We start from the raw sequence: 56,242 nt of genomic DNA on the forward strand, positions 1-56,242 counted from the left end.
CCTTGATGCCCGCCCGCGCGCCCGCAGTCACGAAGTGGCGAGGACGCGCAAACAAGAAAACCGGCCGGCTAGTTCATCGTCGGGATGACGAACTCGGCGCCGTCCTTGATGCCCGCCCGCGCGCCCGCAGTCACGAAGTGGCGAGGACGCGCAAACAAGAAAACCGGCCGGCTAGTTCATCGTCGGGATGACGAACTCGGCGCCGTCCTTGATGCCGGACGGCCAGCGCGAGGTGACCGTCTTGGTCTTGGTGTAGAAGCGGAACGCGTCCGGGCCGTGCTGGTTGAGGTCGCCGAAGGACGACGCCTTCCAGCCGCCGAACGTGTAATAGGCGATCGGAACCGGGATCGGCACGTTGATGCCGACCATGCCGACCTGAACGCGCGAGGCGAAATCACGGGCGGCGTCGCCGTCGCGGGTAAAGATGGCGACGCCATTGCCCATCTCGTGATCGTTGGCGAGCTTGATGGCATCCTCGTAGCGCGGCGCGCGCACCACCGAGAGCACCGGCCCGAAGATTTCTTCCTTGTAGATGCGCATGTCGGCGGTGACGTTGTCGAACAGGCAGCCGCCCATATAGTAGCCGTTCTCATAGCCCTGCATCTTGAAGCCGCGGCCGTCGACGACGAGCTTGGCGCCTTCCTTGACGCCGATATCGACATAGCCCTTCACGCGCTCCAGCGCCTGCGCCGTCACCAGCGGGCCGAAATCGGCGGAAGAATCCGTCGACGGACCGACCTTCAGGCTTTCCACGCGTGGCACCAGCTTTTCCATCAGCCGGTTGGCGGTGTCGTTGCCGACCGGGACGGCCACCGAGATCGCCATGCAGCGCTCGCCGGCCGAGCCGTAGCCGGCGCCGATCAGTGCGTCGACCGTCTGGTCCATGTCGGCGTCGGGCATGATGATCATGTGGTTCTTGGCGCCGCCGAAGCACTGCACGCGCTTGCCCGATGCCGTGCCGCGCGAATAGATGTAGTGGGCGATCGGCGTCGAGCCGACGAAGCCGATGGCCTTGATGTCCGGATCGTCGAGGATGGCGTCGACCACTTCCTTGTCGCCGTTGACGACGTTGAGGATACCGGCCGGAAGGCCGGCCTCGATGAAGAGCTCGGCGATGCGGATCGGCACGCCCGGATCGCGCTCCGACGGCTTCAGGATGAAGGCGTTGCCGCAGGCAATCGCCGGGGCGATCTTCCACAGCGGGATCATGGCGGGGAAGTTGAACGGGGTGATGCCGGCGACGACGCCGAGCGGCTGGCGCATCGAATAGACGTCGATGCCGGGGCCTGCGCCGTCGGTGAACTCGCCCTTCATCATATGCGGCGCGCCGATGCAGACCTCGACCACTTCGAGGCCGCGCTGGATGTCGCCGCGCGCATCGGCGATGGTCTTGCCGTGCTCGCGCGCCAGGATGTCGGCCAACTCGTCATAGTCGCGCTGGACCAGCTCGAGGAACTTCATCAAAACGCGCACGCGGCGCTGCGGGTTGGTGGCGGCCCATTTCGGCTGCGCCGCCTTGGCGTTCTCGACCGCGGCGCGCAGTTCCGCCTGCGAGGCGAGCCCCACCGTGCCGCGCACGGAGCCGTCCATCGGCTGCATCACGTCCTGCTTGCGGCCGCTGGTGCCGGCGACACGCTTGCCGCCGATGAAATGACCGTATTCGATCATGGTTTCTCTCCCTTGTTTGGTGATGGCGCATTGTCCGCCTTTGCAGCGGCGATAGCAACGCGAGCCAAAACGCAACCGTTGTGCAAAAAATAGACAGCGGCGGCGGAGTGTGCATTAATTGTCGCAAATGACAGGGCGCGCCTGTCGTCGGGGATCTTTATGAACTGGGATGACGTTCGCATCTTCCTCGCCGTGGCGCGCGCCGGCCAGATCCTCGGCGCGGCCAAGCGCCTGGAGCTCAACCACGCCACCGTCTCGCGCCGCATCGCTGCACTGGAAGAGGCGCTGCGCACAAAGCTCTTCCGGCGGCTCACCACCGGCAGCGAGCTGACGCCGGCCGGCGAGCGGTTCCTCGACATAGCCGAGCGCATGGAAGGCGACATGATCGCCGCGCGTTCGACCATTGCCGGCGAAGGCGACGACGTGTCCGGCACTGTGCGCATCGGCGCGCCCGACGGCTTCGGCGTCGCTTTCCTGGCAAAACGGCTGGGCGAACTGACCGCCTTGCACCGCGAGCTCACTATTCAGCTGGTGCCGGTGCCGCGCTCCTTCTCGCTGTCGCGCCGCGAGGCCGATATCGCCATTACCGTCGAGCGGCCGACCGAAGGGCGGCTGGTGGCGGGCAAGCTGGTCGACTACACGCTCGGCCTCTTCGCCTCACGCGCCTATGCCGAGGCCAACGGCCTGCCGAAAGCACCAAGCGAGCTCGGCCGGCACACGCTGATCGGCTATGTGCCAGACCTCATCGTCAGCCCGTCGCTCGACTATGCGGCCGAGTTCAGCCCCGAATGGCGCACCAGCTTCGCCATCTCCTCGGCGCTCGGCCAAGCCGAAGCGGTGCGCTCCGGCGCCGGCATCGGCATCTTGCACACTTTCGTCGCTCGCTCGATGCCGGAGCTGGTGCCCGTCGACATCGTCGCGCCGATCCGCCGCGCCTACTGGCTGGTCTATCATGAATCGGTACGGCCGCTGCGCCGCGTCCAGCTCGTCGCCAATTTCATCACCAAGGCGGTGGAACGCGAGCGCGGTCTTTTTGTCTAATCCGCGTCGAGCACGAACGAGCTCACGATCTTGTCGGCCTGATCCGCAAACGGCGCCCATTTGCGCGCCGCCTCGTCGGCGCTGTCGCCGGTGACACCGCAATCGATGAAGCCGTAATGCGAGCTGCGCAGCGTCAGCGCGATGCGGGAATGGCCGTAGAAGCTGACATTCTCATCGGTATAGTGGAAATCCATGTCGGCGATCCGCACCGGATAGCCGTCCGGGAAATGCGCCAACCTGTCCTGGCTGAAGCTGGCCGATCGATAAGCGACGCCGACCGTGGTCTGCCAGTTGCTCATCTGCCAGTCTTTCTCCATGAACGCCCTGACATCAGGCGGATTGTCGGGAGCAGTCGGGTCGTAGGCATTTTGCGACACCCTGCAGGTCAGGCCTTTTTCGCCGGATTTGATCTTGAGCCGGATGGTATTGTCAAAGGCGGTTTCGCTCGCCCATTCCTCGGGATAGGTCAGCGAAAAGCCATGCTCCCTATCGTGAACAGTCTTGTCCGCGGCAAGTGCAGCCGAGGCGCAGGTCAGATGCGCGGCCGCCGCCAAAAGAAAAAGACGCATTCCAAAGTCCCCTCGCTGCCGCCGATCTTATCACAGGCAGTTGGTTGTTGCCGCCTTGCCTCCGCCACAAATTCCGCCACTGTGGCACCTGCGCGCCTGGCCATGTCATGACCGGACGCCAGAGCAATTTTAGGAATTGCGTCAGAACAAAGAGATAGAGCGGTCCGCCGTGAAACGGTGAAACGCTCTGGGGGACAATCTTCGGAACGCCGGCGGGGAAATGCGAGCCGTTCTTGCCATTCTGCCGCTGCTTTTTCTGTCGGACTGCGCCAATCCCTGGGCGAAGGTTCCGGAGGCGGAGCTGCCGAAGCCGGTCCGCAATGCCATGTCGCGGCCCTCGCCTTTCGTTATCGGCAACTATTGCGGCCCGGGCACGCGCACCGGCGATCTGTCGGCAAAGCCGGTCGACCGCCTCGATGCCGCCTGCCGGGTCCATGATGCCTGCTACATTGCAAGGCACGATCATTGCGACTGCGACGGCGCGCTCGTCGCTTCAGCGCGGAAAATTCGAGACGACAGGACGGCGCCGCGCAAGATGCGCAACGAGGCCGAACTTCTGATCGCCACCTTCGCATTTCCCGTCTGCCGGATCTTTCCGCAAGGCTTCCTGCCGCCGCGCGACCCCGCCCAGCTCAAAGCCATGAACGGGGCAGCCGGATGAGCGTCAAGCCTGCCGTCGCCAAGGCATTGCTTGGACTGGCGCTGACGGTGCTGGCCGGCTGCGCCGGCATGCCCGGACATTCGGCCTGCGCCTTCTTTCCGGGCGACGACGCCTGCGGGCGCCTGCCCGTCTCGGCGGACAGCAGCGGCGCCGGGATCGCCACGGCGCACTACTTCGCCAGCGACGGCAACAGCGCCTACGAGAGAGAATTCCAGGCGCTGCTCGCCCAAAGCCGCCTCGATGCGCTCGACCGCGCCAACGGCACCGGCCGGTTCGGCCGCGACTGGCGCGATGTCCAGAACAGCGCCTTCCATGCGACCTATCCGGCGCTGCAACGGCTGGCCGCACCGCTCGACGACACGGAACTTGCGCCGACACCAGGCAAGCCGGGCGAAGGCCATTTCGCGGGGCGCTGGCGCATGTCGCGGCAGACCCTCTATCTCGATGCCGCCGCGCGGCCCTCGGCACCCAAGACCTTCAGCTTCTCCGGCCTGCAGGCGCGCTCGGTCGAGATCGTGCTGCGCCAGGCAGGCCAGCAGACTGTCGACATTGGCGGCATCTGCAACGGCCCGCTCGCGATCCGCGCATCGGGCCGATCCGCCACCGTCGCCGCGGCCTCGCCATTCCATTTGAGCCTGCCGGTCGCCGAGACCTCGGTCAGCCTGTTTCCGGACCAGGCGCTGACCCGCTGCGATCTGCGCGTCGGCTCTGCCCTGGCGCCGGCCGGCGCGCCGTTGACCTTGCTGCGCGAGGAGACCGCCGATCCCTGGATTACGGCGCTGGACAGCCGCTACGATCGCTGCCCGGTGCCCGACCCAGCGGGGATGGAGGAGCTCGACCGCGTTTTTTATGCCAGCCGCTGGCTGTCGCAGACCTGCGCGCTGCCGCTGGGGTCGCCGACCCTGCTGCGCAAGTCGCGCGACGGCTTCAACGCCAAGGTCGAGGCCCTGCTCGGCAAGAGGCTGCCCGACAGCGCCTTCGACAAAGCCGATCCCGAGCTGCCGCTCGATTTCTCAAGCGCGCCGAAGCTTAGGCTGATCTATCTGTCGTCGCTGGAATTCAAGGCGGACTTCTCCGGCCGTGTCATGGAGCGGCTGATCCGCCATCACGCAGCACTTGGCACCAAGGTGCGCATCCTGGTGACCGACGTGCTGGAGCGCGAGAAGGACGACGCCATGCTGCACCGGCTGGCCTCCGAATTCCCCAATGTCGAACTGCAGGAATATCGCTGGCAGGCCGATCACGGCGCGCCGTTCGACGAGCAGATATCGCAGCTGCACAAGACTCACCACATCAAGATGCTGGCGACACTGGCCGAAGAGCCTGGACGCGCGCGCGTCATCATCGGCGGCCGCAACATCCATGACGGCTTTCTGTTCCATCGGCCAGTCGACCTGACCAGCTATCCGGACCTTCAGCAATACGGCAGGACCGAGGGCTTCTCGCTGAACTACTATTCGAACTGGAGCGACTTCGACATCGAGATCGCCGACCAGGCGACCGTCGAGACGCTGGCCGCGCATCTGTCGACCATCTGGCTGCGCGACGCCGACACCAATTTGTCGCGGCCGTTTTCCATTCCGGTTCGTTCCATAGCTGCCCCGCGCGGCGTGACGCGGCATTTCATTTCCGTGCCCTACGAGGACGGGCACGCGCTGGAAGCCTATTTCGTCGAGCTGATCGACACAGCCGAGCAGCGCATCGAGATCGTCAATCCCTATCTCAACCTGACGCCCGCCATCGCCCGCGCCTTCGACCGGGCGCTGGCCAGGGGCGTGAAGATCGACGTGGTCGGCCGCATTGACCTCAAGGGCGATATCGGCGGCCGCTTCCTCACCGCGCTCAACAAGCTGTTCGTCGAGAGATATGGCGACCGCATCAACATCCGCGAGTTCAAGGCGCCGGACGTCGTGCTGCATTCCAAGATCATGATGATCGACGAGAGGCTGGTCGCCATCTCATCGGTCAACCTCAACAACCGCAGCTTCTTCCATGACTCGGAAAACGGCATGGTCGTGCTGGATCCGGCGTTCTACCGCCGCATGAAGCCGGTCTATGACGATTACCTTGCCCATTCGCGCCCGGTCGCCACCAATGTCACGATCGGCTGGGCCTACCGCCTGCTGTTCAGTGACAGCTGGGTCCGGCAGGCGTTTTGAACGCCACCGCTCGACATGAATTAAGGTGTCTCGAGATACGGGTCAGGCCGGCATTGCTTGAATTTCGGCGCACCTTAGATGGGTTTCAGATACCGCTCCGGACTGAGGTCGCGCGCGTTGATCTCCGGGACCCGGTTGGACATGATGTCGGCCAGCACCTTGGCCGAGCCGCAGGCCATGGTCCAGCCGAGCGTGCCATGGCCGGTGTTGAGGTAGAGATTGGCAACCTCGCTTTGCCCGATCAGGGGCGGTCCGTCCGGCGTCATGGGCCGCAGGCCGCACCAGAAGCTCGCCGCCTTGAGGTCGCCGCCGCCGGGGAAAAGATCGCCGACCGAATGTTCGAGAGTGCGGCGGCGCGATTCATGCAGGCGAAGATCATAGCCCGAAATCTCCGCCGTGCCGCCGACGCGGATGCGGTTGCCGAGCCTGGTGATCGCCACCTTGTAGGTCTCGTCCATGACGGTCGACATCGGCGCGGCCCCGGCGTTGCTGATCGGCACGGTGATCGAATAGCCTTTCACCGGATAGACCGGGATCGGCCGTCCCAGCTCGCGCATGAATTGCGCCGAATAGCTGCCCATCGCCATGACGAAGGCGTCCGCGGATTTCCATCCGCTATCGGTTAGGATATTGGTGAGGCGGTTGCGGTTCCTCACGATGCGCCGGACGGTCGAGCCGTATTCGAAGGTGACGCCGCGCGCCACGCAGAGTTCAGCGAGCTTGTCGGTGAACATCTTGCAGTCGCCGGTCTCGTCGCCGGGCAGCCTGAGGCCGCCGACGAATTTCTCGCGCACCGCCGCGAGCGCCGGCTCGGCCGCGATACAGCCGTCCCGATCGAGGATCTCATAGGGCACGCCGTATTTCTTCAACACCTCGACGTCGCCGCCGGTGCCGTCGAGCTGCTTCTGCTTGCGGAAGAGCTGCAGCGTGCCGTTGGTCCGTTCGTCGTAAGTGATGCCGGTTGATTCGCGCAGCGCCTTCAGCGTGTCGCGGCTGTATTCGGCAAGCGGCACCATGCGCGATTTGTTGAGCGCGTAGCGCTCGGCCGTGCAGTTGCGCAGCATCTTGAGGAGCCAGGTCCACATATTCGGGTCGAAAGCCGGCCGCACCACCAGCGGGCCGTATTTCATCAACAGCCATTTGACGGCTTTGATCGGAACGCCTGGCCCGGCCCAGGGCGAGGCATAACCCGGCGACACTTCGCCGGCATTGGCGAAGCTGGTTTCGAGCGCAGGCCCCGGCTGGCGATCGTAAACGGTCACTTCATGACCGGCTTCGGTGAGGAAATAAGCGGTGGTGACCCCAATCACGCCGCCGCCCAGCACGATGACTTTCATTCTATGCTCCCTCAAAGGCCGATCATGCCGCGGAAGGGCCCGGATCGTCCCCTTCTGTCTGCCGGATTTTGGCGCGCCCGCCAAGGGGCCAGTCAGCGGCGGGCGCGCTGTGGACCAGCTTGAGGACGTGGCGAGGCCGTTCGGCGGCCGGGTCCCGCGCCGCTCGCCGCGCGGCTTCCGGCTGATAGGCCACATCCTCGAGAAGAACCTCCTCGGCAGGGCCGTCGAGCCGCCCGGCCAGAGCCAATTGCCCCACGGTCATGCCAAGCAGACAGAGGCCGTGCCACGTGGCGACCGTCAGGCCGGAGCCGACCGGAGCGGATGCTTCGGCCTGCACCAGTGTCCGCGTCTGCGACGAACGGCCGCCGACGCGGAAAATCACCCGGCTGTTGAGCGTGGCAAGGTCGGGCTCGACCGCGCCCGCCGCAATGACGCGGCTTTCGGCGAGCTTGCGTTCGAGCATCGGCGCGATCGGATCGGCAAACGCGCGACGGCGCATCAGCATCGCCTCGATCACCGCGAAGTCCTTTGCCGTCAGGCGGTAGACGGTCCTGGTCATGGCGCTCTCCGAAATGGCTCGACGGCGTCGATCGTCGACGAGAGGACCCGGCTGTCGCGGCTGCGCCAGGAAACCGTGCGGCCGGCGCGCGCGCCGATCAGCGCCGTTCCAAGCGGCGTCAGCACCGATATGCGTTTTTCGGCGATGTCGGCCTCCGCCGGATAGACCAGCGTCACCCTCTGAATGCTTCCCTCCGGGTCCTGAAGCGTCACCGTCGAGCCCATCCTCACCACGTCGGCGGGCATTGCCGCCTCGGTGGCGATCCTGGCGCGATCCATCTCGGCAAGCAGGTCCTCGGCCATATCGGGCGCACGATCGAGAAAGGCCCTGGCGAGACTGCTCAGCCGGTCGTGATCCGCCGCGCTGACAAGGATGGTGTTTCGCGAACGCGATTGCGTTGCTGCAGGCATGGCATACCTCATATGCTGGCGCATCGGTTTCCGAATGCGCGCAAGCCGCCACGTCGAAGGCGGCGAACAAAGCCTGGCGGCAAAGGCCCCGGCTCGATGAAAATGTCTGGAATTCAAACGCCCCGGTTCACGCGGCCGCCGGCATTGGCGGCCACGCCGGGGCTACGCTCCCGCGATGGGGCAAACCCTGAAGCAGATTCTGGTACAAGCGAGGTTGCTCATGCCTCGAACCTCGCCGAGAAGCACCGGCTTGTCAAGCAAGGCGCCTGCCTCAACCACCAATGTAGCGGCGGTGAAAGCGCGCGCCCAGGCTGGTCAATATCTCGTAGCCGATGGTGCCGGCGTGGCCGGCCGCGTCGTCGACGCTTTGCGAGGGACCGATGAGCTCGACGAGGTCGCCTTCGCCGAGCCGGTCTGCCGGAAGCGCCGAAATGTCGAGGATGATCGAGTCCATCGACACGCGCCCGACGAAGGGCAAACGCACGCCCTCGAACCAGGCGGCCGAAGCGGCGCGCCGGTGCCAGCCGTCGGCGTAGCCCAGCGAGATGGTCGCGAGATCGAGCGGCCCGTCCGCCTGGTGGGTGTGGCCATAGCCGATGCCTGCGCCGGCGCCGATCCGCCGCGTCTGCGCCACCTTGGCTTGCAGCCTTATGACCGGCAGCATTGGGTTGGGTGCGTTGGGCGTCGGGTTGACGCCATAAAGCGCGGCTCCGGGACGGGCGAGATCGTGGTGGTAGGCCGACCCGAGAAAGATGCCGGACGAGTTGGCCAACGAGGCGGGTGCCCCGGGCAGCATCTTGCGCAGCCGGTCGAATTCGCGCCGCTGCTTGTCGTTCGCCGCCTGTCGGGGCTCGTCGGCGCGGGCGAGATGGCTCATCACGAAACGGATGTCGATGCGGTCGAAGGCGCCGGCCTCGCGCGCGACCGCCTCAACCTCCGTCGGCGCCATGCCGAGCCGGGCCATGCCGCTGTCGACCTGAATGGCGGCGGGCAGGCTCCGGCCCGCGCCCCGCGCGGCCTGGCGCCAGGCCTTCAACTGCACAACGCTGTTGATGACCGGGCAAAGTCCGGCAGCCAGGGCTTCCGGCTCCGAACCCGGCGGCAGGCCGTTCAGCACGAAGATGTCAGGTCCGGGCCCGATCGCCTTGCGCAGCGCGATGCCCTCGCCGAGCAGCGCGACGAAGAAGATGTCGCAGCCCTCTTTCGCCAGCGCCGCCGCCACTTGGGCGGCGCCAAGTCCATAGCCGTCGGCCTTGAGCACGCCGGCGCAGCGAACGCCGCCCAGCCGCGCCTTCAGCCGGCGATAGTTTTCCCGGATGGCGCCAAGATCGATGGTCAGGATCGCGCCGGCCGCAGCCTCGCTGACGGTCGAATTGCCGTCCTCATCATTTGCCGGAAACTCGCGTCCGGTGTCGTCGTTCATGGCGACCCCCGCTCATTGTATCGGCAATCAATACGGCCATGCGGCCGCCGCGACAACCGCGACGGATGGCGACTGTCAGGAAGCCAGGTGTTGGAAGGCCGCGACCACCTGCTCATAGACCTTGCGCTTGAACGGCACGATCAGCTCGGGCAGTTCCCGCATCGGCCGCCAGGCCCATTCGTCGAATTCGGCCGTGTGGCCGCCCGGCGGCGGATTGATCGCGATCTCGCTTTCATCCCCATCGAAGCGATAGGCGAACCATTTCTGCGTCTGGCCGCGATAACGGCCCTTGAAGGCGACGCCGACCAGATGCGGCGGCAGGTCGTAATTGATCCAGCGCGGCGCCTCGGCAAGCAGCGACACGCTGCGCATACCGGTTTCCTCGTAGAGCTCGCGGCCTGCGGCCTCGATCGGCTCTTCGCCCTTGTCGATGCCGCCTTGCGGCATCTGCCAGAGCTGCGTCGTGCCAGCGAACTCGCTGTCCGGCTCGGCGATACGGTGCCCAACCCAGACCAGGCCTGCCTTGTTGAGGATCATCAGCCCGACGCAGGGACGGTAAGGCAGCGTTTCGGGATCGATCTTTTTCTTGGACATTGGGTTTTCCAGCCGTTTTGAGAATTCGCTCCGGCGAGGCAGGTGGCGAGTGGTTTCGAGAACCGGAGCGGAGCGTACTTTAAAGTACGTGAGCACCGGAAGCGCAGAAAACGCCGCCAGATGCCCGCCGGAGTAGAATTATCAAGACGGCTGCTAGCCTTTTTGCGGATCAATGGCCACCGCCGAGATCGGCACGATCTCGATGCCGCGCTTCTTCGCTTCGGCAATCCAGGACGTCACCGTGTCGACGGTGATGTCGAAAGCCGAACCGATGCCGACCGCTGAGCCCTTGGCCCGCGCCGTGGCTTCCAGGCTGTCCAGCTTCTTGAGGATTTCACCGCGGTCCTGCACGGCATCGATCGCCATGTCGCCGGCGACGAACGGCACGCCGTCCTTCAACGCCAGATCAGGCGCGACGCTGCGCGAGGACGAGCCGTCATCGATATAGGCAAGGCCGCGCTTGCCGAGCTCGGCCATGAAAGGCTCCATCGCCGAGGCGTCGGCCGAGAAGCGCGCGCCCATATAGTTCATGACCCCGGTATAGTTCGTGGTCCTGGACAGCGCCCAGTGCAGGCTCTTCAGGTTCTCGTCCGGGCTGGCCGAGACCGTCAGCGTGTTGCGGCCGGGATTAATGTTGGGATAGTCGAAAGGCTCGAGCGGCACCTGCATGACGATCTCATGCCCGCTCTGCCTGGCCGCCTGCATCCAGCGGCCGATGCTGTTGCCTTGCGGCGCGAAGGCCAGCGTCACTTCAGCCGGCAGCTTGGCGATCGCGGCCTGCGTGCCGGTCTGCGAGACGGCGAGCCCGCCGATGACGATCGCCACGCGCGCGCCGCGCGTGCCCGACCACGGCCGCGCATAGGCGTCGAAGGGCCGCCTGCCGTCGGCCGAGCGCATCGGCAGCGGGCCGGTCGCGCTGGCCTCGATCAGCGACCTGTCCGGGATATGCGCGACCTTGAGGTTCTGGCCGAGCGTCGATGGATCGCGGATGACAATCGCCGCTTTCGGCGGGCCATCGCCTTCCTCGGTCTGGACATGGATGATCTGCGGCCCGCCGCTCTTCATCGGCGTGCTGGCCTGTGGCGTCGCGGCCGCAACCGGGGCAGGAGCCGGCGCCGGTGCGGGTGTGGCGGGAGCAGCGACCACCTTCGGCGTCGAAACCGCCACCTCTTGCGGTTTACGGAACGGCTTCTCCCGCAGCGCGATCGCGCCGGAAACGCCGATCACACCGAGTACGGCGGCCACCGCAGCAAGCGTGCCGCCGCTGAAGCCGCGCGAGGTTTTGCGCTGAGGCCGAAGCGTCTGTCCGAGCGGGCGTTCGATGTCCTTGCCGATGTCAGCCAAGTTATGTTCCCCGGAAGCACGCCACCTGGGTGAATGTCACATTCTCGTGACATCTCGCGTGAACTTCACAATCGCTGGCGCGATACCCCAGACGCGTGGCGCCTACCGCGGGTCCCCGAATCAAACTGCCGGGATCTCGCGGTCCCGGCAGCATTGCATTGCTTCGCTCAGCCGGCCAGAGCCTTGCCCTGGCCGCGACGGCCTTACTGGTTCAGCACGGCCTTGTCCGGGTTCGGCGGGAAAGCCGGGTCGGTCTTCTCGCCGCGCAGCAGCTGCTCGGCATAGATCAGCTGCAGGTCGTCCTTCGGATCCGGCGGCACATAGGCGGCCGAGCCCGAACCGGTTGCGCTCTCGTCGGCGCCCTTGATGTGGCCCTTGAGGTCGGATTCGCCACGGGTCAGGTCGCGGCCCTGCAGATCCGGCGGCAGAGGCTGGTCGACCTTGATGTCGGGCGTGATGCCCTTGCCCTGGATCGACTTGCCCGACGGCGTGTAATAGAGCGCGGTCGTCAGCCTGAGCGCGCCATTCTCGCCGAGCGGTATGATGGTCTGCACCGAGCCCTTGCCGAAGGACTGCGTGCCGACCACCGTGACGCGGCGCAGATCCTGCAGCGCGCCGGCGACGATTTCCGAGGCGCTCGCCGAACCGCCGTTGACCAGCACAATCATCGGCTTGCCGTTGATGTCGTCGACCTGCTTCGGCTTGGCGTCGAAGCGGGTGACGTCCTTCGGATCGCGACCGCGCGTCGAAACGATCTCGCCGCGCTTGAGGAAGGCGTCCGAGACGCTCACCGCCTGGTCGAGCAGGCCGCCCGGATTGAGGCGCAGATCGAGCACATAGCCCTTCAGCTTGTCGTTCGGCACCTGCTTCTTGATGTTCTCGATGGCGTTCTCGAGATCGTCATAGGTCTTCTCGGTGAAGGAGGTGATCTTCATGTAGCCGATGTCGTTCTCGACCCGGTACTTCACCGCCTTGACCTTGATGATGTCGCGCACCACCGTCAGCTCGATCGGCTTGTCGGCGCCCTGGCGCAGGATGGTGAGCTTGATCGGCGTGTTGACCGGCCCGCGCATCTTCTCGACCGCGTCGTTCAGGGTCAGGCCTCGAACCTCCTCGCCGTCGATCTTGGCGATGTAGTCGCCGGCAAGCACGCCCGCCTTGGCGGCCGGCGTGTCGTCGATCGGCGTGATCACCTTGACCAGGTCGTTTTCCATGGTGACCTCGATGCCGAGGCCGCCGAACTCGCCCTTGGTCTGCACGCGCATGTCCTGCGCCTGCTCGGCATTCATGTAGGAGGAGTGTGGGTCAAGCGAGGCCAGCATGCCGTTGATGGCGTTCTCGACCAGCGACTTGTCGTCCGGCGGCGTCACATAGTTGGCGCGCACGCGCTCGAAGATGTCGCCGAAAATCGCCAGCTGCTTGTAGGTTTCCGAACCCGCAGCGTTCGCCGCCGAGCCCGGTGCGCCGTAGACCAGGCTCATTGCCGATGCGCCCATCAGCGCGCCGGCAAACAGAAGCGACAGTTTCCGCATCATTTCACGTCCTTCCAGAGAATCGATCCGCCCACCATGGGGCCGGATCGACGGGTTTTCCATCCTTGCGGAACTCGACATAGAGTTCCGACGTCGAATTTTCATTCCGAGAGGCCGAGGTGCTTGCCACCCGGGCCTCTCCCATCGCGCCGATCGGCTCTCCCGCGAGCACCGACTGTCCCGTCGCGACGCTGATTCTGCTCATCCCCGCCAGGACGACATGATACCCATCGCCCGCATTGAGGATCAAGAGTTGACCATAGGAGCGAAACGGCCCCGCATAAAGCACGTTTCCATCCACCGGTGCGGTGACGATGGCCCCCGATTGTGTCGCAACCATGTCGCCCTGCATCGCCTGGCCATTGCCGTCGTCGGTGCCGAAACGCCGCTTGATCTTGCCGATGACCGGCAACGCGATCTGGCCTTGCAGTGCCGAAAACGGCGCCGACCCCGTGAGGCGGTTGGCCTCCGGCACCGGCAGCGCGGCGAGCTCGGTCGTCGAGGCTGTCGTGTCGCTGTCGGTCGATTTCCGCTCGCCTGCCTTGACCTGATCCTGCGCCTTGCGCGCCTTGTCGGCTTCGAGCGAGGCGATCAGGTCCTTGAGGCTGCTCGCCTTCGCCGCCAGTTCCTGCGAGTGCCGCTGCTCGGCCGCGATCGCCGTCTGGGTATCGGCCTGCAGCTTCTTCTTGGCCTCGAGCAGCATGGTGAGCCGCTTCTTTTCCGCCGTCTGGTCGGTGACGGCGGCGGTGAGCCTCGCCCGTTCGGCCTCGATCGAGGCCGTCACCCTGGTCTGCTCCTTGAGATCGGCCATCAGCCGGTCGGTCTGCTGGCGCAGCTCCGGCACCACGGCGCCAAGCAGGATGGCGCTGCGCACCGACGACAGCGCGTCTTCCGGCTTGACCAGGATCGCCGGCGGCGGATTGAGCCCCATGCGCTGCAGCGCCCCCAGCACTTCGGCCAGCACGTCGCGTCGCGCCGCAAGGGAGGCGCGCAGCTTCTGTTCCTCGGTCTTCAGCCCTTCGAGCTTGGCGCCGATGTCCTCGATGTCCTGGCCGAGCTTCTGCTCCGTCATCGCCGACTGGATGAGCGCGGCCGTGATCGAAGCATAGTCCTTGCGCACCGAGGCGATGTCGGCCGCAAGCTTGGCCAGCCGCTCCGACGACAGCGTGATTTCCTTGGAAACCTGCTCGTATTCGGCCCGGCTCTGGTCGGGATCCGGCGCCGTGTCGAGGGTATTTTCGGCCGCCCGGACCGGCCCGAACGCGACCACGGCGGCGACAAGGGTCAAGCCGCAGCGGCTGCGCCAGGTGCGCGTGATCGGGTACCAGCCTTCAGACATCAGGCCTCTAACCTATCCGCCGCTTCGTTAACGAACCATCAACCATGTTGGAAGCGCCCTACTCCAGCAGTGATGTTCAGCCTTTGAGGCGAAAATCCGAGCCGGGACAAGCAATCCCCAGCTTTTCGAGATGGCAAGCGCCATTCACGAGCGATGATAAGGATGTCCCGCCAGGATCGTCGCGATCCGGTAGAGCTGCTCGCCCAGCATCACGCGCACCAGCTGGTGCGGCCAGGTCAGTGCTCCGAAGGACAGCACCAGGTCGGCCTGCTCGCGCAAGACCTTGTCATGGCCGTCGGCGCCGCCGATGGCGACGACCAGCGCCTTGCGGCCGCTGTCGCGCAGCTGGCCGATACGGGCGGCCAGATCTTCCGAGGAAAGCGACTTGCCGCGCTCGTCGAGCAGGATGAGGACGGTGCCCGGCTGCAACTGGGCCTGCAGCCTCTGGGCTTCCTCGCGGCGGCGCTCGTCGGCGCTCTGTCCGCGGCTCTCGGGGACCTCGACGATGCCGGCGAATTCCAGCCCGACCGAAGGCCCGCTCTTGGCGAAGCGCTCGAAATAGCGGTCGGCCAGTTCTCTCTCGGGGCCGGTCTTCATCCGGCCCACGGCATGAACGGTGATCTTCATCCTCGCCCCGGCGAGCTTGTTTCAGCGCATACCGTGATGGTTCACGGCACGCGGATCAAGGCTCAGTGCAAGGTCTCTTCCTCGAGGTCCGGCGCCTGCCACATCTTTTCGAGATTGTAGAATTCGCGGACTTCGGGGCGGAAGACATGGACGATGATGTCGCCCGAATCGATCAGGACCCAGTCGGCGCTGGCCAACCCCTCGACGCGCGCATTGCCGAGACCGGCATCTTTCAGCGCCTTGAGGAGATGATCGGCGACAGCCGAGACATGGCGGTGCGATCGGCCCGAGGCGATGACCATATAGTCGCCGAGGCTCGATTTTCCCTGGATGTCGATTGAGACGATGTTTTCGGCCTTGGAGTCTTCCAGACTGGCAAGGACTGTGTCGAGGGCGAGGGTCGCGGCGGCGTTGCCGCTGATCCCGGCCGGCGAAGGCATGATATCAGCCTTCTTCCGCAGTGCTGTTCTCAGTGTGTTTCCTTTCCCAACAAGAACAACCAAATCACCATGCAAATCAGGTGACACCACTTAGATAGGCAGAGTTCCATTGCAGTTTCAAGACGAGGGCTCTTCGGCGGTGCCGCGCATTGGTCCGGATCGCTGCTTTAGGAGGGCCTAAAAAGCAGGAACTGATCCCGGACGCGTGGGTTATCGGCTGACCGACCAATGGGATCCCCACCATGCCAACCGATCCGCAAAGCGCCCTCGTCACCATCCAGGCCGGGCTCGCGCAGCTTTCTACGCTCATCGTTTCCTATTCCTTCTCCGCCATCGGCGCCGTCATCCTTCTGGTTGTCGGCTACTTCGTCGCCGGCGTTGCCGAGCGCTCGATCCGTGCCGGCCTCGGCCATATCCACGGCTTCGACGCCACCTTGCGGCATTTCTTTTCCAAGATCGTGCGCTACGCCATCCTGATCCTGGTCACCATCATGGTGCTCGGCCAGTTCGGGGTGCAGACCGCCTCCATCATCGCGGCAATAGGCGCAATCGGGCTCGCCATCGGGCTGGCGCTGCAGGGCACACTGCAGAACATCGCGGCCGGCATCATGCTGCTGGCGCTGAGGCCCTTTCGCATCGGCGAATATGTCGAGGTCGGCTCTATTTCCGGCACTATCGAGGAGATCGGCCTATTCGCCACCAAACTGCGCTCCGCCGACGGCGTCTATGTGCTGGCGCCCAATTCCACACTGTGGAACCAGCCGGTGCGCAACTTCACCCGCAACGGCGTGCGCCGCACCGACGTCACCTTGAGCATCGGCTCCTGGAACGACATCGACCGCGCGCAAAAGACGCTGCTTGCCATCGCCGGCGCCGAAAAACGCATCCGGCGCGAACCCTCGCCGATCGCCTTCGTGGCCAGCCTCGGCGACACGACGGTTTCGCTCACCTTGCGCTACTGGACTTCTGCATCCGACTATTTCTCCACCAAGATCGACACGACCAAGCGCGCCAAGCAGGCTTTCGACAGCGAAGGCATCTCGATCCCGCTGCCGCCGCCGGAGGTGGCGGCGCCGGAGGCGCGCAAGCAGTAGATCAGTGCTTGGTTGCCGTCTCGTCCGACGAGAAGGCAAGCTCCACCGGCAGAGGAGTCTGCGCGCTCATCGGCGCGAAGCTGCCGCTTGTTGCGGCTGGCGTCGGCCGGCCCGCCGTCACGCGCCACAGCACGAACAGGCAGAAGGCCGACGCGATCACGATGCCGACATAGATGAAGGTGGCGGTACCGAAAACAGCGGAAAGCGCCGTGACGATGCCGGGCACGATGAAGCCGGCCAGCGACCAGGCAAACAGCATGGAGCTCGACAGCGCCAGAAGCTCGTCCTTGGCAGCGCGGTCGGCGGCATGCGCGCTAGAGAGCGCGTAGATCGATTCCGACGCCCCGTCCCAGATCAGATAGATCACCACCAGCGCCATCAGCGCGCCGCCGTCGAAGACGATGGCAAGCACGCTGGCCACGGTCGCGAGCGCCGCGGCGCCAGCAAGCACGTAGCGCCGGTCGGTGCGGTCGGAAATCCACCCGAGCGGGATCTGCAGGATCAGCGTGCCGACCGGCATCGCCGACAACAGCAGCGCCACATCGGCCTGGCTGTAGCCCTTGGCGGTGGCGTGGATCGGCGCGAAGCCGGAAACGATCATCGACAGGCCGCCGACGGCGAGCATGCCGGCGACGCCGACCGGCGAGATGCGCCAGGCACGCCGCAGCGCCACCGAGGCCGCCTGCGGCGCCGGCGGCTGCGCAAGCCTGGTCATGCCGACCGGCAGGATGGAGAGCGCGGTGAAGGTGATGCCAATCAGCGACGCGGCGGCCGTATGGATGTCGACCAGGGCGAGCGTGGCATATCCCACGCCGAGCCCAGCAATATAGGCGACATAGAACACGGCCATCACCCGGCCGCGGATCGAATTCGGCAAGGCATCGTTCAGCCAGCTCTGCGCGACGATGAACAACCCGCAGATGGCGAAGCCGTAAAGCGCCCGTGCGGCGATCCACAGAAGCGGGATCGGGCCGGCGCCGATCGCCGCGTTGGAAAGCGCGATCAGCGCTGAGAGCACCATGAAGGCGCGGGCGTGGCCGACGCGCCGCACCAGCGGCCCGGTCAGGATGCAGCCGGCCAGCCCGCCGGCCGAAAGCCCGGTGACGATGAGCCCGGCCCAGGTTGGGTCGAACCCGTCGGCACCGAGGCGCACCGGGATATAGGCGAACATCAACCCATTGCCGATCGCGATCAGCGCCATCGACACGATGACGCTGGCAATGGCGATCAGCGGCGCCGATTGCGCGGCGCGGACGACATCGGTCGTGGTGGGGTTCTGCTTTAGCATGCTCCAGCATCGCCTATTGGCGGGCAAAAAGCCGCCGCAAAAACGACATGGCGCGCCTTCCCTTCCCCCCTTGTGGGGGAAGGTAAAATCAGCGCTTACCCCCTCGCTGCCTTGCGGATTGCGGTGGACGACAGCGACGACCGCGGCCCGTGGATGAAGGTCCAGGCCGGCGCCTGCATGCGGGCAAGCAGCAGCGCGTCGCCCTCGTCGATGCGGGCATAGTCGAAGGTCTTGGCGACCACCGACGACAGGAAGGACAGCGTCGCGCCCGGACGGTCGATGACCGCGATCGGGAAGGTCAGCACGATTTCGCGCCAGCGCTGCCAGCGGTGGAAGTCGCGCAAGGAGTCCGCGCCCATGATCCAGACAAAATCGACGCCCGGATTGCGCGCCTTGACCAGGGCCAGCGTGTCGGCGGTATAGCGCACATGCTGCGCCGCCTCGAAGGCGGTGACCTTGATCCTGGGATTCCTGGCGATCTTTTCAGACAGCTCGATGCGCTCGGCGAGCGGCGCCAGCTCCCGCGCGCTTTTCAGCGGATTGCCCGGTGTCACCATCCACCACAGCTGGTCGAGTGCCAGCCTGCGCAATGCGATCTCGGCAACCAGCGCATGGCCGGCATGCGGCGGATTGAACGACCCGCCGAACAGCCCGACGGTGAGGCCCTTGGCGGCGTGGGGCATGCGGAGATAGCGGGCGGGAACGACGGGCTGAGGGGACGAAAGCATGGTGCTAAGCCCCCCTCTCTGCCCTGCCGGGCATCTCCCCCGCAGGGGGGGAGATTGGCAGCTTGTCGGCAGGCGAAAATCCTGCGGTGTCGGCGATTGGCGAAAGCCGGAGAGACATCTGATCTCCCCCCCTGCGGGGGAGATGTCCGGCAGGACGGAGGGGGGTGTCCAAGCGCAACGCTTCAGGCTCTAACGGCAAACAGCGTCAAGGCCTCACCTGTCCCGACCCGCGCACGCGGTATTTGAACGAGGTGAGTTGCTCGACGCCGACCGGCCCGCGCGCATGCATCTTGCCGGTGGCGATGCCGATCTCGGCGCCCATGCCGAACTCGCCGCCATCGGCGAACTGCGTCGAGGCATTGTGTAGCAGGATCGCCGAGTCGATCTCGCTGAAGAAGCGTTCCACAGCCTTCGCGTCCTCGGCGATGATCGCCTCGGTATGGTGCGAGGAGAAGGTCTCGATATGCTCGATCGCGCCGGCGACGCCGTCGACCAGCTTCACCGCGATGATGGCGTCGAGATATTCCGTCACCCAGTCGGCGTCGGTCGCCGGGCTGGCGTCGGAAAAAGCCCGCAGGACCTCTTGGTCGGCATGGATCTCGCAGCCGGCGGCGCGCAGCGCTTCGAGGATCGGCACCAGATGTGTGGCGGCCACGGCGCGGTCGACCAGCAAGGTCTCGGCGGCGCCGCACACACCCGTGCGCCGCATCTTGGCGTTGACCGCGATCTTGACCGCCATGCCAAGATCAGCCGAGCGGTCGATATAAAGATGGCAGATGCCTTCCAGATGCGCGAAGACCGGTACCCGCGCCTCGGTCTGCACGCGCCCGACCAGGCTTTTGCCGCCACGCGGGATGATGACATCGAGATTGCCGCTCAAGCCCTTGAGCATCTCGCCGACGGCGGCGCGGTCGGTGGTCGGCACCAGCTGGATGGCATCCTGCGGCAGGCCGGCGACTTTCAGGCCTTCGACCATGCAGGCATGGATCGCCGCCGACGAATTGAGCGAATCCGAGCCGCCGCGCAGGATCACCGGATTGCCGGCCTTGAGGCAGAGCGCGCCGGCATCCGCCGTCACATTCGGGCGGCTCTCATAAATGACGCCGATAACGCCGAGCGGCGTGCGCACGCGCTCGATATGAAGACCATTCGGCCGGTCCCATTCGGCCATGACGTCGCCGACCGGATCCTCGAGCGCGGCGATCTCGCGAATGCCGTCGGCCATCGCCTTGATGCGCGAGGTGTCAAGCTTCAGCCGGTCCATGAAGGAACCGGACAGCCCGGCCTCCTCGCCATTCGACATGTCGATGGCATTGGCGTCGAGGATGGCCTGCTCGTTGCGCTGGATGGCGTCGGCCATGGCGACGAGCGCGGCATTCTTGGCCTTGGTGGAAGCGACGGCCAGCGGTCGGGCGGCCGCACGTGCGCGGCGGCCGATATCGGCCATCAGCACCATCGTGTCTTCGCCGGATTTTTCATGCAGCTTCAGCATGGTCATCCTCCGCCTGTCGTCGTTCAATGCCTATTCGTCGGCCAATACGTGGTCGCCGGCGACGCTTACCACAAGGTCGTCGCGATGGATCATCGCGGAACGCGCCTCGTAGCCGAGCACATTTTCGATCTCGGCCGTCTTCAGACCCGCGATCCTTACGGCATCGGCGGCATCATAGGCAACAAGGCCGCGCGCGATCTCGCGGCCTTCGGGCGACAGGATCGCCACCGTGTCGCCGCGCGAGAAATTTCCGCTCACCAGCTTCACGCCGGCCGGCAGCAGCGACTTGCCCGACTTCAGCGCGCCGATGGCGCCGGCATCGACGGTGAGCCGGCCGGCCGGCTCGAGCTGCCCGGCGATCCAGGTCTTGTAGCCCTTCACCGGATTGGCGCTCGGCTTGAAGAAGGTCGCGCGCTCGCCGCGCTCGATCGCCATCAGCGGCGAGAGCCTGGTGCCCGAGGTGATGATCATCGCCGTGCCGGCGGCATTGGCGATCTTGCCGGCGTCGAGTTTTGTCCGCATGCCGCCGCGCGACAGCTCGGACGCGGCGGCGCCCGCCATCGCCTCGATGTCGGGCGTGATGCGATCGACCACCGGAATGAACTTTGCCTCCGGGTCCTTGGCCGGCGGCGCCGTATAGAGCCCGTCAATGTCGGAGAGCAGCACCAGAAGATCAGCGCCCATCATCGTCGCCACCCGTGCCGCCAGCCGGTCATTGTCGCCGTAACGGATTTCCGAGGTCGCCACCGTGTCGTTCTCGTTGATGACCGGCACCGCCTTCATCTTGAGCAGCGTCGAGATCGTCGCGCGCGCGTTGAGGTAGCGGCGGCGTTCCTCGGTGTCGCCGAGGGTCAAAAGGATCTGGCCGGATTTCAGCCCGTTCTTGCCAAGCGCGTCCGACCAGGCGCCCGCGAGCGCGATCTGGCCAACGGCCGCCGCCGCCTGGCTCTCCTCAAGCTTCAGCGCGCGCTTGCCGAGGCCGAGAACGGTGCGGCCGAGCGCGATCGCGCCCGAAGAAACGACGAGCACTTCCGCGCCGGCATTGGCGAGCACCGCGATGTCGTCGGCAAGCGAGGTCAGCCAGTCGCGCTTCAAGCCGGTCGTCCGGTCGACGAGCAGCGCCGAGCCGATCTTCACGGTGACGCGTTTATAGGATTTGAGCGACTTCATGGTCATGGCTGCCAGCGCGTCTCGACCGGAGCGGGCACGGCGTCGCGGGCCTCGGCCACCACCGCCATCAGGGCCCGCAGCACCGCCTCGATGCCTTCGCCGGTGACGGCCGACAGAAGCAGCGGCGCGCGGCCGGCGGCGCGCTTCAGCGAGGCCGCCTTCTTCTTGCGGGCATCAGCGTCGAGGATGTCGACCTGGCTCAGCGCGACGATCTCTGCTTTCTCCGCCAGACCATGGCCATAGGCTTCGAGCTCGGCGCGCACCGTCTTGTAGGCCTTGCCGGGGTTCTCCTCCTGCGCCGAGACGAGATGCAGCAACACCCGCGTGCGCTCGACATGGCCAAGGAACCGGTCGCCGATGCCGACGCCCTCATGCGCGCCCTCGATCAGGCCGGGAATATCCGCCAGCACAAATTCGCGACCGTCGATGCGGGCGACGCCAAGGCCCGGATAGAGCGTCGTGAACGGATAATCGGCGATCTTCGGCTTGGCGGCGGTGACGGCGGCAAGGAAGGTCGACTTGCCGGCATTGGGCTGGCCGACGAGGCCGGCATCCGCGATCAGCTTCAATCTCAGCCAGATGCTCAGCTCCTCGCCAGGCTGTCCGGGATTGGCGCGCCGCGGCGCCTGGTTGGTCGAGGTCTTGAAATGCTGGTTGCCGAAGCCGCCATTGCCGCCCTTGGCCAGCAGGAAGCGCTGGCCGACCACGGTCAGGTCACAGATCAGCGTCTCATTGTCCTCGGCGAAGATCTGCGTGCCGGCCGGCACTTTCAGCGTAATGTCGGCACCCTTGGCGCCGGTCATGTTGCGGCCCATGCCGTGCATGCCGGTCTTGGCCTTGAAATGCTGCTGGTAGCGATAATCGATCAGGGTGTTCAGCCCATCGACCGCTTCCGCCCAGACATCGCCACCGCGGCCGCCGTCGCCGCCATCCGGGCCGCCGAACTCGATGAATTTCTCACGCCGGAACGACACCGATCCGGCGCCGCCGTCGCCGGAGCGGATATAAACCTTGGCCTGGTCGAGGAATTTCATCGTTTCGAGTTTCTGCTGGTGGCCTAGAACGATTGCTCTAAGGCATGTTGAGATTCAGGTCAGGCCGAGCCGAAAATGGCGGGTTCCGAGAACCGGAGCGGAGCGTACTTCAGTACGTGAGCACCGGAAGCGCGGGAAACCGGCATTTGCAGGCCGGCATCACCTGAATCCCGACATGCCTTAAACCAAGGCGGGCCTCAGGGCAATTCCAGGAAAAGAGCGGTTTTCCGTCCGGAATTGCGTAAAAACAAAGGGATAGAGCGGTTCGCCGTTTCCTTGAAACGGTGAAACGCTCCAGGGCGAGGCCGATTTGCGACTAAAGCGCCGGATGCCCTTTGGCCGGGGACGCGGTAGCACTGTTGCGGGGACGTGACTGGAGGGGCGCGGAAATGAAGATCGTCACCTACAACATCCAGTACGGCATCGGCCTCGACGGCAAATACGATGTCGGCCGCATCGCCGATGCGGTGCGCGGCGCCGATGTCATCGCGCTGCAGGAAGTGACCCGCAACAACCCACGCAATGGCGGCCGCGACATGGTGGCCGAGATCGGCGAGGCGCTGCCCGATTATTTCGCCGCCTATGGCAGCAATTTTGAGGTCAATATCGGCTCGCGGCTGGAGAACGGCCGCGCCGTCTCGACCTCTTTCCAGCTCGGCAACATGGTGCTGTCGAAGACGCCCATTCATTTGTCGCGCAATCTCCTTTTGCCGCGCAGCCGCAGCCTCGAGACCATGAACTTCCAGCGCGGCGCGCTGGAAGCGCTGATCGAGACGCCGCTCGGCTTCATCCGCTTCTATTCCACCCATCTCGACCATCGCAGCCCGGTCGAGCGCCAGGGCCAGATCCGGTTCCTGCGCCAGCGCCTGCTCAACTACGCGCTGGAAGGCGGCGGCCTGTCGGGCATTCCCGAGATCGGCCTGCCGGACCTGCCCTACCCGGAAGCCTTCATCGTCATGGGCGACTTCAACATGCTGCCGGGTTCGCCTGAATATGTCGAGCTTGCCGGCCGCCCGGATCATGAGTTCGGCATGCCGCTGACTGCCGATCTCGCCGTCGACGTCGCCCAGCGTCTGGCCGTCGCCGACCTCATCACCTGGGTCGATCCCGACCGCCCCGCCGACAAAAGCCGCTACAAATGCATCGACTACATCTTCACCAGCGCCTCGCTCGCCAGATCGCTGCAGCGCCTGTGGTCCGACCGGCAGGCGGTCGGATCGGATCATCTGCCGCTGTGGGCGGAGTTGGGCTGAGCACCGGACACCGCCTCATCCGGCCGCTTCGCGGCCACCTTCTCCCCGAGGGGCGAAGGGCTTGGCGCCGGCGCTTACCCTGCACCTCTCCCCTCGGGGAGAGGTCGGATTGCCCCGAATGCCCTTCGCAATTCGGCTGGCAATCCGGGTGAGAGCGCGCCGCTCAACCTTCCGAAGCACCGATCAATAGTGGATCCAGTTGCGAAGACTGTTCCACGTCTTGCGATCCAAGCGATAGCGCTCGACCGGCACCTGGCCGGCGACGATCGAGTTCAGCATGCCCTGGCCGGCATACTGGAAGCCGCATTTGTGGATGACCCGCCGCGACGCCGGATTGATCACCCGGGTCGAGGCATGCAGCACCTGGATCGAGGTCCGCTGGAAAGCGAGGTCGACCAGCGCATGCGCGGCCTCGGTGGCATAGCCGCGCTTCCAATGGGGCTCGCCGATCCAGTAACCGAGCTCCAGCCCACGATCGGTCGTGTTCAGGCCCGCGCAGCCGACGAAGGTGCCGGTGTCCTTGAGCGTCAGGGCATAGACGATGCCGGCGCGGCGCGACGCCGCCATGGCAAGGAAGGTGCGGCCCTCGGTCTCGCCATAGGGATGCGGCATGCGGGCCAGCATTTCGGCGACATGTCGGTTGTCGGCAAGCGTGACGAGTTGCTCGAGATCGCTTTCGCGCGGGGCGCGCATGACCAGCCGCTCGGTGGCCAGCGACGGGCAATCGATCGCGTAACTTTCGTCTTCGGTATCTTCCGCTTCGGCAACCATTTTAGTCCTCCAGGCAAGAAAAAATGAAAAAGGAGAGAGGGCAAGCCCATCTCTCCTGATCCTTTTCCTGGCCTGGCCAGACACCGGTTCCCGAGATGGGCGCCGGTGTTATGGTGCGGAACCGGCTACTCCGCTGCTTTGGTAATCGGGTTCACCGATACGTAGGTTCGGCCGTTGGCTTTTTTGTTGAAGGTGACTGCGCCGGCTTCGAGCGCAAAAAGGGTGTGGTCCGTGCCCATGCCAACATTGGTGCCCGGATGCCATTGCGTGCCGCGCTGACGAATGATGATGTTGCCGGCGACGACGGCTTCGCCGCCGAACTTCTTCACGCCCAGACGCTTGGAGTGCGAATCGCGCCCGTTGCGCGACGAACCGCCAGCTTTCTTGTGTGCCATTTGACTAACTCCGATGCGCCCTGAGGCGCTTGAATGGTCTTATGAACGCGTTCGCGTTCCGTTTCAAGTCCGTACCGGCGACGATCGTCGCCGGAAAATTACTTCTTCGCCAGTTCCTTGGCCTGCTCGCGCCAGTCCTTGATCTGGTCGGCGCTGAACGGCATGTGCTCGTCGATCTTGGCAACGTCCTTGTCGGTAAGCTTGGCGAGCTGCGCGAAGGTGACGATGCCCTGCTCGGCGAGGTCCTTCGCCGCGACCGGGCCGATGCCCTTGATCACGGTCAGGTCGTCCGGCTCGCCCTTCGGCGCCTTGAACAGCGGCGCTGCCTTTGCCTCTTCGCCGGAAGCGACCTCTGCCTTGGTTTCCTTCTTGGCCTTCGGCTCCTTCGCAGCGACCTCGGCCTTCGCCTCGGCGGCGACTTCAGCCTTGGCTTCCGGCTTGGCGGCGGCCTTCTTCGACGGCTTGGCGCCGCCCAGCAGGATCTCGGCGATCCGGACGGTGGTCAGCAACTGGCGATGGCCGATCTTGCGGCGCGAATTCTGGCGGCGGCGCTTCTTGAAGGCGATGACGGTGCGGTTCTTGCCCTGCTCGACGACTTCCGCCGTGACCAGCGCGCCATCGACGAACGGCGCGCCGAAGGTGACATTCTCGCCCTCGCCATGCGCGAGCACATTGCCGATCTCGACGATATCGCCGACCTTGGCTTCGAGCTTCTCGATCTTCAGGAGATCGTTGGCGGCGACGCGATACTGCTTGCCGCCCGTTTTGATGACTGCGAACATTTTTTGCCTTTCGCTGTTCGGTCGGCCTCGATGAACCGCCTCGGGCGGTTCGGCCGTCTTTTTGTCAGTCTGCGGGTTCAAAAAACAAGCGGCGCGGAAGAGCCTCCACGCCGAATGCGGGCTGTCCCTAACCGAAGGTTGCGTTGGAGTCAAGGCAAGCGGCCCTGTCTCTGAAGAGACCCCGAGCGGCGTTGCCGGCAAACATCGCTCCGTTCCCTCGCCGCTCCTTTCCAAGAAGCCGGAAATCGCGCGAATAGGGCCTTGTAACTCTGGCAGCCAGCCGTTATCTAGTGCGCCGCGCCGGCAACGGCCGACCATGACCTCGCGGAGAGGTGGCAGAGTGGTCGAATGCACCGCACTCGAAATGCGGCATACTCGCAAGGGTATCGGGGGTTCGAATCCCTCCCTCTCCGCCATCCTGCTTCGCTCTCCGAGCTTCGCAGGATCGACGCGATCCTTCGCGCCAAGCAGGATGGCCTCAGCAGCAGCGTGAAGCAGTACACACTCGCGTGGCAAGAATTCGCTATGGTCAGTAGACTATGATCTCAAGGGATCATCCCGCGGAGGGTCGTTCGACATGCGCTCTGGACAGAATCCAACGGTGTCTGGTCGCCATTCGGATCGGCAGATGATCGGGCGAACCATCGCCGTTGCCCTTGCAATCGCGTTTTCCGTTTCGCCTTCGCACGCAGCACAGCATCGTCTGCCGAGCGGTTACAAATGGGGCCGCTGCCTGCTTGTCGTTCACGGCGAGACGCGGATCTCCGGAAAATGTTCCTATCAGATCGAGCAGGGCGGCGATTTCAACATCCAGGGGCCCAACCAGGTTTTCGCAGGCATCGACTATCCCGACACGCATAGCGGGGCTGGCGAGATGTCGAAGGACTACTGGGCCGTCGTCTACAAGGACGGAAATTCCTGGGCAGGCTATGCCAACGGGGATATTCGCGACACCCACGGCGAGGCAGGCGATTGGGGAGAGCTTCGCCGTGAAGGCGCCTGCTATGTCGGGAAGGATGTCAAGGTCTGCCTTTGGCGTTAATCGGCTCGAGGCGATTGCGGGGTTGAATTCAGGCAGATCGAATTGGTGGCGAATAAACCGGTCGCCGCCATGCTCCAGATCATGGAATGTCTTTGCGCGGCGCGGTGTATCGCCGAAGTCCCGACGGCGAGGCTCTGACCGCGAGAAACCACAGGCTTACTGCCCGCGGATGTGCTATATTTCATAGACGCAAGCATCTTTGAATGAAATTGCCAAGGGGACTAGCAGCAGAGCCGCGACTTGAGTTGGGGATGCGCGCCATGAGGTTCTGGGTCGCCATCGTTGGTTTCTTCCTCCTGACCGCGGCAGATCTGCTGCTGCAGCCCGGGGCCCTTGCCGCCCAGGGCAACCGGGTTGCGCTGGTCATCGGCAACAGCAAGTATGTCTATGCGCCCGCTCTCCCCAATCCCGCGAGCGACGCCCGCCTGATGGCCGACGTGCTGCGCAAGGTGGGGTTCAACGTTATCGAAGGCGTCGATCTCGACTATGCCGGAATGCGGGATCGGCTGAACAAGTTTACCGAGGCATCCTACGACGCGGATACGGCGCTGATCTATTATGCCGGCCACGGCATGCAGGTGAACGGCAAGAATTATCTCATCCCGGTCGATGCCGAGCTTACCGCGCCGGCGCATCTCAAGACCCGCACCATCCAGATGGACGAGTTGCTGGCTGCTCTGCCGCCGGACCCGGCCGTCGGCATCGTCATTCTCGACGCCTGCCGCGACAATCCGCTGGCGAGGACCTTGGCGGCCTCCTTGCCGAAAAGCCGCTCGACCACGGCTCCGGGCCTGGCGCCCATTGATGTCAGCGGGTCGGACGTCGGCACCGGCGGCGTGCTGATCGCCTTTGCCACCGACCCCGGCGCCGTATCCTATGACGGCGGCGGCGCCAACAGTCCCTATACGACCTCCCTTGCCAAGCATATCGCCGAGCCCGGCGTGGAGCTCCAGAGCGCGCTGACCCGGGTGCGGGGCGAGGTGACGGCCGAGACGAACGGCAAGCAACGACCCTGGCACAACGCATCGCTCGGCCGCGAGGTCTTCATCGGTCCGCAGACCCCGCAGCCGCCGGCACCGGTTCAGCCGGCTCAGCCATCGGCGACCGCGACGCAGGCGGAGCCCGCCAGCACCGACGGGCGCGGATGGGAAATCGAGCAGCGGGTGTGGGATGAGGCTTCGAAGCGCAACACGCTGGCGCACTATGAAGCCTATTTGCAGCAATTCCCCAACGGGGCGTTCGCCGATCTGGCGCGTCTCAACATCGACCAGCTCAAGAAGCAGCCGCCCACCGTGGTCGCCAATGTACAGAGCGAGACCTCGCGGTCGGCAACCGCCGTGGAACCTCCGGCCGCCGCGCCCAAGCCGGAAGCCGACACCGGGACCGAACTGACGGAAAGCGCGATCGGGCTTGATCGCCACGGCAAGATCGACTTGCAGGAACGGCTTCTGGCGATCGGCTACGACCTGGACGCGGCCGACGGTGACCTCGGCACCAAGACCCGCCGCGCCATCGGCCAGTGGCAGGAGGCGAACAGCTTGCCCCCGACCACCTTCCTCACCCCGAAGCAATATGCCCGCCTGAAGCTCGACACGGACGACGCGCTGAAGACGTACCGCGCCAAGCAGGCATCCGAAGCGCGAGCAAAGAAACAGGAAAGCGTGGTGCCGCAAAAGCCGCAGAAACCGCAACCGGTCGTCCGCGCCAGGCCGAGGCGCCAGGAGCAGCGCGAGGCTGCCAATCCAGGACCGGCGCCGAGGCCAAAAGCAACACCAGCGCGGAAATCCGCATACCACATGTGCAGCGGGATTGACGGCACCTTCCAAATTCCGGCATCGCAGAGATGTCCTTTGAGCGGCTACGCCAACCACTGAAGAGGCGCCGGGCTTTCGCCGATCCCGCCGGCGGGCGTTCCCCGGGACTTGTACCAGGGACGCGCTCAGACTTCGCCGAGTTTCACATCTACCCCGCGAATGAAATCGCGCAGAGTCTCCATGTCCCAGGACAGCGGGCGATCGTCGCTGTAATGCGCGATGCGTTGGCGCACGGCGCGGTAGATGGCGTCCGTGCCGGGCGCCCGCGCGGCCTTGCAGGACAGGAAGTCATGCGCCTGTGCGGCGGCCATGAGTTCGATCGCCAGGATGTATTCGGCGTTGTCGATGACGGCCAGAAGCTTGTTGGCCGCCACTGTCGGATGGGCGAGGAAATCCTCCTGCAGGCCGGAAGTGACGCCGCCATCCGTCGCCGCCGGCGCGGCGAGGCGCCGGTTGACGTTGCTGAGCGACGCGGCGGTGTACTGGGCGATCATGAAGCCCGAGTTGCAGCCGCCTTCGGCGGCGAGGAATGCCGGCAGATTGTTGACCAGCGGATTGACGAGGCGATCGATGCGGCGCTCGCTCATGGCCGCGACCTGCGCCAGCGCGATCGTCAGACCGTCTGCTGTCTGCCCGAGCGCCGGCGCCACCGGATGCGCCTGCGAAAACACTTTCGGTTCATCGGGCGTGCCGGCGACGGCGGGATTGTCGGTCACTGAAGCGAGCTCGCGGTCCACCAGCAGTGCCGAGCGTTCCAGCACCTCGCGCGCCGCGCCATGCACATGCGGCACGGCGCGCAGGCTGAGCGCGTCCTGCGTGCGGCTGCCATGCGCCGCCTGGATCAGCCCGCTGCCGTCGAGCAGACGCCGCATCGAGGCGCCGACCGCCTCGATCCCGGGCGACGGCCGCATGGCCAGCACGGTTTCGTCGAAGGCCGCCATCTGTCCGCCTGCCGCTTCCAGCGTAAGTGCCGCCGCCGCATCGGCCCAGGCAAGCAGACGCTCGGCGCGAACCAGGGCGATGCTTGTGAGGCCGGTAGCGCATGCCGTGCCGTTGACGAGGCTCAAGCCTTCCTTGGCGCCCAGCACCAGCGGCTCCAGGCCGATCTCGGCCAGCGCCTCGCGGCCGCTCATCCTGCACCCGGCGACAGTTGCCCTGCCCTCGCCGATCAGCACCAGCGCGATATGGGCGTTGTGCGTGAGATACCCGGCCGATCCTCGCGACGGAACGTCCGGAACGCAGCCCCGCTCGAGCAAGGTGAGCAGGTTGCGCACGATCTGCGGCCGCACGCCCGAATGGCCATGCGCGAAATTCGCCACCTGCGCGGCAATGACAGCGCGGATGCTGCGTTCCGACACCAGTTCGCCGACGCCGCAGGCATGGCTCAGGATGATGTTGCGCGACAGCTTCTCCTGCAGGGCCGGCGCCACCACCTTGCTTGCCAGCGCGCCAACCCCTGTGTTCACGCCATAGGCGCGAATGCCCTTCTCGACGAGGCTTGCGACGATGCGGTTCGCATGGGCGATGCGATCCCAGGCGGCCGGCGCCAGGGCGAGCATTTCGCCGTCGCCGACACGCGCGATGTCGCGCCAGCTTGCGGCATTGTCGATGATTACTGTCATTGCGAACCCACCCAGGCTGATAGCCGTCAAAAAGTTTGCGCCCTGTGACAAGTCCCCAGCGGCAGGGTGGTACCTAAAGCTTCTCGAACACGGCCCTTGTCGGAATTTCGCCGTGGCGGCGGGCAAATTTGAAAATATTGGCGCAACTCGGCTGGTCCCGATCAGCTTCCGGCGTTTGCGGCCCCGTAGTTGTCTCTCGATACTGGCGGCAGCGGGAGACCTAGGTCGCCTGATGCGCGGCGATGGCGCCCAGGAAAACCTCGCCGAACTCCTTCAGCTTCGCCGCGCCCACGCCGTTAACCTCGGCGAACTCGTCGAGGTCTTGCGGGCGGCGCTCGGCCATGTCGATCAGCGTGCGGTCGGAGAACACCACGTAGGCCGGCACCTGGCGCTCCTTGGCGAGCCTCAGCCGCAGCGTCTTGAGCGTCGCCAGAAGCGATGCATCGACGCCCTCGCCGTCAATGGCGGCGCCTTGCGCGGCGCGCTTCCTGCCGCGCGCGAAACGGTCCCGGCCCTCGACGCGATACTCGAAGGCAACCTCGCCGCGGCCAAGGGCGCGGCCGCTTTCCGAGATGACAAGACCGCCATGGCCGTCCGGATCCGGCACTAGGAAGCCGCCGGCCACCAGTTGCCGGATCAGCGACAGCCACACCGGCTTCCTGTGCATGATGCCGGTCCTGAAGCTGGCGAGCTTCTGATGGCCTCTCGCCAGCACCTTCTCGGTCTCGTGGCCGAGCAGGACATCGATGACATGGGCGGCGCCGAAGCGCTCGCCGCTCTGCGCCACGGCCGCAAGGATGACGCGCGCCTCGGCGCTGCCGTCGGCGCGCGGCGCCTGGTTAAGACAATTATCGCAATTGCCGCAGGCCTTCGCCTCCTCGCCGAAATAGCCGAGCAGCACCTGGCGCCGGCACTGCGCCGTCTCGCAATAGCCGATCAGCGTGTCGAGCCGGCGATGCGCCCGTCTTTTGTGTTCGGGCGAGGTATCCTCCTCGTCGATGAACATCCGGCGCGTGCGGATGTCACCGGCGCCGTAGAGCATATGCGCTTCCGCCGGTCGGCCGTCGCGCCCGGCGCGGCCGATCTCCTGGTAATAGGCCTCCAGGCTGCCCGGCAGGTCGGTGTGGAAGACATAGGCGACATCGGGCTTGTCGATGCCCATGCCGAAGGCGATCGTCGCCACCATGACGACGCCCGACAGACTCATGAAGGCGTTCTGGTTCGCCTCCCGCGCCTCCTTGCTCATGCCGGCATGGTAGGCAAGCGCGCGCACGCCGTTCTTCTCAAGGAAGGCCGCCATCTCCTCCGTCTTGCGCCGCGACAGGCAGTAGATGATGCCGCTCTTGCCCTGGTGCCGCTCGACGAAGCGCAGCAGCTGGCGCTTGCTGTCCTGCTTGGTCTCCATCGCCAATTTGATGTTGGGGCGGTCGAAACCCAGCACCAGGGTTTCGGCCCGCCCGGCAAACAGCCGCGCCTCGATATCGCCGCGCGTGGCCTCGTCGGCGGTCGCCGTCAGCGCGATGATCGGCACGTGCGGAAACACGCCGCGCAGTTGCGACAGGTCCTCATATTCGCGCCGGAAGGCCGGGCCCCATTGCGAGATGCAGTGCGCCTCGTCGATGGCGATCAGGCTAACATCGAGCCGCGACAGCGCGTCCAGCATCCGCTCCGTCATCAGCCGCTCCGGCGCCAGATAGAGCAGCCGCGTCTGCCCCGACGCCACGCGGCGCCACGCCGCGACATTGGCGTCGCGGTCGAGCGAGGAGTTGATCGTGTCGGCGGCCACACCGGCAAGCCGCAAGGCGGCGACCTGATCCTGCATCAGCGCCACCAGCGGCGACACCACGATGGTGAGCCCGCCCTTGACCAGCGCCGGAACCTGATAGCAGAGCGACTTGCCGGCGCCCGTCGGCATGACCGCCAGCACATGGCGCCCGGCCAGCAGCGCCTCGATCACGGTCGCCTGTCCGGGACGGAAATCGTCGTAGCCGAAGACATCCTTCAGGACGCGACGCTTTGGATCTTCAAACAGGGTTTTCAAAACCGGCGTCACGGCAATCTCTTGCGTTATGAGGCTTGGGGAAGGTCGTAGCCGAATTCTCGGCAGAAAGCCTCGATGCGGCCGAGAAACGACCTCGGCAAGGTGTGGAGATAGGTGCGGAATTCCTCATTGCGTTCCCATTTCCGCAGCGAGCTCCGTCGAATCGGATTGTTTGGATCGGAGCTGAAGCGAAGCCTTGCCGCAAGGCCGAATGCATCGGCAATTGCCTGCTGTGCCGCATCGGGTCCGGCAATCAGGTCCTCATAACGCAGATAGTGGATGGCGCGCCGTGGCTGGGCCCGCCTCAGTCGCAGCAGCCCGTCATACTCAGCCTCCCAGCGTTCGGTCGTGACGTGGAAGCGGCGCACATGCATCGTCTCGGGATGCTGGCTCGTCAGCACATCGAAAGGATGGCGCACGCAGTAGATCAGGCCGATTTCAGCCGGCAAATGGCTGAGCAGTTCATGACTTTCGGCGGTGCGCTTGACCACGACATTGGCTTCCCGGCGCTTCAGGTCGATCAGCACCGGAAACGGGGCTTCGCCGCCGAGGACATAGGTGTCGTCGAAGCACGCCATCAGGTCGCGGGTCAGCGTGGTGCCGCTGCGCGCGCAGCCGGCGATGAAGATCCTGTTTGGCTGCTTCGGCCTCTTTCGGTCGAGAACCCGGCCGATCGCCTGCGCCAGGTGAGCGGTATGGTCTTCGAGAGCGGCGACGGCGCGCGATGCCGACATCGGTCGCGCTGTCTGCGGGCAAATTTCGGCCAGCGCTATGCCGCTCTCGCCGGCGGCTGCGTAGAGAAGCCAAACCCGCCCGTCTTCCTCGAAGATCGCGGGATCGCGCAGCGCGTTCTCCCTACCTTCGGCGGGACCCGTCCGGCTTCTGCGCAGCGGCAGATCCGCCCCTTCGAAGTCAGTCCCTGGTCTCAGCAGCTCGATCCTTTCGCGCACGGTCCAGCGCCGCCAGCCGCGCGAGAGATCGACCGTGCCATAAAAGATCCGCTCCGGCTGGTCGCCCTTGCGCGTATAAAAAACCCGCAGCCAGCGGCCTTGTTGCTGAACGGCGACATGCCTTGGCGGCAATCGCCCCCGCGAAGCTTGCAGCAGGACAGGCCCTGTCTCGAAACCGGAGAGACCATCGCTCGACCGGCAAAGCGTGACGACGTCCGTACCAAAGAGGCCGTACCACCAATGGCCATGCCGGAAAATCCGCGCATAGGACGGTCCAAGCGCGTTTGCACGGGGACTGAAATGCAGCCCGTCGGCGGATGTGGCGACGAAGGTCGTCTGCGCACGGCCGCCATTCCCGGTCGGACCATGGAAATAGAGGACGATGCGTCGGTTCTGTTCGTCGACATGCAGGTCGGGGGAAGCGATGTGCTCTTTAAGAAAAGGACATTCGGCAAGCGACAGGACGCCGCGCGGGTGGATATGCCAAGGACCTTCCAAAGCGTCGGCATAGGCAAGCCGGATATAGGTGCCGTTGTGATGCGCGAAATAGAGGTAGTAGGCGCCAAGCCTGCCGGGCACCCAGTCCGGCATCTTGATCAGCGACGGACCGTTTATGTTGGCGCCGTCGTCGCCGGGCAGCATGTCCGGCGTGATCAGCGCACCGAGCCGCCTTGCCGTGATGCCGCCGGGACGTTTGTGCCGCTGGATATCGCTCAAGCTTTGTTTCCCGAAAAACGAACAGCCGCCAGATAAGTCCATTTCCGGATTCGCGCCAATGGCTGGACGCGTTCAGCCGGCGATAGCAGCCGGCCTCGACCGGCGTCTCTGTCTAGATCAACCATCACATCGGATGCGGAATTCCATCGACTCGGCTTGCGATGCTATGGTCCCGACCAGCCCGCTGCCGAGCGGCGGCAGACTTACAGGAGCCTTCGCATGATCGATCCCGCCACGCTCATCACCTATATCGCGGTCGTGTTCGGCTTCGTCTTCATTCCGGGACCGGCGACGCTGCTCACCGTTGCGCGCGCGACGAGCTCGGGCACGAAGGTCGGCATCGCCACCGGCGCCGGTGTCGCGGCGGGCGATGTCATCCACACCATCATGGCCATTGTCGGCATCTCGGCCATCATCGCCGCCTCGGCGGTGCTGTTCAGCATCATCAAATATATCGGCGCGGCCTATCTCGTTTATCTCGGCATCCGCGCCATTATCGAAAAGGCGCCGGCCGATCTGGCGGGCAGGTCGCTGCCAATCTCGGCGGGCCGAGCCTTCCGGCAGGCGATCCTGACCGAAGTGCTCAACCCGAAGACGGCTCTGTTCTTCCTCGCCTTCCTGCCGCAATTCGTCCACCCGCAAAGCGGTTTCGTGGTGCTGCAGCTGATGGTGCTGGGCATCATCTTTGTCCTGCTCGGCCTCTTCAGCACGGTCGTCTTCGCCGTCAGCGCCGGCGGCCTGGGTTCCTTCCTGCGCCGCAATCCGGCGGTGCTGAAATGGCAGGGCAAGGTGGTCGGCGGCATCTATTGCGCGCTCGGCGTGCGGCTCGCGCTGCAGCAGCGCTGAACGAGCGGCTTACGCCAGCAAGGTCGCATCGCCTCCGATACGGCCCAACAGCGCCGCGATTAGTTTCCGCAGGCCCGTCGTCCTCGGTTCAACCGGGCAGAGTTCGGCCAGCGCTATGCCGCTTTCGCCGGCTACGGCATAAAGCAGCCAGGTCCGCCCATCTTCCTCGAAAATGGCTGGATCGCGCAGCGCATTCTCCCTGCCCTTTGCAGCGCCCATTCGGCCACGCCTGAGGGGCAGATCGGCGCCCTCGAAATCGGTGCCGGGCCTAAGCAGCTCGCTCCTGCCGCGTACCGTCCAGCGCAGCCAGTCGTCGGAGAGATCGATACTGCCGTAAAGCACACGTTCGGGCGCGTCGCCCTTGCGTGTGTAATAGACGATCAATGAGCTGCCGTTTTTCTGCACCGCGACATGCCTGGGCCGAACCCGCCATGAGCCGGGCAGCACGACCGGTCCCTCCTCGAACCCGGAGAGGCCGTCATTTGACCGGCGAAGCCGCACGTTGGCCGTGCCGAAGAGCCCATACCACAAGCCATCATGCCGAAAAATCCGCGCGTAGAATGGTCCAAGCGGTTCGGGATTGGCTGTGAAACGCAGACCGTCGGCGGACGTGGCCGCGAAGGTCGTCTGCCCCTGGCCGTTCGAGGCCGGACCGTGGAAATACATGACGATCCGCTGGTTTTGCGCATCGACATGCACGTCGGGAGACGCAATATGCCCCGTGAGGAACGGACACGCGGCGAGCGAAAGCGCGCCACCTGGATGGATCCGCCAGGGACCCTCTATCGCGTCGGAATAGGCAAGCCGGATGTAGGTGCCGTTGTGATGCGCGAAATAGAGATGGTAGGCCCCGAGCCGACCCTTCGCCCAATCGGGCATCCTGACCAGCGACGGCCCGTTTATGTTGGCGCCGTCATCGCCAGGCAGCATGTCGGGCGTGATCAAAGGTCCATGCCGTCTGGCCAAAAGGCCAAATGCCGGCCTCATCCGCGGGCCCAGTCCGGCATATCATAGCCAAACTCGTCGCAGAACCCTTTGAGGCGTGCGAGAAATATTGGCGGCAGCGTGCGCAGATAGGTTCGGAACTCTTCGTTCCGTTCCCATTTCTTCAGGGAGGTCGCACGTATGGGATTGCTTGGATCCTCGCTGAAGCGGATACGCGGTTTGAGGTCGAATGCCTGCGCGATCCGCTCCTGCACCGCATCCGGCCGGGCGATCATGTCTTCATAGCGGGCATAGACGATCGCACGGCTGGGCTGTGCTTTCCTCAGCCGCAGCAAAGCGTCATATTCCGCCAGCCAGCGTTCGGGCGTGACGTGGAACCGGCGCTGTGCCCTGCTCTCGGGGTGCGAACTTGTAAGCACGTCGAAAGGATGGCGGACGCAATAGATCAGGCCTATCGCGCTTGGCAATCTGGCCAGATGCGCATGAGTCCGCTCGGAGCGCTTGACCACTAGGCTGACTTCCGGGCGGTCCAGCAGGTCCAGTTGGGCATATCTCGCCTCGGCCTGATGGACGAAAGTGTCTTCGAAGCATCCCATCAGGCGCTGTGTAAGCGTCGTTCCGCTGCGCGCGCAGCCGGCGATGAATATCTTGTTGTAGCGCGCCGTGTCCGATTTCACCCAAAGTCGCCACAGCCGCTTCAAGTCCAGCGCCAATCGCCGGATCTCCCTGATCGGTCGCCTGGCGGCCTCGCGCAAAAGCGCTTCTGACTTGCGTGCAAGGTCCATTCCCGACTCTCTCCCGCCGGCTATGTTCCGCTGCCGGCGCCGGCATGCGAGGTCGAACGATCATCTCCGATCCGCCGTCTCTTTGGCCGATATGCGGGCAAAGTTCCAGTCCTCTTCGTTAAGCCAATCTTCACCCTGTTGCGGCACGGTTGCCCTCCTGCGGCGATGTTTCGAGTACCGCGGCGGCGCCCCAGGCGCCCAGGCAACAAGCCCGCGCTTCACGGCGCGGGCTTTTCGTTTTGAATAGCCGGCCAGATCTTTGTTTCTTTCAGTTTTAAACGGGCAGGGAACAATTACCGCGCCAGCCAACCGCCGTCGACCGGCACCACGGCGCCGTGCATATAGTCCGATGCCGGCGCCAGCAGGAACACGGCCGCGTCGCCGATGTCGTCGGGCCGGCCCCAGCGCCCAGCCGGGATACGCCCGAGGATGGCGGCGCTGCGGTCGGGGTCGGCGCGGAGCGCTTCGGTGTTGTTGGTCTCGATATAACCTGGCGCGATGCCGTTGACGTTGATGCCTTTCGCTGCCCATTCGCAGGAGAGCAGCCTCGTCAAGCCGAGCACGCCATGCTTCGAAGCCGTATAGGAAGCAACGCGGATGCCGCCCTGGAAGCTCAGCACCGAGGCGATGTTGACGATCTTGCCGCGCCGTCCCGGTTCGGCAAGCACGCGCCTTGCAAAACCCTGGCAGAGGCGGAAGACCGTCTTCAGATTGACGTCCATCACCTCGTCCCAATCGGCCTCGCTCAGATCGACCGCATCGGCGCGCCGGATGATGCCGGCATTATTGACGAGCCCGTCGATCGGGCCGTTTTGATCCCAGATGCGGTCGAGCATCGCGGCGGCCCCGGCCGGGTCGCCGAGATCGGCCTGCACCGCTTCGAAGCTGCCGCCCGCGGCCGCGATCTTGCCGGCCGTGTCGTCCATCGCCGAGCGGCCGACGCCGACGACCAGACCGCCGGCACGCGCGACCGACATGGCGATGCCTTGGCCGATGCCGGTGTTGGCGCCGGTGACCAGGATGCGCTTGCCCGTGAGGCTGAAGGCGGCAAGATCGCTCACGCTCGTTCTACCTTTCGCTTCCCGCCGCTCGAAGGATCGGCCGTTCTGTGGCGCCGCGTCTTCACAGGCGATATGCCTTCTTGGCAAGCGTATAGGCAAGGTCGCGCGCCAGCTCATGCGCCTCGTCCTCGCGCAGCCGATGCTCGGCGACCAGCCGCGCCAGGAAGGCGCAGTCGACGCGGCGTGCGACGTCGTGCCGTGCCGGGATCGACGGAAAGGCGCGCGTGTCGTCGTTGAAGCCGACAGTGTTGTAGAAGCCTGCCGTCTCGGTGGTCATCTCGCGAAAGCGGCGCATCCCTTCCGGGCTGTCGTGGAACCACCAGGCCGGACCCAGCTTCAGCGCCGGATAGGCGCCGGCAAGCGGCGCCAGCTCGCGCGCATAGCTCGACTCGTCGAGCGTAAACAGGATGACCGTGAGGTCGCGTTCCAGCCCGACGCAGTCGAGCAGCGGCTTCAGCGCCGTCACATAGTCGGCGCGCGTCGGGATATCGAAGCCCTTGTCGCGGCCGAATTTCTGGAAGACGGAAGGCGAATGATTGCGCCATGACCCGGGATGGATCTGCATCACCAGGCCGTCGTCACGGCTCATCTTGGCCATTTCGGTCAGCATCTGCGCCCTGAACAGCCGCCGCTCGCGCTCGTCGTCGGAGCCGCGGCGGATACGGTTGAACAGCTCCTCGGCCGCCGCGTCGGAGAGATTGGCGGTCTCGGCGGTCGGATGGCCATGATCGGACGAGGTGGCGCCGAATTGCTTGAAATAGGCGCGACGCTGCCGATGCGCATCGAGATAGCCCGTCCATGTGCCGGTGTCGCAGCCGGCGATGTCGCCGAGGCGATCGAGATTGGCCGAAAACCCTTCGAAATCGGGATCGACCACCGCGTCCGGCCGGTAGGCCGTGACGACGCGGCCGCTCCAGCCGCTGTCGCGGATCATCCGGTGCCATTTGAGATCGTCGAGCGCGCCCTCGGTCGTGGCGATCACCTCGATGTTGAAGCGCTCGAACAGCGCACGCGGACGATAGTCTTCGCGTTGCAGCAGCATGGCGATCCTATCGTAGGTGCGGTCGGCGCTGGCTGCCGTGAGCGGCTCCTCGATGCCAAACAGATGCGCGAACACGTGGTCGAGCCAGAGCCGCGTCGGCGTGCCGCGGAAGAGATAATAATGCTCGGCGAAGCGCTGCCAGATGGCACGGCCATCAGTCTCGACCGGCGCGCCATCAAGCGTCGGCACGCCGAGCTCTTCCAGCCGCAAGCCCTGGCTGAACAGCATACGAAGGACGTAGTGATCCGGCACGATGAGTAGCTGTGCGGGGTCCGGAAACCGCTCGTTGAGCGCATACCAGCGCGGGTCGGTGTGACCGTGCGGGCTGACGATGGGCAGGTCCCGGACCGAGGCGTAAAGCGCGCGTGCGAGCGAAAGCGGACGTCCCTCGGCGGCGAACAGCAGATCCGGATCGGTCAATGCGGCCACGTCGATCCCTCCTCCGGAGCCCCACCGGTAGGGTCCGGGAGAAATGCTGTCAACACACGAAAAGCTGCGCCCTCGCGCGCCCCGCGCCCATTGTCGGCGGCGGTGGCCAGTGCTACGCCGCCATCCATCTTTGCCGTCATCCCTGGCGGCTTGGCCGCAAGCGATTGGAGACTTCACATCCGATGACGAAGCGCCTGTCGAACAATACGATTGCGAATGTGCCGGCGGCGATCCCGCGCTATGACCGCGGCGCTGTCACCCCCGGTATCGTCCATCTCGGGGTCGGCGCCTTCCACCGCGCCCACCAGGCGGCCTATGTCGACGCCTGCCTGGCGGATGGCGAGAGCGATTGGGGCATCGTCGGCGTCTCGCTGCGCAGTCCCGACACGCGCGACGCGCTCAAGCCGCAGGATGGGCTCTACACGCTGGCAATCCGCGACAGCGCCGGCGAACAGCTGCAGGTGATCGGTTCGATCCAATCCTTGCTCGTCGCTCCGGAAGACCCCGGCGCGGTGCTCGCCGCGCTGACCGACCCGCGCATCCGCATCGTCACGCTCACCATCACCGAGAAGGCCTATCTCAGGGCAGCCGACGGCACGCTCGACAGCGCACATCCCGATATTGTGCATGACCTCGCTAACCCTGGCTCGCCGAAGACGGCGCACGGCTTTCTCGCCGAAGCACTGGCGCGCCGTCGTGCCGCCGGCTCGCCTCCCTTCACCGTGCTCTGCTGCGACAACCTTCCGGCCAACGGCGCCACGCTGCACCGGTTGATGGTCGAATTCGCAAAGCTGCGGGACGCTCATGGTGGCGCCGGCCTGGCATTGGCCAGCCACGTCGCGAACGAAGTCGCCTTCCCGTCTTCGATGGTCGACCGCATTGTGCCGGCGACCACGGATGCCGACCGGGCGCGCATCGGCCAGCAAATCGGCGTCGAGGATGCCTGGCCGGTGACGACCGAGCCGTTCCGGCAATGGGTGATCGAGGACCGCTTTCCCGCTGGCCGGCCGGCCTGGGAGAAATTCGGCGTCACCATGGTCGAGAATGTCGGCCCCTTCGAGGATATGAAGCTGAGGCTGCTCAACGGCGCGCATTCAGGCATCGCCTATCTTGGCCTGCTCAGCGGCCATGCTACCGTCGACCGCGCCTTCGCCTATCCGGCAATAAGGCAGTTCGTCGACCGGCTCTGGGCCGAGGCCATCCCGACGCTGCCGCAGGATGCCGGGCTCGACACAAGCGCCTACACGGCCGAGCTCGCCGATCGCTTTTCCAATACCGCGCTCGCCCACCGCACGGCGCAGATCGCCAGTGACGGCAGCCAGAAGCTGCCGCAGCGCATCGTCGCTTCAGCGCTTGCCAGGCTTGAGGCGGGCCTGCTGCCGGAACATCTGTCGCTGGTCGTCGCCGCCTGGATCGCTGCCTGCGCCGCGCGCGGCGGTGCTTTGCCCGAGGGCCATTTCACCGATCCACTTGATGCCGCCCTGAATGACCTGTTCGGCCGCAATCCGCCGACGGCGACAATGGCCGAGGCCGTGTTCGACCTCGCCGGTTTCGCCATGGGCCACACGGAGCGCCAAAGGTTGATCGAGTTTGTCGCCACCCATCTCGTCCACTTCAAGCAGGGCGGTCCGAAGCTGGCTCTTGCCGCGCTCGGCATTAGCAACGAGCCGCCCAGGCTGGCCGAGTGACAGCTCGCCCGCCTGCTCGCCAGGGATTGCGCCCCAAGCAAAACTGATCTCGCAACACCAAACAAAAAAGCGGGGCAAGCCCGCTTTTTTCAATCTCGCATTTTCAACGACGATCAGGCCGGCAGCAGCGCGCCTTCCAGCGTGGTAAGCTGGGCGAGGAACTGCTCGGCGCGGCTGCGCGCCACGTCGTCCTTGGCGTCGGCGGCGTCTTCCTTGGCATCCTGGATGCGGCGGGCAAGGTCGGCGCGATCGATGTCGTTCACATGCACGGCCGATTCGGCAAGCAGCGTGCAGCCGGACGGCAGGATGTCGGCGAAACCGCCGAAGACGACATAGCGGTCTTCCTTGCCACCCGCGGCCTTCACCGTGACGACGCCGGGCTTGATGGTGGTCATGACCGGCGCGTGCTGCGCCATCACCGTCATCTCGCCTTCGGCGCCCGGGATGACGACCGACTCGACCTGCTCCGAAACGAGCAGCCGCTCCGGCGAGACCAGTTCGAACTTGAAAGCTTCAGCCATGATCAATTTAGCGAATGGTGAATGGTGAGTGGTGAATGGCCCAAATGACCTTCACCTCAGTCCGATTTCCTATCCGCTACTCCCTATTCACCATTCACTATTGACCATTCACCAATCAGGCCGCTTCAGCCGCGAGGCGCTGTGCCTTCTCGACCGCCTCGTCGATGCCGCCGACCATGTAGAAGGCGGCTTCCGGCAGGTGGTCGTAGTCGCCGGCGCAAAGGCCCTTGAAGCCCTTGATGGTATCGGCGAGGTCGACCAGCTTGCCCGGCGAGCCGGTGAACACTTCGGCGACGAAGAACGGCTGCGACAGGAAGCGCTCGATCTTGCGGGCGCGGGCAACCGTCTGCTTGTCCTCTTCGGACAACTCGTCCATGCCCAGGATGGCGATGATGTCCTGCAGCGACTTGTAGCGCTGAAGGATCGACTGCACCTGGCGGGCGACCTGGTAGTGCTCCTCGCCGACGACCATCGGGTCGAGCATGCGCGAGGTGGAATCCAGCGGATCGACGGCCGGGTAGATGCCCTTTTCCGAGATCGCGCGGTTGAGCACGGTCGTCGCGTCAAGGTGGGCGAAGGAGGTCGCCGGCGCCGGGTCGGTCAAGTCGTCGGCCGGAACGTAGATCGCCTGCACCGAGGTGATCGAGCCCTTGGTCGTCGTCGTGATGCGCTCCTGCAGCGCGCCCATGTCGGTGGCGAGAGTCGGCTGGTAGCCCACGGCGGAAGGAATACGGCCGAGCAGCGCCGACACTTCCGAACCCGCCTGGGTGAAGCGGAAGATGTTGTCGACGAAGAACAGCACGTCCTGGCCCTGGTCGCGGAAATATTCGGCGACGGTGAGGCCGGTCAGGCCGACGCGGGCGCGCGCGCCCGGCGGTTCGTTCATCTGGCCGTAAACGAGTGCTGCCTTCGAACCCTGGCCGCCGCCCTTCTTGTTGACGCCCGATTCGATGAACTCGTGATAGAGGTCGTTGCCTTCGCGGGTGCGCTCGCCGACGCCGGCGAACACCGAGAAGCCGCCATGCGCCTTGGCGACGTTGTTGATCAGTTCCTGGATCAGCACGGTCTTGCCGACGCCGGCGCCGCCGAACAGGCCGATCTTGCCGCCGCGGGCGTAGGGCGCGAGCAGATCGAGAACCTTGATGCCGGTGACCAGAATCTGCGCTTCCGTCGACTGGTCGACATAGGCCGGAGCCGGCTGGTGGATGGCGCGCATCTCGACGGCGTCGACCGGACCGGCTTCGTCGACCGGCTCGCCGATGACGTTGATGATGCGGCCGAGCATGCCCGGACCCACCGGAACCGAGATCGGCGCGCCGGTGTCAAAGACGTCCTGGCCGCGCACGAGACCTTCGGTCGAGTCCATGGCGATGCAGCGCACGGTGTTTTCGCCAAGATGCTGGGCGACCTCGAGCACCAGGCGGTTGCCGACATTGTCGGTTTCCAGCGCGTTCAGAATGGCCGGCAGATGATCTTCGAACTGCACGTCGACGACGGCGCCGATGACCTGGCGGACCTTGCCGGCGGCGCCGACGCGCTTGGCCGCGACGCTGGCGGCGGAAGCCGCGGCCTTGGCCGGAGCGGCCGCCTTCTTCGCCGGAGCGGCGGCCTTCGCGGCTGCTGCCGGGGCCTTTGCCGCCTTCGGGGCCGATGCCTCCTTGGCCGCGGTCTTCGGGGTAGCTGCTTTCGCCATCGTCTTTGCCCTTTTCGTCTATCCGTTGTTCACGCCGCTGCGAGGTCTCGGACCCCGCCCGCGCGCGCCTAGAGCGCCTCGGCGCCCGAAATGATTTCGATCAGTTCCTTGGTGATCTGCGCCTGCCGCTGGCGGTTGTAGGTGATCGACAGCCTGTTGATCATGTCGCCGGCGTTGCGCGTCGCATTGTCCATCGCGCTCATCTTGGCGCCCATCTCGCCGGCCGCGTTTTCCAAAAGCGCCCGGAAGATCTGCACGGCGATGTTGCGCGGGATGAGGTCGGAGAGGATCTCGCCCGGCTCCGGCTCGTATTCGTAGACCGCGGCGGCGCCGTTGCCCGTCGCGGCGGCGGCCGAAGCCGGCGCCGCCGGGATGATCTGCTGCGCCGTCGGGATCTGGCTGATCACCGATTTGAACTGCGAATAGAACAGCGTGCAGATGTCGAAGCCGCCCTCGTTGAAGAGATGGATGACCTTGCGCGCGATCGCGTCGGCATTGACGAAGCCGAGCGTCTTGACCTCGCGCAGGTCGACGCGCTCGAGAATCAGCGAGCCGTAGTCGCGGCGCAGTATGTCAAAACCCTTCTTGCCGACGCAGATGATCTTGACCTGCTTGCCGTCGGCCAGAAGCCTGCGGATATGGTCGCGGGCAAGCCGTGCGATCTGCGAGTTGAAGCCGCCGCACAGGCCACGCTCGGCGGTGCAGACGATGAGCAGATGCACGTCGTCCCTGCCGGTACCCGTCATCAGCGCCGGGGCATCGCCGCCGCCACCGATCGCCTGGGTGATGTTGGCCAGCACCGCGCCCATGCGCTCGGAATAGGGCCTGGCGGCTTCCGCCGCCTCCTGCGCGCGACGCAGCTTCGCCGCGGCGACCATCTGCATCGCCTTGGTGATCTTCTGCGTCGCCTTGACCGAGGCGATGCGGTTACGAAGGTCTTTTAACGAAGCCATGCTTCAACCTGATCCCGTGCGTCCGGCTTCGTTCAAGCGAAGGTCTTGGCGAAAGCGTCGATTTCCGCCTTCAGCTTGGCGCGCAGATCGTCCGACAGCGCCTTCTCCTTGCGGATGCCATCGAGCACGTCCTTGCCGGCCGAGCGCATATGGCTGAGCAGGCCATGCTCGAACTTGCCGACCTGGTTGAGCGGCAGCTTGTCGAGATAGCCGTTGACGCCGGCGAAGATCACCGCGACCTGCTCTTCCGTCTTCAGCGGCGAGAACTGCGGCTGCTTGAGCAGCTCGGTCAAGCGCGAACCGCGGTTGAGCAGGCGCTGCGTGGCGGCGTCGAGGTCCGAGCCGAACTGCGCGAAGGCCGCCATTTCGCGGTACTGCGCGAGCTCGCCCTTGATCGAGCCTGCGACCTGCTTCATCGCCTTGATCTGCGCCGACGAGCCGACGCGCGACACCGACAGGCCGACGTTGACCGCCGGGCGGATGCCCTGGAAGAACAGGTTGGTCTCGAGGAAGATCTGGCCGTCGGTGATCGAGATCACGTTGGTCGGGATGTAGGCCGACACGTCGTTGGCCTGCGTCTCGATGACCGGCAGCGCGGTCAGCGAACCGGCGCCGTTGTCGTCATTGAGCTTGGCGGCGCGCTCGAGCAGGCGCGAGTGCAGGTAGAAGACGTCGCCCGGATAGGCCTCGCGGCCCGGCGGGCGGCGCAGCAGCAGCGACATCTGGCGATAGGCGACGGCCTGCTTCGACAGGTCATCATAGCTGATGAGGGCATGCATGCCGTTGTCGCGGAAATACTCGCCCATCGTGCAGCCGGCGAACGGCGCCAGGAACTGCATCGGCGCCGGATCGGAAGCGGTGGCGGCGATGATGATGGAGTAGTCGAGCGCGCCGCGCTCTTCCAGCACCTTCACGAACTGCGCGACGGTCGAGCGCTTCTGGCCGACGGCGACGTAGACGCAGTAGAGCTTTTCCTTCTCCGGACCGTTGTCGTGCACCGACTTCTGGTTCAGCATCGTGTCGAGGATGATCGCGGTCTTGCCGGTCTGGCGGTCGCCGATGACCAGCTCGCGCTGGCCGCGGCCGACCGGGATCAGCGCGTCGATGGCCTTGAGGCCGGTCGACATCGGCTCGTGCACCGACTTGCGCGGAATGATGCCGGGCGCCTTGACGTCGACGCGCTTGCGCTCGGTCGCCTTGATCGGGCCCTTGCCGTCGATCGGGTTGCCGAGCGCGTCCACCACGCGGCCGAGCAGGCCGGGACCGACCGGAACGTCGACGATGGCGCCGGTGCGCTTGACGGTGTCGCCTTCCTTGATGTCGCGGTCGTTGCCGAAGATGACGACGCCGACATTGTCGGCTTCGAGGTTCAGCGCCATGCCGCGGATGCCGCCCGGAAATTCGACCATCTCGCCGGCCTGGACATTGTCGAGGCCGTAGACGCGGGCGATGCCGTCACCGACGGACAGAACCTGACCGACTTCGGAGACCTCGGCCTCCTTGCCGAAATTCTTGATCTGGTCTTTCAGAATTGCGGAAATTTCCGCGGCGCGGATGTCCATCAGCCGACCTCTTTCAGTGCAAGCTTGAGCGAATTGAGTTTGGTTTTGAGCGACGTATCGATCTGGCGCGAGCCCATCTTGACGATCAGGCCGCCGAGCAGCGACGGATCGACGGTCATGGCGATGGCCACATCCTTGCCGGCGATGCTCTTCAGCGTCGCCTTCAGTTCAGTCTGCTGCGCAGCCGTCAGCGCGTGCGCCGAGGTGACCTCGGCGGAAGCCTCGCCGCGATGGTCGGCGGCGATCTGGCGGAATGCCTTGATCATGCCGGGCACCGCGAACAGGCGACGGTTCCTGGCGACGACGCGCAGGAAATTGCCGACCAGTCCGGTGATCTTGGCCTTGTCGACGATGGCGGCGATGGCCTTGGCCTGGTCCTCGCTGGAAAACACCGGGCTGTTGATCAGCCGCTTGAGATCGTCGCTGCCGTTGAGCATCGCCTCGAAGCTGGCGAGGTCGGCCTCGACCTTGGCGACTGAATTTTCCTGCAGAGCAAGCTCAAACAGCGAGCCTGCATAGCGTTCTGCGACAGCTGAGATTGGCGATGACGATTGGGCCACGGACCGTCTTTTCTCTTGTCTGACAGGCCGCAGATTGTTGGCGCGAGCGAAAACTCTGGCTAAATCTTTGACCTTACTGCATTTTTCCAAGCACGGAGGCGCGGCTTCCGCTATCCCCGGTCGAAAGTCGATTGCCGTCTAGCACAGGCTTTTTAAGACCGCAATGCATCGTCCAGCATGCTTTTCAGGCACTTTTGTCGCATCAGGCAGCGAAGGCCAAGCTCAAGCACCGAATTCACGGCACGAAGCCGAAGGCAAAGGCCAGCGGCAGCGCCGCCAGCGCCAATTCAACCACGATCGAAACCCAGTTGAAAGGGGTGTTGGCGCCATCCGACATCATAGACAGCAGCCGGCCGAAGGCAGTGAACAGCCAGGAGAAGCCCAGCGCCATGTAGAGCAGGGGCTGTGCGAGCAGGATGCAGCACAGGCTGACGCCGAGATAGAAGCCGGACATGCGGCCGCGCCCCTCGGCGATCGCCGCCGCTTTCTCCGGCCTGGGCTGCAGGCGAAGCACGCGAAAGGCAAGCCCCGGCGCCAGGAACAGGAAGAGGCCGAGCGCCAGGGTCACGACAGCGCTCGACCAGGCCAGCCATTCGCCCTGGCTCGCGGGCCACGGAAACGCGAAGTCCATAAAGTCCCCCCTCATATTTCTTGTTCTGAAACACCGGCATTCTAGCCAGGGAATGGCAGCGCGCCAGAGCATGGCCGACACATTAGGAATCGCGCATCAGGAGAGCGCGAAGTCGACCGCGGCCTCGGCATGGATGCGCGTCGTGTCGAACAGCGGAATGTCGAAATCGCCCTGGCCGATCAGCATGGTGATCTCGGTGCAGCCCATGATGACGCCGTCCACGCGGTCGGCGCGCTGCATCCGGCCGACCTCGTCGAGATAGGCGGATTTCGATTCGGGCCTGACGATGCCCTGGCAGAGCTCGTCATAGATCACCCTATGCACCATGTCGCGGCCGGCATGGTTCGGCACCGCCGGCTCGAGGCCGTATTTGTCACTAAGCCGCCCTTTGTAGAAATCCTGCTCCATGGTGAAGCGCGTCGCAAGCAGCGCCGGCCGCTTGACGCCGGCCTCGACGACGGCGCGCCCGGTCGCGTCGGCGACGTGGATGAGCGGAACCGATACTGCTGCCTGCACCGCGTCGGCCAGCTTGTGCATCGTGTTGGTGCAGATCACCAGGCCTTCGGCGCCGGCCGCCTCCAGCTTATGGGCCGCTTCCACCAAAAGCGCGCCGGCGCCTTCCCAATCGCCCGCATGCTGCCGTTCGGCGATCTCGGCAAAATCGAACGACCACAACAACAGCTTCGCCGAATGCAGCCCGCTCAGCCGCTCACGCACGATCTCGTTGAGCAGGCGATAGTAGATCGCCGTCGATTCCCAGCTCATGCCGCCGATCAGGCCAAGGGTTTTCATGGGTAGGGCACTCCGTTGGGACTGTCTCTCACGCTTACAGGAAGCTCTGCGGGTCGATGTCGACCTGCACGCGCACCGAGCCGCGCAGCTTCGGGCCCTCCGCCAGCATAGCCCGGATGAAACCCTGCATATCGGCGCGCCTCTCGCCCTGCACCAGGAGGCGGAAGCGGTGACGGCCGCCGATCAGCGACAGCGGCGCCTCGGCCGGCCCGAGCACGAACACGTCCGAAGCCTGCGGTGCGGCGCGTCGCAAGCCGCGCGCATGGCTTTCGGCCTCAGCTCGTGTCGCCGCGCTCACAATGATGCCGGCGAGCCGGCCGAACGGCGGCAGTCCTGCCCGCTCGCGCTCGGCGATCTCGCGCTCGTAAAAGGCTTCCGAATCGCCGGAGACGATGGCCCGCATCACCTTATGGTCGGGCTGGTAGGTCTGGAGCAGGCCGAGGCTTTTCTTGCCGGTGCGGCCGGCGCGCCCCGTTACCTGGCTGAGCAGCTGGAAAGTGCGCTCGGCGGCGCGCGGATCGCCATTGGCCAATCCTAGGTCCGCGTCGACCACGCCGACCAGCGTCATGCCGGGAAAATTGTGGCCCTTGGCGACGAGCTGCGTGCCGATAACGATATCGGCCTCGCCATTGGCGACGGCCTCCAGCTCCAGCCTGAGCCGGCGCACGCCCCCCAGGAGGTCCGAGGAAAGCACGATGGTGCGGGCATCCGGGAAATGGGCGACCACTTCCTCGGCGATTCGCTCGACACCCGGCCCGCAAGCCACCAGATGGTCGAGCGTGCCGCATTCCGGACAGGCCTCCGGCCGCCGCTCATTATGGCCGCAATGATGGCAGACGAGTTGGCCGCGAAACCGATGCTCGACCAGCCAGGCCGAACAGACCGGACAGCCGAAACGGTGGCCGCAAACGCGGCAGAGCGTCAGCGGCGCATAACCGCGCCGGTTGAGGAAGAGCAGCGACTGTTCCTTCCTCTCCAGCGTGCGCTGCATCTGTTCAAGCAGGACCGGCGACAGGAAGCCGCCGCGGGCCGGCGGCGAACGCCGCATGTCGATCGACTTCAAATCGGGGAGCGCGGCTTCCGCGAAGCGCGACGACAGCACGGCCCGGTCGTATCGGCCCTGGCTGGCGTTGACCCGGCTTTCCACCGACGGCGTGGCCGAGGCGAGCACGACGGGAAAGCCGCCGATATGGCCGCGCACCACCGCCATGTCGCGCGCATTATAAAAGACGCGATCCTCCTGCTTGTAGGCAGGATCGTGCTCCTCGTCGACGACGATCAGGCCGAGATCCTTGAACGGCAGGAACAGCGCCGAGCGCGCGCCCGCGACAACGCGCACGCCGCCTTCTGCCACCTGCCGCCAGACGCGTTCGCGCATCCGCGGCGGCAGGTCCGAATGCCACTCCGCGGGCTTGGCGCCGAATCGGTCCTGGAAACGTTCGAGGAAGGCATGGGTCAGCGCGATTTCCGGTAGCAGAATCAGCACCTGCTTACCCTTGTCGAGGGCCGCCGCCACCGCTTCGAAATAGACTTCCGTCTTGCCCGACCCGGTGACGCCGTCGAGCAGGGTGACGTTGAAGGCGTCGGCAGCGATTGCCGCGCGCAGCTTCTCTGCCGCCGCTTTCTGGTCCGGCATCAGTTCCGGTAACGTGTGAGAGGGGTCGGGCGCCACCACCACCGGGCGCGGCGGGATCATCACCGTCTCGAACACGCCCTGCGCCCTCAGGCCGTCGATCACGGTCGATGAGACGCCCGCCGCATGCGCCAGTCCCGAGCGCGTCCAGGCCAGCCCGCCTTCGGCCGTCTCCAACACGCGTCGCCGCGCGTCCGTCAACCGGTCCGGCTCGGCCAGCGTACGCTGCAATCCCTCGATCCAGGGCTCCGGGTCGAAAGCCTCCGGGGCCCTGAGCAGCATGCGCGCCACCATGCCGGGGGCAGACAGTGTGTATTGCGCGATCCAGTCGACGAAGCGGCGCATTGGCTTGTCGATCGGTGGGCAGTCGAACACCTCCTCGATCGGCCGCAATTTCTTCGCATCGACCGTCTCGACCGCGCCGTCCCAGACGATGCCCGCGACCTGACGCGGCCCGAGCGGCACGCGCACGATCGAGCCCGGCACCACGCGCATGCCGGGCGGCACGGCATAGGTGTAGGGCCGTTCGGCCGGCATCGGCACCAGCACGGGCGCGGCTGCGACAAAGGGCGAATCTTCCATCATGAGGCGTGACCTTGCCCCGACTTTGCTCTAGATCAAAGGGGACCCTCTTATGTGCCTGGCCGACGCCGGGCGATCCCCAAGGAGACAGCCATGAAGTTTTTTGTCGACACCGCTGACATCAAGGAAATTAAGGAGCTGCACGATCTGGGGCTTCTCGACGGCGTCACCACCAACCCGTCGCTGATTCTGAAATCGGGCGGCAAGATCGCTGAAGTCACCAAGCAGATCTGCGACATCGTCGAGGGCCCGGTCTCGGCCGAGGTCGTGGCGACCGAATTCAATCAGATGATGGCCGAGGCCGAGGTGCTGGCCAAGATCGCGCCCAATGTCTGCATCAAGGTGCCGCTGACGCTGGACGGCCTGAAGGCCTGCAAGACGATCCGCACCGAGATGAAGCGCATGGTCAACGTCACGCTCTGCTTCTCGGCCAACCAGGCGCTGCTTGCCGCCAAGGCCGGCGCTTCCTTCATCTCGCCCTTCGTCGGCCGCATCGACGACACCGGCTCGGACGGCATGGAGCTGATCTCCGAGATCCGCACCATCTACGACAATTACGACTTCAAGACCGAGATCCTGACCGCCTCGGTGCGCACGGTGAACCATGTCAAGCAGGCGGCGCTGATCGGCGCCGACGTCGTCACCGCGCCGCCGGCGACGCTGAAGGCGCTTGTCAACCACCCGCTGACCGACAAGGGCCTCGCCGCCTTCCTCGCCGACTGGGCCAAGACCGGCCAGAAGATCGGCTGAAGCCGACATCTCGTCAGAACAAAAGGCCAGGTGACCGGCCTTTTTATTTCAAACGGTGCGCGAAGGCGTGCCGAGATTCAGGTGAGGCCGGCCTGCGAACGGTGGTTTACGAGAACCGGAGCGAAGCGTACTGAAGTACGTGAGCACCGGAAGCGGAGAAAACCGCCGTTCGCAGGCCGGCCTCACCTGAATATCGGTACGGCTCAGGCGTTCTTGCCGTGCTTGGCCAGATCCTGCGCGATCGACAGCCGCAGCAGATCAGCCAACTCCCGCGCGGCGCGGTTCTCCGCATCGATCTGTGCTCGGTAGGCCGCGAATTCCTGGCGCGGCCGGTCGAAGGACGACGGGATCGAGCGCTTGCCGACGGCGATCACCGTGTTGGTCGCGGTATCGCGCAACACATAATTGGCCGTCAGCGTGACCGTGCCCGCCGTCGGCTCGTCTTCCTGCGTCTGCACCTGCACGATGGCCGCCGATTCGACCAGCTCGGTAACGCCGAGGTCGAGCGTGTAGGCCGGCGAGGCCGGCTCGCCCGAGCCTTGCCCGAAAGCGAAGATCAGATTGTTGCGCACCTGCTGCGCGTAGCGCGTCTTGACCGGCTTGATCGAGATCGAGGCGAGCTCGGCGGAGGCGCTGAGCTGCGATCCGGGCGAGAGCGGCTGGTTGGAATAGAGCGGCCGCACGGTGCAGGCCGAGACCAGCGCCAGCGCGGCGGCCATGCCGCAGACCGCAAGACGGCCGCGCAGGCGGATCGCATGTGACTTCACCGGATCAGGCAACGACATTGACGATCCTCTGCGGGACGATGATCACCTTGCGCGGAGCCTTACCTTCCAGTGCTTTTTGCACGAAGTCGAGAGCCAGCACCGCTTTTTCGACGGCACCTTGATCCGCGTCGCGGGCAATTGTCAAATCCCCGCGCTTCTTGCCGTTGACCTGCACCGGCAGCACGATCTCGTTGTCGACGACCAGCGCCGGATCGTAGACCGGCCAGGGCCGCTCGGCGACCATCTCCATGCCGCCCAGCGCCTCCCAGCATTCCTCCGCCAGATGCGGCATGACCGGCGCGATGATGTGCACCAGGATCTCCACCGCCTCGCGGCAAGCGCCCTTCAGCGCCGCGTCGGCTTTGCCCTCGGCAACGTCGTTGAGCGGCGTCGCCAGCGCATTGGCGAGCTCGTAGATGCGGGCGATCGCACGGTTGAAGCCGAGCTTCTCGATGTCCTCGCCGACCGCCTTCAGGATCTTGTGCGCGGCCTTGGACACGGCGCCCGCCTCGCCATCCTTCGCCGCCGCCGGCTTCACGCCGGGCAGAGATTCGGCGGCAATCTGCACCAGGCGCCAGATGCGCTGCACGAAGCGATGCGCGCCGGCGGCGCCGTCGTCGGTCCATTCGACATCGCGTTCCGGCGGCGAGTCCGACAGCATGAACCAGCGCGCCGTATCGGCGCCGTAACCGTCGGTGATCTCTTCGGGGCTAACCGTGTTCTTCTTCGACTTCGACATCTTCTCCAGCGCGCCGATCGTCGCCTCCTCGCCGGTGGCGATCTCGACGGCCCGGCGCTTGCCGTTGACGTCCTCGAACCTGACCTCGCTCGGCGACAGCCAGCGTCCGTTGTTCGACGGGCCGCCGACACGGTAGGTCTCGTGCACCACCATGCCTTGCGTGAACAGCCCTTTGAACGGCTCGGCGAGGTTCAGGTGCCCGGTCTCGCGCATGGCGCGGGTGAAGAAGCGCGAATAGAGCAGGTGCAGGATCGCGTGCTCGATGCCGCCGATATACTGGTCGACCGCCAGCCACTCGTCGGCCGCTTTCGGCTCGGTCGGCTCATTCGCCCAGGGCGCGGTGAAGCGCGCGAAATACCACGACGAATCGACGAAGGTATCCATCGTGTCGGTCTCGCGCCGCGCGTCGCGGCCGCATTGCGGGCACTTCACATGCCGCCAGGTCGGGTGACGGTCGAGCGGATTGCCCGGGCGATCGAACTCGATGTCGTCGGGCAGCTTCACCGGCAGGTCGGCCTTCGGCACCGGCACGACGCCGCAGGCTTCGCAATGGATCATCGGGATCGGGCAGCCCCAGTAGCGCTGGCGCGAAATGCCCCAGTCGCGCAGGCGGAAATTCACCTTGCGCTCCGCCATCGGCCGGCCGCCGATCGTCTTTGCTTCCAGCAGCTTCGCCACTTCGTTGAAGGCCTTTTCGGGCTTCATTCCGTCGAGGAAGCGCGAATTGATCATCACGCCGTCGTCGACATAGGCCTCCTCGATGACCTGGAAGGTCTTGGCGTCGCCGTCTTCCGGCATCACCACCGGGATCACCGGCAGGCCGTATTTGTTGGCGAAATCGAGGTCGCGCTGGTCGCCCGACGGGCAGCCGAAAATGGCGCCGGTGCCATATTCCATCAGCACGAAATTGGCGACATAGACCGGCAGCGTCCAATTCTCGTCGAACGGGTGGACGACGCGGATGCCGGTGTCGAAACCCTTCTTCTCGGCCGTCTCCAGCGCCGCCACCGAGGTGCCCATGTGGCGGACCTCCTCGATGAACTTCGCCAGCTCGACATTCTCCTCCGCGGCCTTTCTCGCCAGCGGGTGGTCGGCCGCGACCGCCATGAAGGAAGCGCCGAAGATGGTGTCCGGCCTTGTCGTGTAGACTTCCAGCTCTTGGTGGTCGCCGACAGGCTTTGCCAGCGGCCAGCGGATCAGCAGGCCTTCGGAGCGGCCGATCCAGTTGTGCTGCATCAGCTTGACCTTCTCCGGCCACTCTTCGAGCAGGTTGAGCGAATCCAGCAGATCCTGCGCGAAGTCGGTGATCTTGAAGAACCACTGCGTCAACTCGCGCTGCTCGACCAGCGCGCCCGAGCGCCAGCCGCGGCCGTCGATGACCTGCTCGTTGGCAAGCACGGTCATGTCCTCCGGATCCCAGTTGACCTTGGAGGATTTGCGCGTCACCAGCCCTTTCTCGACGAAGTCGAGGAACAGCATCTGCTGGCGGTGGTAATAGTCGACGTCGCAGGTGGCGAACTCGCGCGCCCAGTCGAGCGACAGGCCCATCATCTTGAGCTGCTCGCGCATGACGGCGATATTTTCGTAGGTCCAGTCCTTGGGATGGACCTTGTTCTGCATGGCGGCGTTTTCGGCCGGCATGCCGAACGCGTCCCAGCCCATCGGATGCAGCACGTTGAAGCCCTTGGCGCGCTTGTAGCGCGCCACCACGTCGCCCATCGTGTAGTTGCGGGTATGGCCGATATGGATCTTGCCCGACGGATAGGGGAACATCTCGAGCACGTAGTATTTCGGCTTCGGATCGTCGTTGCGAGCCTCGAACAGCTTCTTTTCGGCCCAGGCCTTCTGCCATTTGGGCTCTGACGTGCGCGGATTGTAACGTTCGGTTGCCATCGGATGTTTTTCACTTAAAAGCGGATGCGCGGTGCTGGATCAGGACGTGTTGATATTCAGGTCAGGCCGAGCCGAAAATGGCGGGTTCCGAGTACCGGAGCGGAGCGTACTTAAAGTACGTGAGCACCGGAAGCGCAGGAAACCTGCATTTGCAGGCCGGCATCACCTGAATATCGACACGCCTGGGCCGGCAGCCGAGACAATGTCGTCGCGGTGTTCACCATGGATTGCCGGACCCGTCAACTGCGGCGAGCCGGCCCGGCCATGAAAACTATAGGCAGGATAGTGGCATGACGAACGCCGTAGAGCAGCTTCACGCGGTCAAGGCGAAGATCGCGAGCGCCGAACGCGAGGCAAGGGGCGAGCCCGGCACTGTGACGCTGGTGGCGGTGTCGAAGACCTTCGCGGCCGAAGACGTTCGCCCTGTGATCGAGGCCGGCCAGCGCGTTTTCGGCGAGAACCGCGTGCAGGAAGCCCAGGGAAAATGGCCCGCGCTGAAGGAGGCATTTCCCGATCTGGAGCTGCATCTGATCGGCCCGCTCCAATCCAACAAAGCCAAGGAAGCCGTCGCGCTTTTCGATGTCATCGAGACCGTCGACCGCGAGAAGATCGCCGCGGAGCTTTCAAAGGAAATGGCCCGGCAGGGCCGGACGCCAAGACTCTACGTCCAGGTCAACACCGGCTCCGAGCCGCAAAAAGCCGGCATCGAGCCGCGCGAGGCGGTAGCCTTCGTCAAGCGCTGCCGCGAGGTGCATGGCCTCGCCATCGAGGGCCTGATGTGCATTCCGCCGGCCGATGAGAATCCCGGCCCGCATTTCGCGCTGCTGGAAAAGCTGGCCCGCGCGGCCGGCGTCGAAAAGCTCTCGATGGGCATGTCCGGCGACTACGAGACGGCGATCGCCTTCGGCGCGACCAGCGTCAGGGTGGGCTCGGCGATCTTCGGTAGTCGTTGAGTGCCGTCACCAGCTACCTTTCGCCTGGAGTTGATTGATAATCCGCTGTTGCCGCGTTATATCTAGCCAAGCTAGCTAGGAGCTACGGATGAACTGGCATCTTCAGGACGCGAAGAACAATTTTTCAAAAGTGGTCCAGCGCGCGCGAACCGAGGGGCCGCAGACCGTGACGCTTCGCGGCGAACGGGCTGCGGTCGTGCTTTCCGCCGAGGACTACGACCGCCTAGCCGGGAAGAAGAAATCGCTCGCTGAGTATCTTCTGACTGGCCCCGGCTGGGACGATGAGTTTGATAAGGAAATCACCCGCCGCTCGGATACGATGATCCGGGACGTCGACCTCTGATGTATCTGCTGGATACGAACGTTGTTTCAGACGCGCAAAGGCGGCTGCCTAAGCCGACCGCCTGGATAGCTTCGATTGATCCCGCGTCGATCAGTCTTAGTGTCATTACACTGGGTGAGATCGAGCGAGGAATCGTCAAACAGCTCAAGATCGACCCTGAAAGGGCGGCTCGAGTTGATATCTGGCTGCGAGAACTTCGAAGAGACAATGCAGACCGCATTCTTCCCATCACCGAAGAGATTGCATTGACTTGGGGTCGAATTACGGCAGGTCGTACAAGAGGTAATGCGGACACGCTCATAGCAGCGACCGCCCTCGTGCACGACCTTATCCTGGTCACGCGAAACGTCGCCGACTTCGACGGCCTAGGCGCTACAGTCCTCAATCCCTGGGAAGTCTGACCATCCTGGGATCCGCCGTTGGGAACCTCACGCCAAGTTGACCGCCGCACTTGCGCCGGCGCTTGAAACGAAACGGGCCGTTCCTATTTGCCTGTTGTCATTCAATCCTTTTCTCGGGGAATCCCACAATGCGCTACAACCAGCTTGGCAATACCGGCCTGTTCGTCTCGGAACTCTGCCTCGGCACCATGACGTTCGGCGCCGCCGGCCAGAATGCCCAATGGGGGCTGATCGCCAGCCTCGACCAGAAGGGTGTCAACGAGATCGTCGCCCGCTCGATCGCCGCCGGCGTCAATTTCTTCGACACGGCGGATGTCTATTCCTTCGGCCAGTCCGAGCAGTTGCTGGGACAGTCGTTCAAGGACCTCGGTGTAAAACGCTCGGACGTCATCATCGCCACCAAGGTGCATGGCGCCATGGGCAACGGGCCGAACGAACGCGGCTCCTCGCGCGGCCACATCATGGATTCGGTCGACGGCAGCCTGGAGCGGCTGCAGACCGACCATATCGATCTCTATCAGTTGCACGGCACCGACACGGTGACGCCGATCGACGAGACGCTGCGCGCGCTCGATGATCTCGTCGCCAGCGGCAAGGTGCGCTATGTCGGCGTCTCCAACTGGCAGGCCTGGCGCATCGCCAAGGCGCTGGGCATTGCCGAGCGGAAGGGTTTTGCCCGCTTCGAGACCATCCAGTCCTATTACTCGATCGCCGGCCGCGATCTCGAGCGCGAGATCGTGCCTTTGATCGGCGAGGAAAAGCTCGGCCTGATGGTCT

At 65.0% G+C, this 56,242-nt stretch carries 51 protein-coding genes and 1 tRNA gene (1 of these 52 cut by a window edge); 15 read left to right on the forward strand and 37 right to left on the reverse strand.

The annotated features are described in order from the left end of the window. Positions 1 to 171: 171 nt before the first annotated feature. Positions 172 to 1,668: a CoA-acylating methylmalonate-semialdehyde dehydrogenase gene (locus DPM35_RS17355; protein ID WP_112128531.1), complete on the reverse strand. Its 1,497-nt coding sequence runs from the start codon at positions 1,666 to 1,668 to the stop codon at positions 172 to 174. Positions 1,669 to 1,827: 159 nt separating this feature from the next. On the opposite strand from DPM35_RS17355, the gene DPM35_RS17360 reads away from it, so the two are divergent. Continuing rightward, positions 1,828 to 2,709, forward strand: a complete 882-nt coding sequence (locus tag DPM35_RS17360) for a LysR family transcriptional regulator (RefSeq protein WP_112128532.1) — start codon at positions 1,828 to 1,830, stop codon at positions 2,707 to 2,709. On the opposite strand, the gene DPM35_RS17365 is transcribed toward DPM35_RS17360, so the two are convergent. Next, positions 2,706 to 3,278, reverse strand: coding sequence for a hypothetical protein (locus DPM35_RS17365; protein WP_112128533.1), 573 nt, complete (start codon positions 3,276 to 3,278; stop codon positions 2,706 to 2,708). The genes DPM35_RS17360 and DPM35_RS17365 overlap by 4 nt on opposite strands. Positions 3,279 to 3,498: 220 nt before the next feature. On the opposite strand from DPM35_RS17365, the gene DPM35_RS17370 reads away from it, so the two are divergent. Both DPM35_RS17370 and DPM35_RS17375 read left to right on the forward strand, forming a co-directional pair. Continuing rightward, a complete protein-coding gene (locus tag DPM35_RS17370; RefSeq protein ID WP_112128534.1) occupies positions 3,499 to 3,939 on the forward strand; it encodes a phospholipase A2 family protein in 441 nt (146 codons plus the stop codon). Continuing rightward, the gene (locus DPM35_RS17375; RefSeq protein ID WP_112128535.1) at positions 3,936 to 6,098 is read left to right on the forward strand and encodes a phospholipase D-like domain-containing protein; all 2,163 of its coding nucleotides are present in this window, start codon (positions 3,936 to 3,938) and stop codon (positions 6,096 to 6,098) included. Before DPM35_RS17370 ends, DPM35_RS17375 begins: the two co-directional genes overlap by 4 nt. A gap of 74 nt (positions 6,099 to 6,172) precedes the next feature. On the opposite strand, the gene DPM35_RS17380 is transcribed toward DPM35_RS17375, so the two are convergent. The 10 genes from DPM35_RS17380 to rsfS all read right to left on the reverse strand — a co-directional run bounded on the left by DPM35_RS17380 (position 6,173) and on the right by rsfS (position 15,703). Then, positions 6,173 to 7,519 carry a D-amino acid dehydrogenase gene (locus tag DPM35_RS17380; protein WP_342633673.1) on the reverse strand — a complete coding sequence of 449 codons (1,347 nt, stop codon included), beginning with the start codon at positions 7,517 to 7,519 and terminating at the stop codon, positions 6,173 to 6,175. Further along, on the reverse strand, positions 7,458 to 7,994 hold the full coding sequence (locus DPM35_RS17385; protein ID WP_112128537.1) for a GreA/GreB family elongation factor: 537 nt from the start codon (positions 7,992 to 7,994) through the stop codon (positions 7,458 to 7,460). The genes DPM35_RS17380 and DPM35_RS17385 overlap by 62 nt, the downstream gene beginning before the upstream one ends. Beyond that, a complete protein-coding gene (gene rnk, locus DPM35_RS17390; RefSeq protein WP_112129064.1) occupies positions 7,991 to 8,404 on the reverse strand; it encodes a nucleoside diphosphate kinase regulator in 414 nt (137 codons plus the stop codon). Before rnk ends, DPM35_RS17385 begins: the two co-directional genes overlap by 4 nt. Before the next feature lie 271 nt (positions 8,405 to 8,675). Further along, positions 8,676 to 9,827 (reverse strand): alanine racemase, encoded by a 1,152-nt coding sequence (gene alr, locus DPM35_RS17395; protein WP_112128538.1) that lies wholly within the window; start codon positions 9,825 to 9,827, stop codon positions 8,676 to 8,678. 75 nt (positions 9,828 to 9,902) lie between these two features. Continuing rightward, a complete protein-coding gene (locus DPM35_RS17400) occupies positions 9,903 to 10,421 on the reverse strand; it encodes an RNA pyrophosphohydrolase (protein WP_112128539.1) in 519 nt (172 codons plus the stop codon). A 153-nt stretch (positions 10,422 to 10,574) separates the two neighbouring features. After that, positions 10,575 to 11,765 carry a divergent polysaccharide deacetylase family protein gene (locus tag DPM35_RS17405; protein ID WP_112128540.1) on the reverse strand — a complete coding sequence of 397 codons (1,191 nt, stop codon included), beginning with the start codon at positions 11,763 to 11,765 and terminating at the stop codon, positions 10,575 to 10,577. 203 nt (positions 11,766 to 11,968) lie between these two features. Then, complete coding sequence (locus DPM35_RS17410) at positions 11,969 to 13,300, reverse strand: S41 family peptidase (RefSeq protein WP_181592054.1); 1,332 nt, start codon at positions 13,298 to 13,300, stop codon at positions 11,969 to 11,971. A 1-nt stretch (position 13,301) separates the two neighbouring features. Beyond that, on the reverse strand, positions 13,302 to 14,636 hold the full coding sequence (locus DPM35_RS17415; protein ID WP_112128541.1) for a murein hydrolase activator EnvC family protein: 1,335 nt from the start codon (positions 14,634 to 14,636) through the stop codon (positions 13,302 to 13,304). Between the two features lie 144 nt (positions 14,637 to 14,780). Further along, a complete protein-coding gene (rlmH, locus tag DPM35_RS17420) occupies positions 14,781 to 15,263 on the reverse strand; it encodes a 23S rRNA (pseudouridine(1915)-N(3))-methyltransferase RlmH (protein ID WP_112128542.1) in 483 nt (160 codons plus the stop codon). 62 nt (positions 15,264 to 15,325) lie between these two features. Continuing rightward, positions 15,326 to 15,703 carry a ribosome silencing factor gene (gene rsfS / locus DPM35_RS17425; protein ID WP_112128543.1) on the reverse strand — a complete coding sequence of 126 codons (378 nt, stop codon included), beginning with the start codon at positions 15,701 to 15,703 and terminating at the stop codon, positions 15,326 to 15,328. Positions 15,704 to 15,945: 242 nt separating this feature from the next. On the opposite strand from rsfS, the gene DPM35_RS17430 reads away from it, so the two are divergent. Then, positions 15,946 to 16,797 (forward strand): mechanosensitive ion channel family protein, encoded by an 852-nt coding sequence (locus tag DPM35_RS17430; protein ID WP_112128544.1) that lies wholly within the window; start codon positions 15,946 to 15,948, stop codon positions 16,795 to 16,797. 1 nt (position 16,798) lies between these two features. Here the strand turns inward: DPM35_RS17430 and DPM35_RS17435 are convergent, their stop codons facing one another. The 5 genes from DPM35_RS17435 to obgE all read right to left on the reverse strand — a co-directional run bounded on the left by DPM35_RS17435 (position 16,799) and on the right by obgE (position 22,509). After that, positions 16,799 to 18,085 carry an MFS transporter gene (locus DPM35_RS17435; RefSeq protein ID WP_112128545.1) on the reverse strand — a complete coding sequence of 429 codons (1,287 nt, stop codon included), beginning with the start codon at positions 18,083 to 18,085 and terminating at the stop codon, positions 16,799 to 16,801. A gap of 95 nt (positions 18,086 to 18,180) precedes the next feature. Further along, on the reverse strand, positions 18,181 to 18,768 hold the full coding sequence (locus DPM35_RS17440; protein ID WP_112128546.1) for a nicotinate-nucleotide adenylyltransferase: 588 nt from the start codon (positions 18,766 to 18,768) through the stop codon (positions 18,181 to 18,183). A gap of 250 nt (positions 18,769 to 19,018) precedes the next feature. Further along, on the reverse strand, positions 19,019 to 20,305 hold the full coding sequence (locus DPM35_RS17445) for a glutamate-5-semialdehyde dehydrogenase (protein ID WP_112129066.1): 1,287 nt from the start codon (positions 20,303 to 20,305) through the stop codon (positions 19,019 to 19,021). Between the two features lie 30 nt (positions 20,306 to 20,335). Continuing rightward, positions 20,336 to 21,475, reverse strand: coding sequence for a glutamate 5-kinase (gene proB / locus DPM35_RS17450; protein ID WP_112128547.1), 1,140 nt, complete (start codon positions 21,473 to 21,475; stop codon positions 20,336 to 20,338). A gap of 2 nt (positions 21,476 to 21,477) precedes the next feature. Further along, complete coding sequence (obgE, locus tag DPM35_RS17455) at positions 21,478 to 22,509, reverse strand: GTPase ObgE (RefSeq protein WP_112128548.1); 1,032 nt, start codon at positions 22,507 to 22,509, stop codon at positions 21,478 to 21,480. Between the two features lie 389 nt (positions 22,510 to 22,898). Between obgE and DPM35_RS17460 the strand changes: the two genes are divergently transcribed. After that, positions 22,899 to 23,762, forward strand: coding sequence for an endonuclease/exonuclease/phosphatase family protein (locus DPM35_RS17460; RefSeq protein WP_112128549.1), 864 nt, complete (start codon positions 22,899 to 22,901; stop codon positions 23,760 to 23,762). Between the two features lie 183 nt (positions 23,763 to 23,945). Here DPM35_RS17460 and DPM35_RS17465 read toward each other — a convergent pair whose 3' ends face one another. The 3 genes from DPM35_RS17465 to DPM35_RS17475 form a co-directional block, all read right to left on the reverse strand. Further along, positions 23,946 to 24,533, reverse strand: a complete 588-nt coding sequence (locus DPM35_RS17465) for a GNAT family N-acetyltransferase (protein ID WP_112128550.1) — start codon at positions 24,531 to 24,533, stop codon at positions 23,946 to 23,948. A gap of 125 nt (positions 24,534 to 24,658) precedes the next feature. Then, positions 24,659 to 24,928, reverse strand: a complete 270-nt coding sequence (rpmA, locus tag DPM35_RS17470) for a 50S ribosomal protein L27 (RefSeq protein WP_040991608.1) — start codon at positions 24,926 to 24,928, stop codon at positions 24,659 to 24,661. Between the two features lie 98 nt (positions 24,929 to 25,026). Continuing rightward, positions 25,027 to 25,710 (reverse strand): 50S ribosomal protein L21, encoded by a 684-nt coding sequence (locus DPM35_RS17475; RefSeq protein WP_112129067.1) that lies wholly within the window; start codon positions 25,708 to 25,710, stop codon positions 25,027 to 25,029. Positions 25,711 to 26,036: 326 nt separating this feature from the next. On the opposite strand from DPM35_RS17475, the gene DPM35_RS17480 reads away from it, so the two are divergent. The 3 genes from DPM35_RS17480 (at position 26,037) to DPM35_RS17490 (ending at position 28,626) form a co-directional block, all read left to right on the forward strand. Next, positions 26,037 to 26,126 (forward strand) — tRNA-Ser (locus DPM35_RS17480). 212 nt (positions 26,127 to 26,338) lie between these two features. After that, the gene (locus DPM35_RS17485; protein WP_112128551.1) at positions 26,339 to 26,752 is read left to right on the forward strand and encodes a hypothetical protein; all 414 of its coding nucleotides are present in this window, start codon (positions 26,339 to 26,341) and stop codon (positions 26,750 to 26,752) included. Between the two features lie 260 nt (positions 26,753 to 27,012). Further along, a complete protein-coding gene (locus DPM35_RS17490; RefSeq protein WP_112129068.1) occupies positions 27,013 to 28,626 on the forward strand; it encodes a caspase family protein in 1,614 nt (537 codons plus the stop codon). A 65-nt stretch (positions 28,627 to 28,691) separates the two neighbouring features. Here DPM35_RS17490 and DPM35_RS17495 read toward each other — a convergent pair whose 3' ends face one another. The 3 genes from DPM35_RS17495 to DPM35_RS17505 form a co-directional block, all read right to left on the reverse strand. Beyond that, positions 28,692 to 30,188, reverse strand: coding sequence for an HAL/PAL/TAL family ammonia-lyase (locus DPM35_RS17495; RefSeq protein WP_112128552.1), 1,497 nt, complete (start codon positions 30,186 to 30,188; stop codon positions 28,692 to 28,694). A gap of 220 nt (positions 30,189 to 30,408) precedes the next feature. Then, positions 30,409 to 32,241 (reverse strand): DNA helicase RecQ, encoded by a 1,833-nt coding sequence (recQ, locus tag DPM35_RS17500; RefSeq protein WP_181592055.1) that lies wholly within the window; start codon positions 32,239 to 32,241, stop codon positions 30,409 to 30,411. A gap of 14 nt (positions 32,242 to 32,255) precedes the next feature. Further along, positions 32,256 to 33,896 carry a sulfotransferase gene (locus tag DPM35_RS17505; protein WP_112128554.1) on the reverse strand — a complete coding sequence of 547 codons (1,641 nt, stop codon included), beginning with the start codon at positions 33,894 to 33,896 and terminating at the stop codon, positions 32,256 to 32,258. 219 nt (positions 33,897 to 34,115) lie between these two features. Here DPM35_RS17505 and DPM35_RS17510 point away from each other — a divergent pair, with 219 nt between their 5' ends. Further along, positions 34,116 to 34,742: a LysE family translocator gene (locus DPM35_RS17510; protein ID WP_112128555.1), complete on the forward strand. Its 627-nt coding sequence runs from the start codon at positions 34,116 to 34,118 to the stop codon at positions 34,740 to 34,742. Between the two features lie 9 nt (positions 34,743 to 34,751). Here the strand turns inward: DPM35_RS17510 and DPM35_RS17515 are convergent, their stop codons facing one another. From DPM35_RS17515 to uxaC, 4 genes are all read right to left on the reverse strand, one after another. Further along, positions 34,752 to 35,687, reverse strand: a complete 936-nt coding sequence (locus tag DPM35_RS17515; RefSeq protein WP_181592056.1) for a glycoside hydrolase family protein — start codon at positions 35,685 to 35,687, stop codon at positions 34,752 to 34,754. Between the two features lie 38 nt (positions 35,688 to 35,725). After that, positions 35,726 to 36,472: a sulfotransferase domain-containing protein gene (locus tag DPM35_RS17520; protein WP_112128556.1), complete on the reverse strand. Its 747-nt coding sequence runs from the start codon at positions 36,470 to 36,472 to the stop codon at positions 35,726 to 35,728. Between the two features lie 293 nt (positions 36,473 to 36,765). After that, positions 36,766 to 37,533: a 2-dehydro-3-deoxy-D-gluconate 5-dehydrogenase KduD gene (gene kduD / locus DPM35_RS17525; RefSeq protein ID WP_112128557.1), complete on the reverse strand. Its 768-nt coding sequence runs from the start codon at positions 37,531 to 37,533 to the stop codon at positions 36,766 to 36,768. A gap of 61 nt (positions 37,534 to 37,594) precedes the next feature. After that, positions 37,595 to 39,004, reverse strand: coding sequence for a glucuronate isomerase (uxaC, locus tag DPM35_RS17530; protein WP_112128558.1), 1,410 nt, complete (start codon positions 39,002 to 39,004; stop codon positions 37,595 to 37,597). Positions 39,005 to 39,186: 182 nt separating this feature from the next. Here uxaC and DPM35_RS17535 point away from each other — a divergent pair, with 182 nt between their 5' ends. Further along, positions 39,187 to 40,692, forward strand: a complete 1,506-nt coding sequence (locus DPM35_RS17535) for a mannitol dehydrogenase family protein (RefSeq protein ID WP_112128559.1) — start codon at positions 39,187 to 39,189, stop codon at positions 40,690 to 40,692. A 113-nt stretch (positions 40,693 to 40,805) separates the two neighbouring features. Here the strand turns inward: DPM35_RS17535 and DPM35_RS17540 are convergent, their stop codons facing one another. The 8 genes from DPM35_RS17540 to DPM35_RS17575 all read right to left on the reverse strand — a co-directional run bounded on the left by DPM35_RS17540 (position 40,806) and on the right by DPM35_RS17575 (position 49,622). Further along, positions 40,806 to 41,213 carry a F0F1 ATP synthase subunit epsilon gene (locus DPM35_RS17540; RefSeq protein ID WP_112128560.1) on the reverse strand — a complete coding sequence of 136 codons (408 nt, stop codon included), beginning with the start codon at positions 41,211 to 41,213 and terminating at the stop codon, positions 40,806 to 40,808. Positions 41,214 to 41,328: 115 nt separating this feature from the next. Next, positions 41,329 to 42,906 (reverse strand): F0F1 ATP synthase subunit beta, encoded by a 1,578-nt coding sequence (atpD, locus tag DPM35_RS17545; protein WP_112128561.1) that lies wholly within the window; start codon positions 42,904 to 42,906, stop codon positions 41,329 to 41,331. Positions 42,907 to 42,974: 68 nt separating this feature from the next. Further along, positions 42,975 to 43,859 (reverse strand): F0F1 ATP synthase subunit gamma, encoded by an 885-nt coding sequence (locus DPM35_RS17550; protein WP_112128562.1) that lies wholly within the window; start codon positions 43,857 to 43,859, stop codon positions 42,975 to 42,977. Between the two features lie 32 nt (positions 43,860 to 43,891). Beyond that, positions 43,892 to 45,421, reverse strand: a complete 1,530-nt coding sequence (gene atpA / locus DPM35_RS17555; protein WP_040991590.1) for a F0F1 ATP synthase subunit alpha — start codon at positions 45,419 to 45,421, stop codon at positions 43,892 to 43,894. Further along, positions 45,421 to 45,981 (reverse strand): F0F1 ATP synthase subunit delta, encoded by a 561-nt coding sequence (locus DPM35_RS17560; RefSeq protein ID WP_112128563.1) that lies wholly within the window; start codon positions 45,979 to 45,981, stop codon positions 45,421 to 45,423. The genes atpA and DPM35_RS17560 overlap by 1 nt, the downstream gene beginning before the upstream one ends. A 235-nt stretch (positions 45,982 to 46,216) precedes the next feature. Further along, positions 46,217 to 46,612 (reverse strand): AGROH133_08824 family phage infection protein, encoded by a 396-nt coding sequence (locus DPM35_RS17565; protein ID WP_042645646.1) that lies wholly within the window; start codon positions 46,610 to 46,612, stop codon positions 46,217 to 46,219. 96 nt (positions 46,613 to 46,708) lie between these two features. Further along, positions 46,709 to 47,404 carry an aspartate/glutamate racemase family protein gene (locus DPM35_RS17570; protein WP_112128564.1) on the reverse strand — a complete coding sequence of 232 codons (696 nt, stop codon included), beginning with the start codon at positions 47,402 to 47,404 and terminating at the stop codon, positions 46,709 to 46,711. A 34-nt stretch (positions 47,405 to 47,438) separates the two neighbouring features. Beyond that, positions 47,439 to 49,622 (reverse strand): primosomal protein N', encoded by a 2,184-nt coding sequence (locus DPM35_RS17575; RefSeq protein WP_112128565.1) that lies wholly within the window; start codon positions 49,620 to 49,622, stop codon positions 47,439 to 47,441. A 90-nt stretch (positions 49,623 to 49,712) separates the two neighbouring features. On the opposite strand from DPM35_RS17575, the gene fsa reads away from it, so the two are divergent. Further along, on the forward strand, positions 49,713 to 50,369 hold the full coding sequence (gene fsa / locus DPM35_RS17580) for a fructose-6-phosphate aldolase (RefSeq protein WP_112128566.1): 657 nt from the start codon (positions 49,713 to 49,715) through the stop codon (positions 50,367 to 50,369). Between the two features lie 203 nt (positions 50,370 to 50,572). Here fsa and DPM35_RS17585 read toward each other — a convergent pair whose 3' ends face one another. Then, a complete protein-coding gene (locus tag DPM35_RS17585; RefSeq protein ID WP_112128567.1) occupies positions 50,573 to 51,154 on the reverse strand; it encodes an LPS assembly lipoprotein LptE in 582 nt (193 codons plus the stop codon). Beyond that, positions 51,141 to 53,768, reverse strand: coding sequence for a leucine--tRNA ligase (gene leuS / locus DPM35_RS17590; RefSeq protein WP_112128568.1), 2,628 nt, complete (start codon positions 53,766 to 53,768; stop codon positions 51,141 to 51,143). Before leuS ends, DPM35_RS17585 begins: the two co-directional genes overlap by 14 nt. A gap of 290 nt (positions 53,769 to 54,058) precedes the next feature. Between leuS and DPM35_RS17595 the strand changes: the two genes are divergently transcribed. The 4 genes from DPM35_RS17595 to DPM35_RS17610 all read left to right on the forward strand — a co-directional run. Then, entirely contained in the window at positions 54,059 to 54,721 is a 663-nt protein-coding gene (locus DPM35_RS17595; RefSeq protein ID WP_112128569.1) for a YggS family pyridoxal phosphate-dependent enzyme, read from the forward strand. Positions 54,722 to 54,809: 88 nt separating this feature from the next. Continuing rightward, on the forward strand, positions 54,810 to 55,064 hold the full coding sequence (locus DPM35_RS17600) for a type II toxin-antitoxin system Phd/YefM family antitoxin (RefSeq protein ID WP_112128570.1): 255 nt from the start codon (positions 54,810 to 54,812) through the stop codon (positions 55,062 to 55,064). Then, on the forward strand, positions 55,064 to 55,465 hold the full coding sequence (locus DPM35_RS17605) for a type II toxin-antitoxin system VapC family toxin (RefSeq protein ID WP_112128571.1): 402 nt from the start codon (positions 55,064 to 55,066) through the stop codon (positions 55,463 to 55,465). Before DPM35_RS17600 ends, DPM35_RS17605 begins: the two co-directional genes overlap by 1 nt. A 128-nt stretch (positions 55,466 to 55,593) precedes the next feature. Then, a protein-coding gene (locus DPM35_RS17610; protein ID WP_112128572.1) for an aldo/keto reductase crosses the window boundary here: on the forward strand, positions 55,594 to 56,242 show its 5' portion. Its footprint extends 401 nt past the window's final position; only the first 649 of its 1,050 coding nucleotides appear in the window; it begins with the start codon at positions 55,594 to 55,596; the stop codon falls past the right edge of the window.

The organism is Mesorhizobium atlanticum (assembly GCF_003289965.1).
In the GTDB taxonomy this organism is placed as follows: domain Bacteria; phylum Pseudomonadota; class Alphaproteobacteria; order Rhizobiales; family Rhizobiaceae; genus Mesorhizobium; species Mesorhizobium atlanticum.

What these genes read in the sequence shown, in the direction of transcription:
- DPM35_RS17375 (WP_112128535.1), top strand. Translation starts at nt 3,936, where the DNA reads ATGAGCGTCAAGCCTGCCGTCGCCAAGGCATTGCTTGGACTGGCGCTG.
- DPM35_RS17370 (WP_112128534.1), top strand. Translation starts at nt 3,499, where the DNA reads ATGCGAGCCGTTCTTGCCATTCTGCCGCTGCTTTTTCTGTCGGACTGC.
- DPM35_RS17430 (WP_112128544.1), top strand. Translation starts at nt 15,946, where the DNA reads ATGCCAACCGATCCGCAAAGCGCCCTCGTCACCATCCAGGCCGGGCTC.
- rlmH (WP_112128542.1), bottom strand. Translation starts at nt 15,263, where the DNA reads ATGAAGATCACCGTTCATGCCGTGGGCCGGATGAAGACCGGCCCCGAG.
- DPM35_RS17415 (WP_112128541.1), bottom strand. Translation starts at nt 14,636, where the DNA reads ATGTCTGAAGGCTGGTACCCGATCACGCGCACCTGGCGCAGCCGCTGC.
- leuS (WP_112128568.1), bottom strand. Translation starts at nt 53,768, where the DNA reads ATGGCAACCGAACGTTACAATCCGCGCACGTCAGAGCCCAAATGGCAG.
- alr (WP_112128538.1), bottom strand. Translation starts at nt 9,827, where the DNA reads ATGAACGACGACACCGGACGCGAGTTTCCGGCAAATGATGAGGACGGC.
- rnk (WP_112129064.1), bottom strand. Translation starts at nt 8,404, where the DNA reads ATGCCTGCAGCAACGCAATCGCGTTCGCGAAACACCATCCTTGTCAGC.
- DPM35_RS17540 (WP_112128560.1), bottom strand. Translation starts at nt 41,213, where the DNA reads ATGGCTGAAGCTTTCAAGTTCGAACTGGTCTCGCCGGAGCGGCTGCTC.
- DPM35_RS17595 (WP_112128569.1), top strand. Translation starts at nt 54,059, where the DNA reads ATGACGAACGCCGTAGAGCAGCTTCACGCGGTCAAGGCGAAGATCGCG.
- DPM35_RS17520 (WP_112128556.1), bottom strand. Translation starts at nt 36,472, where the DNA reads ATGGACCTTGCACGCAAGTCAGAAGCGCTTTTGCGCGAGGCCGCCAGG.
- DPM35_RS17465 (WP_112128550.1), bottom strand. Translation starts at nt 24,533, where the DNA reads ATGGTTGCCGAAGCGGAAGATACCGAAGACGAAAGTTACGCGATCGAT.
- DPM35_RS17445 (WP_112129066.1), bottom strand. Translation starts at nt 20,305, where the DNA reads ATGCTGAAGCTGCATGAAAAATCCGGCGAAGACACGATGGTGCTGATG.
- rpmA (WP_040991608.1), bottom strand. Translation starts at nt 24,928, where the DNA reads ATGGCACACAAGAAAGCTGGCGGTTCGTCGCGCAACGGGCGCGATTCG.
- DPM35_RS17475 (WP_112129067.1), bottom strand. Translation starts at nt 25,710, where the DNA reads ATGTTCGCAGTCATCAAAACGGGCGGCAAGCAGTATCGCGTCGCCGCC.
- obgE (WP_112128548.1), bottom strand. Translation starts at nt 22,509, where the DNA reads ATGAAATTCCTCGACCAGGCCAAGGTTTATATCCGCTCCGGCGACGGC.
- atpD (WP_112128561.1), bottom strand. Translation starts at nt 42,906, where the DNA reads ATGGCGAAAGCAGCTACCCCGAAGACCGCGGCCAAGGAGGCATCGGCC.
- DPM35_RS17495 (WP_112128552.1), bottom strand. Translation starts at nt 30,188, where the DNA reads ATGACAGTAATCATCGACAATGCCGCAAGCTGGCGCGACATCGCGCGT.
- DPM35_RS17435 (WP_112128545.1), bottom strand. Translation starts at nt 18,085, where the DNA reads ATGCTAAAGCAGAACCCCACCACGACCGATGTCGTCCGCGCCGCGCAA.
- proB (WP_112128547.1), bottom strand. Translation starts at nt 21,475, where the DNA reads ATGAAGTCGCTCAAATCCTATAAACGCGTCACCGTGAAGATCGGCTCG.
- DPM35_RS17575 (WP_112128565.1), bottom strand. Translation starts at nt 49,622, where the DNA reads ATGATGGAAGATTCGCCCTTTGTCGCAGCCGCGCCCGTGCTGGTGCCG.
- DPM35_RS17360 (WP_112128532.1), top strand. Translation starts at nt 1,828, where the DNA reads ATGAACTGGGATGACGTTCGCATCTTCCTCGCCGTGGCGCGCGCCGGC.
- fsa (WP_112128566.1), top strand. Translation starts at nt 49,713, where the DNA reads ATGAAGTTTTTTGTCGACACCGCTGACATCAAGGAAATTAAGGAGCTG.
- DPM35_RS17385 (WP_112128537.1), bottom strand. Translation starts at nt 7,994, where the DNA reads ATGACCAGGACCGTCTACCGCCTGACGGCAAAGGACTTCGCGGTGATC.
- DPM35_RS17485 (WP_112128551.1), top strand. Translation starts at nt 26,339, where the DNA reads ATGATCGGGCGAACCATCGCCGTTGCCCTTGCAATCGCGTTTTCCGTT.
- rsfS (WP_112128543.1), bottom strand. Translation starts at nt 15,703, where the DNA reads ATGCCTTCGCCGGCCGGGATCAGCGGCAACGCCGCCGCGACCCTCGCC.
- DPM35_RS17440 (WP_112128546.1), bottom strand. Translation starts at nt 18,768, where the DNA reads ATGCCCCACGCCGCCAAGGGCCTCACCGTCGGGCTGTTCGGCGGGTCG.
- DPM35_RS17605 (WP_112128571.1), top strand. Translation starts at nt 55,064, where the DNA reads ATGTATCTGCTGGATACGAACGTTGTTTCAGACGCGCAAAGGCGGCTG.
- DPM35_RS17400 (WP_112128539.1), bottom strand. Translation starts at nt 10,421, where the DNA reads ATGTCCAAGAAAAAGATCGATCCCGAAACGCTGCCTTACCGTCCCTGC.
- DPM35_RS17600 (WP_112128570.1), top strand. Translation starts at nt 54,810, where the DNA reads ATGAACTGGCATCTTCAGGACGCGAAGAACAATTTTTCAAAAGTGGTC.
- DPM35_RS17355 (WP_112128531.1), bottom strand. Translation starts at nt 1,668, where the DNA reads ATGATCGAATACGGTCATTTCATCGGCGGCAAGCGTGTCGCCGGCACC.
- DPM35_RS17510 (WP_112128555.1), top strand. Translation starts at nt 34,116, where the DNA reads ATGATCGATCCCGCCACGCTCATCACCTATATCGCGGTCGTGTTCGGC.
- DPM35_RS17550 (WP_112128562.1), bottom strand. Translation starts at nt 43,859, where the DNA reads ATGGCTTCGTTAAAAGACCTTCGTAACCGCATCGCCTCGGTCAAGGCG.
- atpA (WP_040991590.1), bottom strand. Translation starts at nt 45,421, where the DNA reads ATGGACATCCGCGCCGCGGAAATTTCCGCAATTCTGAAAGACCAGATC.
- DPM35_RS17365 (WP_112128533.1), bottom strand. Translation starts at nt 3,278, where the DNA reads ATGCGTCTTTTTCTTTTGGCGGCGGCCGCGCATCTGACCTGCGCCTCG.
- DPM35_RS17585 (WP_112128567.1), bottom strand. Translation starts at nt 51,154, where the DNA reads ATGTCGTTGCCTGATCCGGTGAAGTCACATGCGATCCGCCTGCGCGGC.
- DPM35_RS17535 (WP_112128559.1), top strand. Translation starts at nt 39,187, where the DNA reads ATGACGAAGCGCCTGTCGAACAATACGATTGCGAATGTGCCGGCGGCG.
- DPM35_RS17410 (WP_181592054.1), bottom strand. Translation starts at nt 13,300, where the DNA reads ATGATGCGGAAACTGTCGCTTCTGTTTGCCGGCGCGCTGATGGGCGCA.
- DPM35_RS17565 (WP_042645646.1), bottom strand. Translation starts at nt 46,612, where the DNA reads ATGGACTTCGCGTTTCCGTGGCCCGCGAGCCAGGGCGAATGGCTGGCC.
- DPM35_RS17460 (WP_112128549.1), top strand. Translation starts at nt 22,899, where the DNA reads ATGAAGATCGTCACCTACAACATCCAGTACGGCATCGGCCTCGACGGC.
- DPM35_RS17490 (WP_112129068.1), top strand. Translation starts at nt 27,013, where the DNA reads ATGAGGTTCTGGGTCGCCATCGTTGGTTTCTTCCTCCTGACCGCGGCA.
- DPM35_RS17570 (WP_112128564.1), bottom strand. Translation starts at nt 47,404, where the DNA reads ATGAAAACCCTTGGCCTGATCGGCGGCATGAGCTGGGAATCGACGGCG.